The organism is Halomonas sp. DP8Y7-1 (assembly GCF_019801685.1).
Lineage (GTDB): Bacteria > Pseudomonadota > Gammaproteobacteria > Pseudomonadales > Halomonadaceae > Halomonas > Halomonas litopenaei_A.
Genome location: NZ_JAHVIN010000003.1, coordinates 57,672 through 115,342 on the forward strand (window position 1 = coordinate 57,672; position 57,671 = coordinate 115,342).

The following is a 57,671-nucleotide window of genomic DNA, read 5'->3' on the forward strand; positions in this document are numbered from 1 at the left end:
CACATACCGTGACGATCCTCGGCTCATGACGAGCACAGGCACCTGAGCGAGCAGGGGCATGCTGATCCATCACAGGACGATCCATACCAACGCTATCGAGGGCTGGGCGGTCGGTGCCGGGGCGATTCGTGGAGGGGTAAGAGACACTGACTAACATGGTTCAACCTCGATTCGACTAACTCTTGGCAACAAGCTCCAGGCGATGAAGGCGGCTCGGGAAGAGCCAGGGCAGGCGCCATCGCCACGCGCATTTACACGCGTAGTAGTAGTAGTCGTAGGTCGAGGAGTCGAAGTGTCATGTTCATGCACCTAGAAAATCAGTCTTGGCTGCCCTTGTCAACCATTCGCCTGAATGACCCTGCCTGCAACGCAGCGGCCAAGCCCCCTGCCATCCCTCGCAGAAGCGGCGCCAGCGGTACGCGCGAACGACGCTTTTCTGCTGATTTGCTGCCCTATCTCACTGTCACGCATTTGTCCTCTACGGCGTCTAGAGTAGGTGTTAGGTCACAGGTCCCGATAGGCCCGCAAGCCACGGACAAGGCGGCACGCCACCGGTTGTCTCCCGGCCGCGGCTTTACGGTCCCTACACCCTATCTGGACGATTTCGGGACGCCACGCCTCGCACCCAAGGCCATTCAATCCCCCACGTCATTCCTACACTGCTGGAGACACAAGATGGTTGCGCTGAACCACAGCACCCCACTTGCTATTACGCGATATCGCACACCAATCGCCCCCCAGGACCGCAGTCCCCACAGGCCCCGTCACGCCGTTCTGGGCACAGCCCTGTGCTTGAGCGTTGGCATCAGCCTGCTGACGATGTCCCTGTCTTCCTCGGCGGTGGCAGCATCCGATCCCACCAGCGCATCGAACTCTCTACCGGTCAGCGTCGGCCCGCGGCCCTACTTCCTGATCGACGACATGGATGAGGACAACGCTCAGTCCGCCGAGCTCAAGGCCACACTTCAGCAGTGTGCGTCGTCCCTGGACCAGCTTGAGCCCAGCGACTTTTCGATTGGCCATCGCGGTGCGCCTCTCATGTTCCCGGAGCACACGAAAGAGTCCTACCTGGCGGCGGCAAGAATGGGTGCAGGGGTGCTCGAGTGTGACGTGGCCTTCACCGAAGACAAGGAGCTGGTGTGCCGCCACTCCCAGTGTGACCTGCATGGCACCACCAACATTCTGGAAACCGAACTGGCCAGCCAGTGCAGCGTGCCGCCAGCCTTCAATGCCGATGGCACCCTGAGCAACGCCAGCGATATCCAGTGTTGTACCAGCGATATCACCCTGGCCGAGTTCAAGACCCTGGAAGGACGCATGGATGGCGTCGACACCAGTGCCGACACCCTGGAAGCCTATCTGGCTGGCAACCCCCGCTGGCGCACAGAGCTCTACGCCGATCGCGGCACCCTGATGAGCCATGCCGAAAGCATCGCGCTGTTCCAGCAGCTCGGGGTCAAGATGACGCCGGAGCTGAAGACGCCTAGCGTGGAGATGCCCTTCGACGGCATGAGCCAGCAGGACTACGCGCAGAAGCTGCTCGATGAGTACGCCGAGGCAGGCGTGGCGCCAGCCGACGTCTTTCCGCAGTCATTCCTGCTGGACGACGTGCGCTACTGGGTCGACAACACCGAGTTTAGAGATACCGCCGTCTATCTGGACGACCGCTATGACGTGGAAGGCTTTGACGTGACCGACCCCAGCACGTGGCAACCGTCCATGCAGGAGCTGGCGGATATGGGCGTCAAGATTCTGGCCCCGCCGATGTGGATGCTGCTGGCCGCCGGCGACGACCCTGACAAGCCCATCGTGCCATCGGTCTACGCCGAAGAGGCCAAGCAGGCGGGACTTGAACTGGTCGCCTGGTCCTTTGAGCGCTCGGCACCCTTGACCCGGGATGGCGCCTGGTACCACCAGACCATTGATGACGTGGTAGACAACGATGGCGACAAGATGGTCGCGCTGGACGTCATGGCCAGGGATATCGGCGTCAAGGCAGTGTTCTCGGACTGGCCCGCGGCGGTCACCCTGTACGCCAACTGCATGGCGGACGAGCTGGCGCGATAGGCTCCCGGCAAGAAGATTAGCGCCCACCACGTAAAAACGGCCGGGTGGCAAGCCACCCGGCCAGAACGCCTTCCGTGGCGTTGGCGCCCCTAACGCCATTCCGAGGGTTCCATCCTAACGACCCTGCCTGGCTGCGGCGCTCCCCCATCGGCGGTACCCAGCCCCCCTCAGACGAGGGGACCACCAGCGGCACTGCCATCTCGCCAAGTCCGTCACCAGCCAGGGGCACTCCCTTGCTGCCAGCCATTCAGGCGAAGGACAAGCCCTGCGCCTCAGCAGTAATGCGGGTGCCGGCACGTCCCGCCACGATGGCTTCGATATCAGCGAGTGCTCCGATCACCGCCGTCTTGCCGCTGGCTCGCACAAACTCACAGGCCGCCTGCACCTTGGGGCCCATGGACCCGCTAGCGAAGTCGAGCGCTTCCAGGCTGTCAGGATCGGCCTCCGCCACCCGCCGGCTCTGGGGCGTTCCCCACTCCAGGTAGACACCGTCAACATCCGTGGCGATGATCAGCAGATCACTGGCGAGCTCTCGAGACAGCAGCGACGAGCACATGTCCTTGTCGATGACGGCCTCGATGCCCTGAAGCTTGCCGTCCTCAGCGTACACCGTGGGGATCCCACCGCCGCCGGCACAGATCACCACAGTGCCCCGCTCAAGAAGCCAGCGCAGTGGGCGAATCTCGAAGATCCTTTTGGGCCTGGGACTCGGCACCACCCGGCGATAATGATCACCGTCCTTGGCCATGGCCCAGCCCTTGAGCTCCGCCAGACGGCTGGCCTCTTCCTTCGAGTAGATGGGACCGATCGGCTTGGTAGGATGAGCAAAGGCCGGGTCAGCGGCATCGACTTCCACCTGGGTCAACAGCGAGGCGAACGGCACCTCGCCAGGCAACAGATTGCCCAGCTCCTGCTCGATCATGTAGCCGATCATGCCCTCGGTCTCGGCCCCCAGCACATCCAGCGGGAAGGCATTGTCCTCGTCATAGGCCGCCCCCTGCAGCGCCAGCAGGCCTACCTGGGGCCCGTTGCCGTGGGCAATCACCAGCTCATTGCCCGATGCGATTCGCGCGATCTGCTCACAGGCGATACGAATGTTGGCGCGCTGGGCGTCCCCATTCATGACTTCGCCTCGTCGCAGCAGTGCATTACCGCCAAGCGCTATGGTGATACGCATACGCTACTCTCCCGGTTCAGGTTGGCGAGCGGCACCAGGCCACTCGCCAGGTTCAGGCCAACATCGACGCCAGCGACTCACACATCTCCCAGCGTCGACACCATTACCGCCTTGATCGTGTGCATGCGGTTTTCCGCCTGCTCGAAGGCAATGCAGGCCGGGGATTCGAACACCTCCTCGGTGACTTCAATACCGTTCTTGAGGACCGGATACTGCTCGGCGACCTGACGCCCCACCTTGGTGTCGCAGTTGTGAAAGGCGGGCAGACAGTGCATGAACTTGACCCGTGGGTTGCCCGACGCCGCCAGCAAGGCCTGGTTGACCTGATAGGGCAGCAGCTGGTCGATGCGCTCGGCCCATGCCTCCACCGGCTCACCCATGGAGACCCACACATCGGTGTGAATGAAGTCGACGCCCTTGACCGCTTCCTGGGGATCTTCGGTCAGGCAGAGTCGTGCCCCACTCTGCTCGGCAAAGCGACGACAGTTGGCCAGGTGCTCTTCATCCGGCCAGAGCGCCCTTGGCGCGGCGATACGCACGTCCATGCCCAGCTTGGCGCCGATCAGCAGCAGCGAGTTGCCCATGTTGTTGCGCGCATCCCCCAGATAGGCGAAGGAGATCTCGTGCAGTGGCTTCTCCGCGTGCTCACGCATGGTCAACACGTCAGCGATCATCTGGGTCGGGTGGTACTCATCGGTCAGCCCGTTGTACACCGGCACCCCAGAGAAGGCCGCCAGCTCCTCCACCACCTCCTGGCTGAAGCCGCGATACTCGATGGCGTCATACATGCGTCCCAGGACCCGAGCGGTATCACGCATGGACTCCTTGTGACCGATCTGGGACGAGGTCGGGTCGATGTAGGTCACATTGGCGCCCTGGTCATAGGCGGCCACTTCAAACGCACAGCGGGTCCGCGTAGAGGTCTTCTCGAAGATCAGCGCAATGTTCTTGCCCTTCAGCCGCTGGGTCTCGCAGCCGCTGTACTTGGCGCGCTTGAGGTCACGAGACAGGTCCAGCAGGTAGCGCAGCTCGCGCTCGGAGTGATGCATCAGTGACAGCAGGTGACGATGGTGGATGTTGAACGCCATGAGTGTCTCCTTGACGGCTGCCTGGCAGCCGTCGATGGGAAGCCAAAAGAGAAAAAGACGGTTCCGCTGACGTCAGCGATCGACGTCACAAGCCGGTATCAGTAGTCGACGGCATCGCGGGAAATGGGGCAGGTCATGCAGTGACCGCCACCACGTCCGCGCCCCAGTTCGCTGGCACTGATGGTGATGACCTCGACGCCTGCCTTGCGCAGCAAGGTGTTGGTGTAGGTATTACGGTCATAGCCGACCACCACACCGGGCTCGAGGGCGACCACATTGTTGCCGTCATCCCACTGCTCGCGTTCGGCCTCGTAGCTGTCGCCGCCGGTCTCCACCACACGCAGCCTGGGCAGACCAAGGGCCTCAGCCACGACCTCGATGAAGCCTTGATTCTCGCGTCGCACGTCGATGCCACTGGGCTTGCTCTCGTCCGGGCGCAGGCTGAACGGCACGATATCCTTGACCACCTCCGGGAAGACCGTGACCAGATCGCGATCACAGAAGCTGAACACCGTATCCAGATGCATCGCGGCACGAGAACGCGGCAAGCCCGCCACGATGACCCGTTCGGCTTCACCCGCCCGGAACAAGGCGCTGGCCACCTGGCCGATGGCCTGATGCGAGGTACGCTCCCCCATACCGATCAACACGACGCCGTTGCCCACCGGCATGACATCGCCACCTTCCAGCGTTGCAGCACCGTGGTCCTGATCAGGGTTGCCATACCACACCTTGAAGTCGGCGCCGACAAACCTCGGGTTGAAGCGATAGATGGCTGACGTCAGCAAGGTTTCCTGGCGCCTGGCCGGCCAGTACATGGGGTTGAGGGTGACGCCACCGTAAATCCAGCAGGTGGTATCGCGAGTGAACAGGGTGTTGGGCAACGGCGGCAACACAAAGCTCGAGCGCCCCAGATAGTCACGGAAGGTCTTGAGGGTCTCGCCACCATGACTCTCGGTGATATCGGCCCAGGACACCCCGCCGATCAGAAAGTCGGCTAGACGCCGAGGCTCAAGGTCGGTAAGCCAGGCGCGAACTTCATCCGCGAGACCATGGCCGACCAGGTTGGAGGTGATCTTGCGGTCCAGAATCCAGCGCACCGCGTCACGATTTTCCAGTGTTTCGGTCAGCAGATTGTGCATCTCGAGCACTTCGACATCACGCTCACGCATCTTGGTCACGAAGTCGAAGTGATCACGCTTCGCCTGATTGGTCCAGAGCACATCATCGAATAACAGCTCGTCGCAATTACTGGGCGTCAGCCTGAGGTGAGCAAGCCCCGGTGAACACACCATGACCTTGCGAAGCTTACCCACTTCCGAGTACACACCCAATCGAGAACCGCCTGTCTTCATCGCTTTTCTCCTTCCCCTATGAACAAGGGAATTCGTATCAGAAAGTCACTCTCCAGAACCTCTTTCACCTACTCTATTCGACTCCCCCTAGAGGCTTAACCACCCTTGATAAAGACCTGCTACTGCCAAGGAAAAAGCACCGACAGTCGCCATAAAAATGATCATCTCGTAGCGCTTGAAGACGGCCTCACCGCGCTCACGCTTAGCCCAGATAAACAGGATCGCGCCTGGCGCGTAGAGAAGCGCCGAGAGCAGCAGATACTGGATGCCTCCCGCATACAGAAGCCAAAGGGCATACAGCGTGGCCAAGCCACTGATGCAAGCATCCTTCAGGCGATCTTCCGGGGATCTCTCGTACCCCTCGCCCTTCAACGTCAGCATGAGGGCATAGGCAGCGGACCAGAGGTAAGGCACCAGAATCATCGAGCTCGCGAGATACAAGAGACTGAGATAGGTCGACTCACTGAGCAGCGTGAGCAGAAGAAACACCTGGATCAGGCCATTGGATAGCCATAGCGCCTTGACCGGCACCTTGTTGACGTTTTCCCTGCTCAAGGCCGCGGGCATGGTGCCGTCACTGGAAGCGGCACGAAGTATCTCGGCGCACAGTAGCGTCCACGACAGCAAGGCTCCCAATAGCGAGATCGCCAAGCCTGCGCTGATCAGGTATCCCCCCCAGGGACCCACCACATGGCTGAGTACCAGCGCCATGGAAGGGTTTTTAAGACCCGCGAGTTCAGGCTGGGACATGATGCCCATGGACAGGACGTTGACCATGACCAACAGCAGCAGTACACCGAGAAAGCCGAGCACAGTGGCCCGCCCCACATCGCGACGTTCCCGAGCCTTCGAGGAATAGATGCTCGCGCCCTCGACGCCGATGAACACCCACACCGTCACCAGCATCATGTTGCGCACCTGATCCATCACGTTGCCAAGATCAGGGTTGGCCTGCCCCCAGATATCCAGAGTAAAGACGTCCAGCCGAAACCCAATCGACGCCAGCACGATGAACATCACCAGCGGAACCACCTTGGCGACGGTGGTCACGATATTGATATATGCCGCCTGCTGAATGCCCCTCGAGACAAGCCAGTGAACGCTCCATAGCAGCATTGAGGCGCACAGCACCGCGAGCGGCGTATTGCCATCACCGAAAGCGGGAAAGAAGAAACCGAGGGTACTGAAGAGAAGAACGAAATAACTGACATTTCCGAGCCAGGCGCTGATCCAGTAGCCCCAGGCAGAAGAGAAACCAAGGTAGTCGCCGAACCCCGCCTTGGCGTAGGCATAGATACCGGCATCCAGTTCCGGTTTGCGATTGGCCAGCGTCTGAAAGACGAACACCAGCGACAACATGCCGACCGCCGTAATACTCCATCCAATCAGCATCGCTCCAGGAGATGCACTTGCCGCCATGTTCTGCGGCAGTGAAAAGATTCCTCCACCAATCATCGAACCAACGACTAGCGCAAGCAGTGCACAAAGCCCGAGCTTATGTCTGGGTGTTTCCATGGAGGCTTCCTCGCAGGAAAAAAAGTTTGCCGATTCAGCCTACGCTCTTTTTTCTCCGCGATAACGCCCCAAACCGAGGTATTCCCTTCTTCGGTGACTCGTATCAACAGCGTGAAGCAAGACGAATTTATTCGACATCGATCATGAAATGCGGCTCCACAACACATCATTGATCTGCATGCCTGGACGGCAACGATAGCCACCTAATGTGACCACCACTTGGGTCAAGTATTGAGCACTTTCACGAACGTCCACTCCCCTGCTTCAGGACGCCATAAACAGAGACACCTGCACCAGAAAGCCGCCCAAAGGACGTCGTGAACAGAACAACACACAGCATGAGAGAACGCGCAGAGAATACGAGAACGCGCCGAGAATACGAGAACGCGCCGAGACACGACGAACACGCAGGGAGAAAGCACAGGACAAACGAAAAAGAGGAGTCCGAAGACTCCCCTTTCGAGTGTGCTGGCATGGTGCCCCATCCAGCGTGATGTCCTTTCCGGTCAGTCTTGGCCGATCAGTCTTGGCCGGTCAGTCTTGGCCGGTCACTCTTGCGCCAAATCCGCCTGGCGATAGCCGATCAGGTACAGCACGGCATCAAGACCAAGGGTCGAGATACTCTGTCTCGCCTGGGCTCTGACCATGGGCTTGGCCCGGAAGGCAATTCCCAGGCCGGCTGCCGCCAGCATCTTGAGATCGTTGGCACCATCTCCCACGGCGATGGTCTGCTCCATGGAGATGCCCTCGCGCTGGGCGATCTCGCGCAGCAGCAGCGCCTTGCGATCGGCGTCCACAATCGGCTCACGCACCTCACCGGTGACCTTGCCGTTCTCGATGACCAGCTCATTGGCGTGGATTTCATCGAAGCCTAGGCGTTGCTGGAGATAGCGCGCGAAGTAGGTAAAGCCACCGGACAGGATAGCGGTGCGATAGCCCAAGCGCTTGAGCTGAGCCATCAGTGTCTCGACGCCGTCCATTAACGGCAGCTCAGCGGCGATCTCGGCCAGCACGGATTCATCCAGCCCCTTGAGCTTGGACATGCGCTCGCGGAAGCTCTCCTGGAAGTCCAGCTCACCGCGCATGGCCCGCTCGGTGACCTCCGCCACTTCGTCGTAGACACCGTGACGCCTGGCCAGCTCATCGATGACCTCGGCCTTGATCAGGGTCGAATCCATGTCGAAACACACCAGACGACGATGAGTACGCCAGATCGAGTCCTCCTGCAGCGCGATATCCACCCCGTGGGCCGCGCCCAGGGCCAGGGCCTTCTCGCGCAGCGACTCGAGATCGATCTGTTCGCCGCGCAGCCAGCATTCGACGCAGCTGCCCTGAGCCGGCGCCTCGCCGTCCAGCGGCTCGCGTCCGGACAGGCGATGCATCAACTCCACCGTCAGCCCGTGCTCTGCCGTCAGCGCCCCCACTTCGGCCAGGATGCCGGCAGGCAGTCGCGGCGCCAGCAAGGTCATGATCCACCGCGGCTGACCCGCGGTCTGGCTCCAGCGATGGTACTCCTCGGCGCTGATCTGGATCGCCTGCACATCGAGCCCGAGCTCGTCGCCGGTGTGGGCCAGCGCACCTTCCAGGTCCGCCTCGTGATCCAACGCCACCAGGGCCTCCAGCGAGACGATGCCGAAGGTCACGCTCTGGTTGATATCGAGAAGTCTTGCCCCGCTGCGGGCCAGCGCCTTGCCAAGTCCAGCCAGCTGGCCAGGACGAGCCTGGCCGGTGGCACGCATCAAGATTCTTCTGGTCATGTAGTCTGTCCTGTAACCTCACCGCCTTGTATGGGGTGGCGACAACGTGAACCCCCACCGAGGATCAGGCCTCGACGCGCTCCAGCCGATCAACCTTCTGCAGACCGCGCGGCAGCTTGCTGCCCCGACGCCCGCGTTCGCCGCGATAGTAGTCGAGTTCGCCATTCTTGAGCGATAGCTTACGTTTGCCAGCATGGACCACCAGGGTGTCTCCTGGGGCCAACACGACCAGTCCACGCACGAATTCTTCACGCCGGGCGGCCCGGGCGCCAGGAATATCGAGCATCTTGTTGCCCTTGCCCTTGGACATCTCCGGCAACTGCTCCAGCGGGAACAGCAGCAGCCGCCCCTCGTTGGATACCGTGGCCACGGTCAGCTCTTCGGCCGCCGGCAGCTCCACCGGGGGCAACACGTTGCAGCCCTTGGGCAGTGACAGCACCGCCTTGCCGGAGCGATTCTTGCCGGTCAGGTCCTCGAGTCGCGCAACAAAGCCATAGCCGCCGTCGGAGGCCAGCAGGTAGCGGGAGTCGCCGGGAGCCAGCATGACCCCCGCCATATGCGCACCGGCCACCACGTTGACCTTGCCGGTCACCGGTTCGCCCTGGCCACGGGCGCTGGGCAACTGATGGGCCGGCAAGGTGTAGGCGCGGCCGGTATCGTCCAGCAGCACCAGCGGCTGGTTGGTCTTGCCCCGGGCGGCCAGATGGAAGGCATCTCCCGCCTTGTAGGACAAGCCAGCCGGATCGATATCGTGACCCTTGGCCGCGCGAATCCAGCCCTTCTCGGACAGCACCACGGTGACCGGGTCGGCACCGACCAGCTCGACTTCGGACAGCGCCTTGGCCTCGCCACGCTCGACGATGGGCGAGCGACGCTCATCGCCGTGTTCTTCTGCCGCCTGTCTGAGCTCCTGCTCGATCAGATCGGTCATGGCCTCGTCGCTGCCCAGCAGCTCCTCGAGCCGCTTGCGCTCCGCCTCGAGCTCACTCTGCTCGGTGCGGATCTTCATTTCCTCCAGCTTGGCCAGATGACGCAGGCGCAGCTCCAGGATGGCCTCGGCCTGACGATCGCTGAGACCGAAGGCCTCGATCAGGGCGCTCTTGGGCTCATCCTCTTCACGGATGATCCGGATCACCTCATCGATATTGAGGTAGGCGATCAACAGACCTTCCAGCAGGTGCAGGCGATCGTTGACCTTGCCCAGCCGATGCTCCAACCGCCGGCGTACCGTGGTACGCCGGAAATCGAGCCATTCGCCCAAAAGCTCCGGCAGTGGCATCACCCGCGGACGGCCGTCGAGACCGATCACGTTGAGGTTGACCCTGACGTTCTTCTCGAGGTCGGTGGTGGCAAACAGGTGCGCCATCATCGCCTCGATGTCGACCCGATTGGAGCGGGGCTCGATCACCAGACGGGTCGGCTCCTCATGGGTGGACTCATCGCGCAGGTCGGCCACCATCGGCAGCTTCTTGGCCTGCATCTGGGCAGCGATCTGCTCGAGCACCTTGGCCCCGCTGACCTGATACGGCAGCGCGGTGATGATGACCTGGCTTTCTTCCTTGTCGAACTCGTAGCGGGCGCGCATCTTGACGCTGCCACGGCCACTTTCATAGATCTTTCTGAGGTCGGCGCGGGGAGTGATGATCTCCGCCTGGGTGGGAAAGTCCGGTCCCGGCAGGTGCGCCATCAGATCCGCCGTCGTCACCGAGGGGTTACGCAGCACCTGGCAGGTGGCCTCGACCACCTCGCGCACGTTATGGGGCGGAATATCCGTGGCCATACCCACGGCAATCCCGGTGCCGCCATTGAGCAGCACGTGGGGCAGCCGTGCCGGTAGCACCACCGGCTCGTTCATGGTGCCATCGAAGTTGGGCGCCCAGTCCACGGTGCCCTGACCCAGCTCACTGAGCAGCACCTCGGCAAACTTCGACAGCCTGGCTTCGGTGTAGCGCATCGCCGCGAAGGACTTGGGATCGTCTGGGCTACCCCAGTTGCCCTGGCCATCGACCAGCGGATAGCGATAGCTGAACGGCTGCGCCATCAGCACCATGGCTTCATAGCAGGCGCTATCGCCATGGGGGTGAAACTTACCCAGCACGTCACCGACGGTACGCGCGGACTTCTTGTACTTGGCATTGGCGTTCAGCGACAGTTCACGCATGGCGTAGACGATGCGCCGCTGTACCGGCTTCATGCCGTCGCCAATATGGGGCAATGCCCGGTCGAGAATGACGTACATCGAATAGTCGAGGTAGGCCTTCTCGGTGTATTCGCGCAGGGACAGTCGCTCGACGTCGCCCTCCGCCACCTCAATGTCCAGAGTCATGTTCCCTCGTTCTCATCCTGGTCGCCGCAAGCGACGACATGGTATTCCCAGGCGCAACCGGCGCCGCCCGCTCTGCCTCGGCCGGATCAGACGTCGATATCGGCCAGGTTGCCGTAGTCTTCAAGCCAGCTCTTGCGGTCCGAGGCGCGCTTCTTGGCCAGCAGCATGTCCATCATCTCCAGCGTGCCGTCGCCATCTTCCCGGGTCAGCTGCACCAGGCGGCGCGTCTCTGGCGCCATGGTCGTCTCGCGCAGCTGCAGCGGACTCATCTCACCCAGGCCCTTGAAGCGCTGAACATTGGGTGTCCCGCGCTTGCCTTCCAGAGAACGCAGAATGGCGGCCTTCTCGCTCTCGTCAAGGGCGTAGAAGACCTCCTTGCCCAGATCGATGCGGTACAGCGGCGGCATGGCGACAAACACATGGCCGGCGTCGACCAGCGAGGGGAAGTGGCGCACGAACAGCGCGCACAGCAGCGTGGCGATGTGCAGCCCGTCAGAGTCAGCGTCGGCGAGGATGCAGATCTTGTGATAGCGCAGCTTGGACAGGTCGGCGCTGGCCGGGTCGGCACCGATGGCCACGGCAATGTCGTGGACCTCCTGGGAGCCGTAGATATCATGGGAGTCGACCTCCCAGGTATTGAGGATCTTGCCGCGCAACGGCAGGATCGCCTGGGTCTCGCGGTTGCGTGCCTGCTTGGCGCTGCCGCCGGCGCTGTCGCCCTCGACCAGGAATAGCTCGCTCATGGCAGGGTCCTGACCGCTGCAGTCGGCCAGCTTGCCGGGCAGTGCAGGACCAGAGGTTACCTTCTTGCGGGCCACCTTCTTGGAGCTCTTCTGGCGCCGCTGAGCCGCGCTGATGACCAGCTCGGCCAAGGCCTCTGCCTGATCCACATGGTGGTTGAGCCACAGCGAGAAGGCGTCCTTGACCACCCCGGACACGAAGCCCGCCACGGTGCGCGACGACAGCCGCTCCTTGGTCTGTCCGGCGAACTGCGGATCCAGCATCTTCACCGACAGCACGTAGGCGACGCGCTCCCACAGATCTTCGGCGGTCAGCTTGACGCCACGGGGCAGCAGGCTGCGGTACTCGCAGAATTCCTTGAGCGCGTCGAGCAGGCCGGAGCGCAACCCATTCACATGGGTGCCCCCCTGGGCGGTGGGGATCAGGTTGACGTAGCTTTCCATCAACGAGTCGCCGCCCTCGGGAAGCCACTGGATCGCCCAGTCCACCGCCTGCTCGTCGTCGGCAAAGTGACCGACGAAGGGCGAGCTTGGCAGGACCTCGTAGCCGTCCGTGGTCTGGGCCAGGTAGTCGCGCAGACCGTCCTCGAATTGCCAGGTGGTGGCGGTGCCATCGGCCTCGACCAGCTCCACCTTGAGCCCGGGGCACAGCACTGCCTTGGCGCGCAGCAGGTGCTTGAGGCGGCCCACGGCCAGATTGGGACTATCGAAATAGCTGACGTCCGGCCAGAATCGCACCACCGTGCCCTTGGCCCGCTTGGCCGCAGTACCGATGACGTGCAGATCCTCGACCTTGTCGCCGTGCTCGAAGGCCATGGCGTGGCGCTCGCCATCGCGCAGCACTTCCACTTCCAGGCGCCTGGACAGGGCGTTGACCACGGATACCCCGACACCGTGAAGACCGCCGGAAAAGCGATAGCTCGATGAGGAGAACTTACCGCCTGCGTGCAGGCGCGTCATGATCAGCTCGATCCCCGACACTCCGTGCTCGGGGTGCACGTCGATGGGCATGCCACGACCGTTGTCCGACACCTCGATGCCGCCATCATCGCGCACCACCACGCGAATCTCGTTGGCGTGCTCGGCGAGGGCCTCGTCGACACTGTTGTCGATGACCTCCTGCACCAGGTGATTCGGGCGGGAGGTGTCGGTGTACATGCCGGGGCGCTTGCGAACGGGCTCCAGCCCGGAAAGCACCTCGATCGAACTGGCACTGTATTGGGTCATGCGTGGTCCATCATCAGGATGACTGGAATCGTCTCTTTTCTGCCTTGGCGCCAGTCGCGAGGGTCTGCGCCTAGTCCATCACCGGCGCCATCACGCCTGGTTCAAGGCGATGCCCGGCGTGGGCGAACACCGCTGGCAGGTAATCGGCCAGGGCATTGAAGCCGTGCTCCCCTCCGGGATGCAGCACCGCTCTGGCGCCGCGATAGGCCTCGAACGCATCGTGACTGTTCAATGTCTCGTCCTGGGTCACCAGCAGCAGCAGGTAACGCCACGGGGTCACGCTCTCGGGCGTCAGCTGGGCCACCTGGTCACGATGCCCCTGCTCGACCACGAAGCGTTCTCCGGTGTAGGCGTTCACAAAGCTCTGGCCCAGCATAGTATCGACCAGCCGCGCCGGGCGCACCGCCGGATTGACCAATACCGCCTTGAGCCCGTGTCGCTCGGCCAATACCGTGGCCAGAAAGCCACCCATGGAACTGCCCATGACCAGCGGCTGCGGCCCGAGACGCGACATCAAAGACTCACCCAGCGCCAGCGCATCGACGGCGCGTGACGGCAGATCCGGGGTCTCGCAGGGCAGGTCCAGTGCGTCGCAGGCGGCCTTGACCAGGCGTGCCTTTGGCGACGCCCCGGCGCTATTGAACCCGTGCAGGTACAAGATGCCGGTGGCGACTGGCGACGTCTGAGGCGTCATGGGGCTCAGCATAACGGAAAACCTGTATAAATGGCCAGTTTACTGACAGGGCCGCCCCGCTGACCCACTGCGGGATGCAGGGAGCCAGCGGGAACTGTCATCGCTTCAGCGCTCCCGCGAGGCCTGCCAGGTTGCCTCGATCAGGCCTCGGGTGGAATCGTCCATATCATCAAGACCCTGACGCCATTCAATGATGTCACGGGTCTCGTTGGCGATCTTCTTACCCAGTTCAACGCCCCACTGGTCGAAGGGATTGATGCCCCAGATGGTCGCCTGCACAAACACCTTGTGCTCGTACAGCGCAATCAAGGCGCCCAGGGTTTCCGGCGTCAACCGCTCCAGCAGCAAGGTGGTAGAGGGCTGATTGCCACGATAACGCTTGTGCTCGGGCCGTGGGCCGTCCTCGGCAATGGCGTCATCACCCAGCATCAACACGCGCGACTGGGCAAAGCAGTTGGCCAGAGTCAGGCGGTGCTGACCCATCAGGTGCTCACGGGTGGCCGGATCCTCGACATCCTCGTAGCGCGCCAGGGGCGCAATGAAGTCACACTCCACCGCCTGGGTGCCCTGGTGCAGCAACTGGTAGAACGCATGCTGGGCGTTGGGACCGAGCTGTCCCCACAGCACCGGGCAGGTGGAATAGTCCACCGTGTCACCGTCATTGGTGACCGACTTGCCGTTGGACTCCATCTCAAGCTGTTCGAGATAGGCGGCGAAGTACTCCAGTCGGCCGTCGTAGGGCAAGATCGAGTGGGCGCGGATGTCCAGGAAGTTGTTATTCCAGATACCGGCCAGGGCCAGCAGCACCGGCAGATTGTCGGCCAAGGGCGCCTTCTGGAAATGCACGTCCATGGTATGGGCACCGGCCAACAGCGCACGGAAGCCCTCCATCCCGATCACCAGTGCGATGGGCAGGCCAATACCCCCCCACAGCGAGTAGCGCCCGCCGACCCACTCCCAGAATTCGAGCTGGTGGTCACAGGCGATGCCCCACTCGGCCATCTTCTCGGGACTGGCGGATACGCCGATGAAGTGCTGACGCAGTACCAGCTCATGGTCGACGCCTTCCTGGCGCGAGCCTACCAGCCGGGACAGCAGCCAGTCCCGCGCCGTATTGGCGTTGGACAGGGTGTCGATCGTGGTGAACGATTTTGACGACAGCACGAATAGCGTGGTTTCAGGATCGAAGCGGGTCAGGTAGTCGACCAGCTGCGAGCCGTCCATGGTCGAGGCGAAATGGACCTCCACCGGATGAGTCCCCTGAGGACGATAGTCGGCCAGGGCGTGGGTCACCATCAGCGGCCCGAGGTCGGAGCCGCCCACCCCCAGGTTGACCACATCACGAATCGGCTTGCCGGTGGCGCCGCGCCACTGTCCCGAGTGGAAGCGCTCGACCATGGTGGCCATCTTGTCCAGGGTGGCATGCACCGCCGGCACCAGGTCTTCCCCCTCGACCACCAGCGACGCATCGGCGGGCAGGCGCAAGGCGGTATGCAAGGCAGGCCGATCCTCGCTGATATTGACCTTCTCGCCGGCCAGCAGACGCTGAGTGGCTGCCGGCACCCCTGCCTCCTCGGCCAGGTGCAGCAAATCCGCGAGGGTATCCTGATCCCAACGCTGCTTTGACAGGTCCAGCTTGAGGCCAGCCGCTTCCCGGCTGAAGGTGGCGAAACGCCCCTGGTCCTGACGGAACATGTCGCACAGGTGGCGCTGTCCTACCTGTTGGGCCTTGTCCTGCAGGGACCGCCAGGCCTGGGTTTGGTCGATCGTCGGCATCTATCCTCTCCTTGGGCATAGTCTGGGGAGCGGCAGCCTGGGCTGCATCCATGTCACGTCTGCGACGGTTCCCCAGGTCAAAGGTGTAACGGGTCAGCGACGGCAGCTGCCTCATCGTGCAGCGCGGGCCCAGGACGCGTACAATCACAGCCCCCGAGCCCGACAACACTGGCAATCCATGAGTGACGCATCTTACCGTGACGCCATCTTTTCCACACCCCTGGACAAGGTAGCGCGCTTTTCGTTCGACGAGCGTGTCGTCGCCTGCTTCCCCGACATGATCCGCAGGTCCGTTCCCGGCTACGGCCAGATCCTTGGCATGCTGGGCGTGCTGGCCGAGCGCCATCTGCGCCACGGCGCCCACGTCTACGACCTTGGCTGCTCGCTGGGCGCCGTAGGCCTGGCGCTGGCCGGCCAGCTTCCGCGGGACGCCTTCACCCTGACCGGCATCGACCTGTCCCCGGCCATGGTGGAACGGGCACGTCAGACCCTGGCAGAGGAGTGTCCCGAGCACGCCATCGAGGTCATCGAAGGGGACATCCGTCACATCGATTACCGCCCCAGCGGCATGATCGTGCTCAATTTCACGCTGCAGTTCCTGGCACCGGAAGATCGCAACGACCTGCTGGCACGGCTGTATCAGGCGCTGGAGCCCGGCGGCGTGCTGGTGCTGTCGGAGAAGATCAAGTCCGGCGACGAGCAGGACAACGCCTGGCTGGTGGAGCGCTACCATGATTTCAAGCGGGCCAACGGCTACAGCGACATGGAAATCAGCCAGAAACGCAACGCCCTCGAAAACGTGCTGATTCCCGATACCCTTGAGCAGCATCATCAGCGCCTGGCGGATGCCGGCTTCGGCCGCTCGCTGACCTGGTTTCAGTACCTGAACTTCGCCTCCATGATTGCCTTCAAGGAGGCTTGAGTGATCCCCAAGCATCAGCGTGATCTGTATCGCGCCTTCCTTGAACACTCCTTTCGCCACGCCGGCATGGGCACCTGGCTTGCCAGACTGCCCGAACAGTTTGCCAGCGGTCTGGACCGTCAGCGTCATGGTGACCTTCCCGCCTGGGAAAAGGCCGTGGCCAAGCTCCCGACGCTACCGGACAAGCGCCAGGTCCACCTGGACCAGGACACCGTCGAGGTATCGCTAGAGCTGGATGAGAGCCGTCAGCGTCAAAGCGAGAACCTGCTTCGGGCGCTGATCCCTTGGCGCAAGGGGCCCTACCGGCTGGCTGGAATCACCATCGATACCGAATGGCGCTCGGACTGGAAATGGCAGCGCCTGGCGCCGTACCTGGCGCCGCTGCGGGGCCGCAAGGTGCTCGACGTCGGTGGAGGCAATGGCTACCACGCCTGGCGCATGGCCGGGGCCGGGGCCGACTTCGTGCTGGTCATTGATCCATCGCCGCGCTTCTACTGGCAGTTCCAGGCCGTCAAGCACTTCGTCGGCGAGGCCGATGGCGGACGCACCCATTTCCTGCCGGTCGGTATCGAAGACGTCCCTGATCGGCTCGGCTTCTTCGACACGGTGTTTTCCATGGGCGTGCTCTACCACCGTCCATCACCGCTGGAGCACTTGATACAGCTACGGGACGCCCTGCGTCGCGGTGGCGAGCTGGTGCTGGAAACCCTGGTGGTCGAGGGCGATGAAACCCGCGTGCTGGTGCCGGGAGACCGCTACGCCGCGATGCCCAACGTCTACTTCCTGCCGTCGTCCAAGGCCTTGGTTGGCTGGCTTGAAAAGGTCGGATTCTGTGACGTGCGCGTTGTCGATGAAGGCCCCACCAGCCTGGACGAACAGCGCGCGACGGACTGGATGACCTTTCAATCACTGAATGATTTTCTTGATCCAGAGAACCCCCAACTCACCCGAGAGGGACATCCGGCACCACGGCGTGCGGTGATCATCGCCACCCGGCCAGCATGACCGACGGCAAGACGCCCTGCCGAGTCTATCGGCAGGGCGTCGTCATTCGGCACGCCATCGCGACTAAAGGTGTCAGACGAAGTCCAGCACCATGAAATGAGGGTTGTCGACCAGCACCTCCATGCGGGTGATGTCATCGAGCACCACCAGCCGGTCACCTCCTTCAGTGCGCAGCGACAAGCACTCCTCATGGTCCTCGTTGAACGAGGTGTCTACCGCTTCGCCCTGTTTTTCGACCCCACCCTTCAAGGAAAGCTTGACCGGAAAATGGTACAAGCAAGCAAGTTCAATATTATCGTAGAGATGGCAAGCCACCATGCTCATGCCCTCCCCTGTTGATCAACTCACCTGGGTATCAACTCACCCAAGTATTAACTCACCTATGTATTAACTTACTCGTGTCGAGATCTGTGGATCACGTTGAGATTGCCGATATGCGTCGCCCTGTCGATGCCGTGACATGTGACATATCTCATATGCGAGGCATCCTGCCTTTGGTCTAGCCCAGATACCAGCGCGGCACCATTTGGCTGCACAAACCGCGTTAGTTTCACCGAAAAGCACGAGCCTTGCCGCTCAGACAGAGCGCTGGTATTGCGCCAATTCGAGCTACCATTCCTGATCCAGCGGATGCTTCCATCGGTTATCCAGAACGGGCATCCAGAACGGCCATCCCCCCACATAACAAAGGCTCCTGCGTCAGCACGCAGGAGCCTTGTTCGCACTGCCTTGACAGCGTCAGCGGTTCAGCAGGTCACGTACATCCTTGGCTTCCCAGTGGGGGAAGTACTTGCGAACCAGGGCGTTAAGCTCCAGCTCGAAACCTGCCCAGTCGACTTCCCCGACAGACGCGCCCTCGGCACTGGCGGCACCCCGAATCATGCCGGCGCCAACGGTGACGTTGGTCAGACGATCGATGACGATAAAGCTGCCGGTGCCGGCAATCTTCGCATAGTCGTCGATCGGCACTTCGGCTGTCAGCGCTACCCGGCAGCGAGCGATGGCATTGAGCTCAAGCTGCTGCGCCTGGTGACGCTCCAGGGTGTTGACGTCGACCTGGTAGTGAATCGCCTCGACCTGTCCGGACACGGCACGCCCGGCCATGCGGATATCGTATTGGCGACCAGGCACCAGCGCGTCGTCATGCATCCACACGATATCGGCGTCGAAGGCACTCGACAGGGTAATGTCGGCATCGGCTGCCACCAGCCAGTCGCCGCGAGAGATGTCGATCTCGTCTTCCAGGGTCACGGTGATCGCCTGTCCCGGATAGGCATCATCCAGGTCGCCGTCGAAGGTCACGATGCGCTCGACCTTGCTGAGCTTGTTGGACGGCAACACCTTGACCGACTGGCCAGGGCGCAGGATGCCCGCCTCCAGGGTGCCCGCATACCCCCGGAAATCGAGGTTCGGACGATTGACGTACTGCACCGGGAAACGCAAGTCACTGAGGTTCTGGTCGCGGCTGACTTCCACCGTTTCCAGCAGCTCGAGCAGGGCCGGGCCCTGGTACCAGTTCAGGTTGTCGCCGCGCTCGACCACATTGTCGCCCTTGAGGGCAGACAGCGGTACGAAACGAATGTCCGACGCCGACAGCTGCTCGGCAAAGGCCCGATACTCGGCGACGATCTCGTCGAAGCGCTCCTCGGCGTAGTCGACCAGGTCCATCTTGTTGACCGCGATGACCAGGTGCTGGATGCCCAGCAGGTCAGCGATAAAGCTGTGGCGACGGGTCTGGGTCTGCACGCCGTAACGGGCGTCGATCAGGATCACCGCGAGGCCCGCGGTGGAGGCGCCGGTGGCCATGTTGCGGGTGTACTGCTCGTGCCCCGGCGTGTCGGCAATGATGAACTTGCGCTTGTCGGTGGAGAAGAAGCGATAGGCCACATCGATGGTGATGCCCTGTTCGCGCTCCGACTGCAGACCGTCGACCAGCAGCGCCAGATCCACCTCCTCACCGGTGGTGCCCTTGGTCTTGGAGGCCTGGGTGATGGCCGCCAACTGGTCATCGAAGATCATCTTGGAATCGTGCAGCAGGCGACCGATCAGGGTCGACTTGCCGTCATCGACGCTCCCGCAGGTGATGAACCTGAGCAGGTCCTTGTTTTCGTGCTCGTGCAGATACTGCTCGATGTTGTCAGCAATCAGACTGGACTGGTGAGACATGCTGTACCCCTATGGGTGACCCGACGTCGCGCTGGACGTCCGGCCCTTGATCTGTCATCTGCGTCCTTGTCCCCGGTCACTGTCGGCCGGGGCAAGGCGCGTGGCTGAGTGCGGTCGGTGCCGTCGTCAGAAGTAGCCTTCGCGCTTCTTCTTCTCCATGGAGCCGGCCTGATCGTGGTCGATGGCGCGGCCGGAGCGCTCGCTGGTACGGGTCAGCAGCATCTCCTGGATGATCTCAGGCAGGGTCTGGGCCTTCGACTCCACCGCACCGGTCAGCGGGTAGCAGCCCAGGGTCCTGAAGCGCACCCACTTTTCCTCGGGCTGCTCGCCCTCGGCCAGGGGCATGCGCTCGTCGTCGACCATGATCTGCATGCCGTCACGCTCGACCACCGGACGCGGGGCCGAAAAGTACAGCGGCACGATGTCGATGTTTTCGAGATAGATGTACTGCCAGATGTCCAGCTCGGTCCAGTTGGACAGCGGGAAAGCGCGAATCGACTCGCCCTTGTTGATGCGAGCGTTGTACAGGTTCCAGAGCTCGGGGCGCTGATTCTTAGGGTCCCAGCGGTGATGCTTGTCACGGAACGAGAACACGCGCTCCTTGGCCCGGCTGGCCTCTTCATCACGGCGGGCACCACCGAAGGCAGCGTCGAACCCGTACTTGTCCAGCGCCTGCTTCAGCGCCTGGGTCTTCATCACGTCGGTGTAACCGCTGGACCCATGGTCGAACGGGTTGATCCCGGCAGCCTTGCCTTCCTGGTTGGTATGGACGATCAGCTCCATGCCCGCCTCTTCGGCCATACGGTCGCGGAAGGCGATCATCTCGCGGAACTTCCAGGTGGTGTCCACGTGCATCAACGGGAACGGCGGCGGCCCCGGATAGAAGGCCTTGCGCGCCAGGTGCAGCATCACCGAAGAATCCTTGCCGATCGAGTACAGCATCACCGGGTTGGAAAACTCGGCGGCCACCTCACGGATAATGTGGATGGACTCGGCCTCAAGCTGCTTGAGGTGAGTCAGTCGCTTCGGCGTAAGAGAAGCCTGAGCGGCTCTCTCGCGGGCTGGTGCGGAAAGGCTGGTCATGACCGGGACACCTCGCATGACGGAAATAAGGAAGATGCCAGCGAGGATACTGCGAAGGGAATAATAACGTAAAAGAATTAATAACTATCTTTTTAGAACCATAAGAACTTTTGCCCAAGCGCACACAACGACCAACTACGTCCAACGACCCTCCGCGCCCAACGACCATCAGTGCCCAAGCAAGGGGCACCGGACGTGGGCGCAGGTATGTCAGCAGCGCTTGGCTACAGCTCGACCCGTTCCACCCAGGTCAGCCACTCCCCCCCTCGCTTCAGGTCCACCACGCGATAGCCTGGCCGGGACGCCTCATCCACGGCGAACTCATCGCTGCCAGGCAGAAACTGATCCGAGGTAGCCGGACAGGCATACACCTCTACCTGACCATCAGGCAGTGCCCTGGTGCCATGGAAGGCCTGGTGCACATGACCGCACAGGACCATCTTTACCTGCGGATATCGTCCCACCACGTCCCAGAAGTCATCGGCATCCTCAAGCCCCAGGGCGTCGATCCAGGCACTGCCCACGACCATGGGGGGATGGTGCATGACGATCACGGTGGGACGAAGCTCCTGGCCTAGCCGCTGGTCGAGCGCAGCCAGGGCATCCTCGCCCACCCGGCCGCTGGCCTCGCCCGGTATCTGGGTATTGAGCTTGAGCACTCGCCAGGCTCCCGCGTCGACCTCTGCCAGCACCTCTCGCTCTGCACTCATCAGCGCCAGGTCATCATGATTGCCGGGCAGCCAGAACCACGGACAGTCCAGCGCTGCCAGACGCTCTGTGGCCAGGCGGTACGCGCCTTCGGATTCATCCTGGGCGATGTCACCGGTCACCATCACCAGGTCTGGCCGGTCCAGATCCACCGCGGCGATGACCGCCTCGAGCTGGCGAGCGGGCAGGCCCCGTCGGGAGCGAGCCATGGGATCGGCATACAGGTGGCAATCGCTAAGCTGGATCAAACGCATGGCAGTGTCTCGACAGCCCAAACCAAGGAAAGCCCTCCGCCAGGAGGGCCAGCGCAGGGTCAGGGTATCGCAGACAGCGTCGAGCGCAAGCGATCGAGATCAGAGGTTGGGCCCGGAGCTGTGGTCAGGGCAGCTGAGGAAGGTCCAGGGAGTGGCCATGGGCCAAGCCGTGATCCAGCCATTCGCCGAGGAAGCGATTGATCTGCAGCTTTTCATCCGGCTGATGCATGTGCGCGTTGGGATAGCGATAGCGCCCATCGAAATGCCGCCGACGCTGAAAGTCGGTGACTTCTGCCATGCGCACGTCGTGGTACAGGTGCACCCGCATGCGCGGGCTGTCGATGACGCTGTCGAGAACGCCTTCCTGGGTCACGCGAACAATGGTGGTGTAAGGAGCCAACTCTTCGACGTGCAGACGCAGCGCGCCCAAGCGCCGCTCACCATTACGCAGCTCGACGTCGCGAATCTCGCCCTCCTCCAGGTCACCCAGAAGCCGAGACAGACGGATGTAATTGGCGGTGCACTCGCTTTGCAGGGTGCGCAAGTCCGTTACATAAGCGCTGCGATGGGTCACGTTACCTCCTTGCTCTCAACGATGCGCGTTCGGCAGCCAACCAATGGAAACCGATCAGGCACATGGCGTTATCGAGTCGTCCCTGGCCGAGAAGTTCCCAGGCCCGCTGGAAGGGCAACACATGCACGCGAATATCTTCATGCTCTTCATCAAGGCCATGCACCCCGCCCAGCCCACGGGTGTCGACCAGCCCGCAGAACAGCGTCACGCGTTCGTCGCAGGCACCAGGACTAGGATAGTAGCTATGCAGCAGGATGAGGTCACCGACCTCGCAGCCCGCCTCTTCCAACGCTTCGCGACGAGCCACATCTTCCAGCGACTCATCCTTGTCGACCAGTCCGGCCACGCATTCCAGCTTCCACGGGGTGTGGGGGTCTTGCAGCGCTCCCGCACGAATCTGCTCCACCAGCACGACGCTGTCGCGCTCGGGGTCATAAAGCATGACGCCCACCGCATCGTGACGACTGTGGACTTCCCTCACCACGGGCTCGCTCCAGCCGCCTTCGAACTTGCGATGGCGGTAGGTCAGCTTGTCCAGGCGAAAGAATCCCTGGTACAGGCAGTCCCGTGACACCAGCTCGACATCCTGAACGGTGAAGGGGGCATCAATGTGGCTCGTTTCCGGCATGGGGGCCTCCGCTGACAGATCGGCCCATTATCCGGATCGGTCATGGGCCCCACAAGGCGAGTCCAGGTGGGGCCTCCTGTCAAGGCGGAAAACAACAGGAAAGTCGGCGGGGTTCAGAGCTCGTTGAGCAGTGCGCGCGCCTCGGCCTTGAGCGCCTGGTCCGAGGCCTCGCGACCGGCGCGAACCGCGCCATTGATGGCCTTCTCCGCGTGCTGGCGGGCCTCGGCGTCGCGGCCTTCATCGGCCAGGTAGGCGGCATAGTAGTAGTTGACGTCCACCCCACCCGGGCGAATCGCCAGCGCGCGCTTGAACATCTCCTCGGCCTTGTCGTCATCGCCAAAGGCGACCGGCCAGCCCGGCGCGCGGTCGTACAGTGCTCCCAGGGTCACGTAGGCCGAGCCTTCGAGGCCGTTGGCATCCAGTGCGATGGCCCGCTCCAGCGCGCGGCGCGCTGCCTTGGCGTTGTCCAGCGCGCCGAGCCCGCCCTTGGCCTTGGCCAGCGACGCCTCAATGATGCCCTCCCACACCAGCAGTTCGCTGACGTTGGGATTGGACGCGGTAAGCTCCCGGGCCTCGGCAGCCAGCGCCGTCAACGGGGCTTCCTGGGCCGACAGGGCGCTCGAGGTGGTAACGCTCTCCCAGCGATTCTTAATCTGGTCGAGCTCACCCTGCCAGGCCAGCGCCACACCACTGGCGAGGCAAGCGGACAGGGTGACAAGCGTCAGCGCCGTTGTGGCCAGCAGCCGACGCGGACGTTGGCGCAAGGACACGGATGGAACATCAGGCGAGGTGGAAAACAGAGTTCGTGACATTTGGCGGCTCCGGATACTGTTATTGTGATGCACCCTGATGCTGGGTGGTCATGGTGGGCGGCCGAACTGAGCGATCAGGCCCAGCATTCAGACCCAGCAATCAGGCCGAGCACTGACCGGCTGGGGTGTAGCCCGATACGAGAAACCACATCGCGTTCTGGCGCCCTCCTCGAAATGTAACGAACGTTTGATTTATTCGCCAGTCGCATTCTGGCTGAACGCTCACTGCATCGCTCTCCCGGCCTTTCCCCACCACCCAAGGCGCTTGCGCGGCGGCCCAAGTCGCGGCACCCTCGTGGACCTTGTCTGTTTCAACGACTCACCGAGGATCGCCATGAAAGGCCGCAACATGACACGTTGGCGTGACCCGGCCAAGGACCCGCGCCAGGAACCCAAGAGCAACCTGATCACTCAGGAAGGCGCTGATCGCCTCAGGGGAATCCTTGACCACCTCAGCCGGGTCAAGCGACCACAGCTGTCGGCCAAGGTGGGGGAAGCGGCAGCGCTGGGGGACCGCAGCGAAAACGCCGACTACACCTATAACAAGAAGGAGTTGAACCGCGTCATCGGGCGCATTCGCTACCTGACCAAGCGCCTGGACGAGCTGCAGGTCATCGACCGACTTCCCGCCGACACCGACCGGGTGTTCTTCGGTGCCTTCGTCACCCTGGAGGACGAAGACGGCGAAGAGATGTCGCTGCGCATCGTCGGCCACGACGAGACCGATACCAGCAAGCGCTGGATCAGCGTAGATGCGCCCTTGGCCAAGGCCCTGCTGGGCAAGTCACTGGATGACGAGGTGACGGTGGCCGCGCCGGGCGGCGAGACCACCTGGTTGATCACCGAGATTCACTACCGCACGCCAGGCAAGACCGCCGGCCGCTAACCGAAGCTCACAGGCGCTTCAGCGACGCACCGCGCGGTACACGCGAAAGCGTCCGTTGTCGGCCAGGATCTCGAAGCTACCGAAGGCCCGCTCAAGAGGGTCTGCATAAGGCAAGAAGGCGTTGGCCACGAGGATCAGCTGGCCGCCAGCATCGAGATGGTCCGGCGCCTGCTGAATCAACCGGGCCGCCGGGCCGTAGTCGATGGACCGCTCCTGGTGAAAGGGCGGGTTACTAACAATCGCTGTGAAGCGCTGGCCGTCCAGCGCCGAATAGACATCGCTTTCCAGCACCTCCCCCGTCAGCCCGTTGGCCTTGAGCGTGCGCCGCGTGGCTTCTGCCGCAAAGGCGCTGACATCCACCGCCGTGACATCACGCCCCAGCTGCGCCATCCAGGCCGCCAGAATGCCGTCACCGCAGCCCATATCCAGCACCTTGCCCTGGGGTAGCTGCTGCTCCAGCTGTTCGATCAGCAGTTGCGTGCCCTCATCGAACTTGCCGTGGCCAAACACCCCCGGATGACTCGACAGCTGCAGGCCCGCCGCCTCGAACGAGGTCCAGACTGCTTCAGGGTCCAGCGCCAGTGCGCTGGTGCGCGTCTCGAACAGCGAACAGCGGCGTGCGCTGTCGAGCTTGCGACAGCCCATGCCCAGCGCCGCCAGGACCTTGAGCACTCGCTTGATGCCCCCCTGGTGCTCCCCCACCAGCTGCAGCGGCGTGCCCTCGGGCAGGGTCTGGCACAACCACAGCAGCCACCATTCCCCCAAGGCGTGCGCCTTCGGCCAGAACAGTACCGCCCCCGGGGGTGACGCAGGCTCCGTACTGAAGGGCGACAGCGCCGAACGCTGGCGCGCTTCCCAGGCAGCCCGTACCGAGACGTCCGCGCTGACCAGACAACCCTCCCCGGCCTCCAGCCAGCTATCTCGCGGCGGCGCGACCCACCACCAGCCACGATAGTCCGCGTCTTGACGCTCAAGCAGCTGGCATACGGCGGTGTCGGCACTCATGGTGTTATCTCCTGACGCTTGGCGTCTGCCGGCAAGGGGCGGCGAAAGGTGTAAAGCAGATAGCGCCCCAGGCGCCAGTGCGGATCCATCTGGCAATAGCGGTGTTCCAGCGCCACCAGCTGTTCCAGCTCACTATCATCCTGCGGGGGGCGACGTAGATAGTCGTGGAACACCCGGATACCGGCCACGTCCTGACAGACAAGCCCTTCCTGCTCGGCCCAGTCGGTGACCTGAGCATGGGTCAGGGGAGAAATCGGCGTCAGCCGCTGGCGTTGGCCCTTGCCTTCCAGGCGATCTTCCAGCGCCTTGTCCAGGTTACCCTTGACCACATTGGACAGCCTCAGCGCGTCGCGATTGAACACCATCAGTGACAGCTGGCCGCCTGGGGCTAACAACGAGGCCAGGTGAGAGATCGCCTCGCGAGGATCGCCCAACCATTCCAGCACCGCGTGACATACCACCAGGGGCCAGGGTCCCGGCGCTTCGCTTGCCAGCTCCTGCAGCGGCAGCGGCAGATAGCTGGCCTTGGCGGCCACCAGCTCGCGACCGGCTGCGGCCTGCTCGATTCCCGCCTGGGCCCGCTCCAACATCTCGGCAGAGGGCTCAGCCAGCGTTACCTGATGGCCCCGTTGCAGAAACCACTGCGCCTGCTGGCCAAGGCCAGCCCCGACGTCCAGCACCGGCTGCTGCGCCAAATCGAGCATCTCTGGCAGCAGACGATCCAGCAGGGACAGGCGAAGCTCACCGCGCAGGTGGCCGTAAAGTGAGGCCGAGAACTTGTCGGCCAGACCATCGAAATGGCGGTCGCCGCGGGGCGACAGCGAAGAGGACGCTGCGGGCGTATCGACCGCTGGCGACGAGCAGGTCGCCTCGGAAAGCGAAGCAGCGGGGCCGTGTGACGGTTGGGACATCGACAGAAACCAGTGAGATCGCACAAAAGGCGCATTCTACCGAGCATGGCAGGCGCTGGCACCCACCCACGCCCTTCACCGGGCAACTGCGGGTTTATCTTGTGGAGTCAGCCGCTTATAATGCCGCCCCAACGCCCTCTTAGCTCAGCAGGATAGAGCAGCCGCCTCCTAAGCGGCAGGTCGCAGGTTCGAATCCTGCAGAGGGCGCCATTTCAGGGTCCTCATCCCTCCCTGGGATTTCCGCCCTCTCTGGCGCTTGACGAGTCGCATTCCCCCTTCACCAGCCAGGCAAGCGTCCTTTTGACGCCCGTTTTTTCGCCTATCGGCTGAGGCATCTCTTTCCAGTCCAATTCCCCATGCCTTCCGGGAGTTCACTCTTCCCGCCAATTCATTGCGGAAACCCTTGAAGCGCGGAATATAGCGCATTGGCCCGCGGTATTTACTCGATGATAGGCTTGTCCACTATACGACGCTCGCCACGCGCCGAATTATGGTGGAATGAAAGGAAGATCCATACATTTTGATCGGTGGTGCTGCGGGCAAAGCGACGAAACACCACCTTGACCATTGCCACCGTCACAACCAAAGCGATTATCGAGATCGTCAGGCGAAATACTGTCTGCAGCAGATCTTCACGGCAGCAAGGATCGCTGATCCGGCGTCAGGAAAAGCCACTGAGCACTAGGGAAGGTACCGAGACGGGCCATGACAAATATTCAGAAGAAGATACTAGAAGCCGTCGGCGTGTTAAGCAGAAATCGACTGCGCCTATCCACCTTTTCTCAGAATCATATATTTGACGTAACAGAAGGGCTGGACATAATAAAAGTTCCAAGCTTTATATGCACAAGAGACAAAGAATGCCTGGTGCTAGCCGAATCCTGGTTCCGAGAGAGAGGGCTATACCTCTCATGGGGAACCATAGGAGGCACTTTTATTTTAGGCTTCTTCTTATATATCGCACTCGTATTACCTTGGACGGTGGAGAGAGACCTGGGCATCATGGACGCTCTGATTTTTCCCCTGATGGGATGTTTGGGCTTCTTATTTTCCTTTCCTCTGGTATTTGCAGCAAAAGGCGAGTTAAAGAATCAAGGTCTCCAGTACGCCGTATTCAATCAGCGTACTAAAAATATTCATTATGTCAGTGACGTAGATTTTAACACCAGAACGTGTCGCTGGGATGAATGCACCTTCTGCCTTGCCTATTCGGCAGGAGGCATCGAAGGCAACTACTATGAACTGAAGGGTTATCTGCTTGATCAAGAGGGTAGTGTCAGAGATAGCTTCTCATTCGATGACTACTACTATATGCCATCAAACTCAGCCACTTCTCGCCAGGCAATGATTGATGACCTGACGGCCAGATTCGAATACGTACGCCGCTTCATGGAAGAGGGAGCCGAAGCGAAAGAGCCGGTTAGAGGGGGACTGGATTTGACACCTACACTCTCCGAAGCCGCGCATCGGTTCCAGCCCAGGTCCACACCCTCCGACGGCAAGGTGGCTCACGTCATCTATTCGCTAGTGCGGGTCGTATTTCTGGTTCCCTTCAGCGTGCAAGTCGTTGGCCATTACTTTTTCTGCCGCTATTGCCGCCTGCCAACGTGGCCGCAGAGTGTGATTGACGAGTGCGGCGAGGACATTTTTCCCAAACGGTAGTGCTGCCCCATTTCAGGCTAGGGCCCAGCAGCACCACCCAGTATCGGTGCCTACATACGTTCACATTGATGTGACATGACCATGCCGAAAATACTAGATTTACGCCGCACATAAGATCGGCTTCCTACCCATCAACCCCGCCATACAGCGGGGTTGATCCGTTTCGGGCCCTATCAAAAGCGCTGCCCTGGGCGTCCTTGAGTAACAAGCTCTCCTGGCTCACCAGCACCCAGTTGCCACCATACCCCACTCCCCGCCCGCCACCCTGGCGCGCTGTCGACACCCCGCCCCGCCCGCGCGCTAAACCTGCCAGTTTTTATGCACTCATGCGCTAGCCGCCATCACGCACCACTGCTGAGCTCTGCCAGTGTTAGAGGTTCACCAGACCTCATGCGGAATCATGCGAATTTATGCTGAGGATGTGACGCGTTGGAGTAGCGTCAGTAGCGGAAAGCGCAAATCTATGCCAAGTTCGCAACAATATGTTCTCACAAAGGCCTGACTGGTCCGGAGACTGCTTACGACACAAAGCGATCACTCCGCAATAGGACTGTCTACATCAAAGGGAGTTGAAAAGTGCTCGTAGAATCGCTTCGCTTGGTTAATTTCAAAAAATTCAAAGATCAAACATTTGAATTCAACCCGGATGTAAATATATTCGTTGGTGATAATAACGCTGGAAAAAGCACGGTTCTAGAAGCATTGGAAATCGTGCTAAACTTCCAGCATCGTGGTCGTCCTCTCAACAATGAATTCTCTCCTGATTTATTTAACCGCGACGCAGTCGCTGCATTCCTAAAATCTGATAAAACACCTTCGGACTTGCCAGTCCTTGTGATTGAGGCATATATGAAAAACGTGCCCGACTATCGAGGCACGAACAACAGTTTGTTGAAAGATGCAATAGGGGTTCAGGTTAAAGCGAGCTTTGATCCAGACTTCTTAGGCGCCTACCAAGACTACCTAGCCACCGGAGCGCCAATAACTAGTATCCCAGTGGAATTTTACAAAGTCGAGTGGATGGACTTTGCATGGAACGTCATAAAGCCGATGACCAAGAAGTTCCGCGCATTATACATCGATCCGGCTCGTATTCATCCCACGTTCGGCAAGAATCAGTATATCTTGAATGTTCTGAATACCGCACTCAAGAAGGATGAAGCGTACCGCTTAAGCCTTAACTACCGCGAGACCCTACAATCTTTTAACGATACTAAAGAGGTGAAATCAGTCAACAAAGATTTGGATATAGATAATAGGATTACCGATAAAAAGCTAACTATTGCTGCTAACACGATGCCGGCGGGTGCACTCCAGAATGGTTTGCAGTTGGAAGTGGAAGCCGTGCCTTTTCACATGATAGGTAAGGGTGAGCAGAGCAAGGTACAGATCAAGCTGGCCCTCCATAACAAGTCGAAGGACATTGATCTTGTGATGATGGAAGAGCCAGAAAATCACCTATCCCACGTCGAGCTGAGCAGGCTTGTACAAGATATCGAAGATCAGCGAGACGAGAAGCAGCTATTTATCAGCACCCATAGCTCATATGTTTTAAACAAGTTGAGCATTGACAAGATATGCTTGCTCCATGACTCATATAAACGATTGCACCGCTTAGATAAAGACGTAGTGAAGATGCTGAAGCGGTTACCAGGCTACGATACTCTGCGTGTCGCGTTGTCTAAAAAGGTGGTGTTAGTAGAGGGACCATCTGATGAGTTGGTGCTCAAGAAGATATACAAAGATATTAATGGCCGTCTGCCTGAGCAGGATGGGATCGATATCATCGTAGTGCGCGGCGTGGGCTTCAAAACGTTCATCGAGATCGGAAAAGAAATAGGTACTGCTATAAATGTCTTGAGGGACAATGATGGGGACTACGTAAACAACGTGGTTGAAGCGCAAGAGGATTACGAGGCGTATCCGAATATCAAGCTTATCTCATCTGAGGATAACAACGAATTTTCACTGGAGCCTGCAATGATCTCAGCAAATGCCACATCGGAAAGAGAACTGATGGCGTTTGCAGAAATCATACTCTCAAAAAGGACATATAACCTTCTATCCGCGAAACCAACATTCGATGACAAGCGTACTTTCATCGTTGAGTGGTTCAAGAGCAAGGATGGCGATGGAAAGGGAAAGAGAAAGGTCGACTCTGCCATTAAGTTGTTTGAGACCACAGAGCAGTTCAAGTATCCCGACTTCCTCTGTGAGGTACTGAGTTTTGACTAACATATTATGTATAGCTGGAGCAGGATCAGGTAAAACCCACAAGATAATCACCGAGTCGATCGCGGAGATTGAACGCGGAGGAAAGGTTTTAATAGTAACCTACACAATTAGCAACCAGCAGGAACTGCGGCGTCGATTTTTAGCTGCTTTTGGTAAACACAGTGATCAGTTCGTAGTGAAAGGCCTATTCTCGTTCTATCTAGAAGATATGGTGAGGCCGTATCAGCAAGCTCTATTTGCGCAACGGATCGACGGTATATTTTTCAATGAACAAAACCCTCACCTGAAGCCGGGATCAAAATACATGTTGCCCGGACGCAAGGAACAGCTAGAAGACAAGAGCTATAACCCAAATCACTTCCTGACTCAGTGCAATACGAAGGCCCATACAGGCTTTCTAGCTAAGCTGGCGGCTCGGATTGGAAAGGCCAAGAAGAATGCTGCAGCGACTCGGCTTGGCGATATCTACAGCCAAGTATATTTTGATGAAGTGCAAGATCTGGTTGGATGGGATTACGAGGTACTCAAGGTTCTAAGCAGAGCAATGAAGTCACCCATCACTTGCGTGGGAGATTTCCGACAGACTGTGTACGAGACAACGTTTGGCCAAAAGGCGCCTAAAACGGCCTCAGAAAAGATTGCAGCGTTTAAGTCCATGAACTTCAAGGAAGACACGCTCATGCAAAATTTTCGGAGTATCCAAACGATCTGTACTATTTCTGATGAGGTGCATAAAGGCGCTTACAAGGCGACTATATCAGCTGTTCACGATATCCCGAATGAGTTTACACATCACCTTGGCGTTTTCATCGTTAAACAATCTGACGTTACCGATTACGTCAAGACATATCATCCTATAGTCCTGCGCTGGAACATGGCTTCTGGGAAAAAGGTTCTTCCTGCTTGGGCTCGCTGCTACAATTTTGGTGCTAGTAAAGGGTTGGGGTTTGATCGTGTACTGATTTTGCCGGTGGACAGCCAGATGCATTTCGTCTTAGATGGCGCGACTCCTTTCCCTGCAAATTCCGAGATGGCGCAGAATAAGTTGTATGTTGCTATCACGCGGGCTAGGTACAGCCTGGGATTCATCGTGCCGGACGAGAAAGCAAAGCGATTACGCTTACCAGTTTGGGAGAATCCCCTGGTTTGACTAGTGGTACTAGGTACTTCACTGAGAAAAGATGGGGTGATCTCACCCAGCATTGGTGGACACCGATCTAAGCGATGATTCGGGCCTCGAAAACCTCCGGGCTGATCATTCCAATCGCACTGTGCCGGCGCTGCCGTTTGTAGTTCAGCTAAATGTACTCGAACACTTTTTTAGCTAATAGAAATTGGTGCTTACTTTTGGCCTATCAGTAGGTTTTTTGTAACACACGATAATCCTATATTGCAAACGAGATTTATTGAACTGCCGGATTTCTGCTTATTCCATTAACTCACACCTAAACTCTGCTTCGCCGCATGCTCAATGCAAAGTTAGTGGAACGCATTTACCAATAATCCAAATTCAACGTGTAGCTATCAGCTAACCAAGGGCAGGGCGCTCTTGTTTAATTTTCATTAAGAAAAAACGGCAGGATAGTCGTTGATTATCGCCACGAAAGATGATGGTGTTATTACCGGAATTAATGTATGGTAATATTCTTTGGCTTTACCCGCAGCCACCATCTCACTTCATGTTATAGATTATGACAACCATAAAAATCCTTTTGAAATTATTCGCAACATTATTAGTTATACAGATGGATTCGGACATCCAAATTGGCAACCGGATAAACTCGTGCTTTTTTATCAGAGTAACCACAGTGCGGATGCCGCTTAAAAAGTTTCTGCACTCGGAAAAATTACTCGCTGCGCTCGCAATTTTTCGATGAGCAAGGCGTTATGTCAGATGAGGCCGAAAAAATGAACCTATTAATGCCATGCATGGAATGCTTTCGAGAGCTAGGCTACCCTACAAGCGAATTTGCATTGCTCGAGTTTCGAGATGACGGACGATATGAAATATGCTGCTCCCGTGGGCATAGATCAGTAACCGTCTTGCAACAACAGAAATTCGAAATTCTCTTTGATATAGGGGCAAATGCGATTCTGGATGGGTATTATCGGGAGGCAGTATCCTCATTTACATCAAGCTTGGAGCGTTTTTACGAGTTCTGCATAAAAGTCCTCTGTAGAAAAAGAGGTATCAAATCCGATGTCTTCTCAATGGCGTGGAAGAAAGTATCTAATCAGTCTGAAAGGCAACTTGGAGCCTTTTTATTTCTTTGGGCGAGCGAATTTGGGGAAGTGCCAGATCTGTTATCAAGTAAAAATGCAGGATTTAGAAACAATGTGATTCATAAAGGAAAAATCCCGACAAAAGAAGAGTCACTGGAGTACGGAAACACAGTATTGGCTATTATACGCCCAAAAATCTCTCAGCTTAAATCTGTTTGTGATGATCAAATAAGGGAAGTCACGTTCGAACATATCCGAGACTGTTCCAGCCACGGGGAAGGAGAGGTGCCTGGTGGAACGATGTGCGCAAACACCATAGTCAGCCTCACAACAGCCGAAGAAAGACATAATAGCCAGACTTTAGAAGAAGCTCTGGCACGACTTTTGGAAAGGCGAGACATAGTGACATCAACCGAAAGCATAACAAAGGTGTGAAAACGACATGCCTACGCGTTGCTCCTGTACGCAATTTACAGCGGTGTTAATCATGCTTTTCCGAACGACTGCTCTTGGCCGAAAGTGGGCATGGGGCGTGCCCTTCGCTGCGAAGGAATGGATGCACAGCCTTGTGGTGAGGGAAGATGGTATAGCGAATGGTATAACAAAAACCCAAAAAACCAAGAAAAACATTTAAAACAGATAGTTAATTAACCATATCGAATTCTGAAGAGGCCGCCATCAACGTATCTCACGCCACTACAAAACTCTTGAACACCCAGCATCACTTAACGGCCTACGCTCACTCGTGATACTCCTATCACGTGCTGATGTTTCGCCAACCACACTGCTCAGACAGTTGTGCTCTAAGCTGTCATACGGCATTCGAGTGATCTGTGCCATGTCAGAGGCAGCGAGCTTGACGTCTTACCGCGTTCATGGCGCAACATTGTGCGGAGGTGTATTGAATCGTCTTGAGTCACTTCCTGCTACGGGGAGCATTGCCCTCCTTCAACCCTCTGTTTTCATATGAAAGCGCTCTCGATAGACCCCAGGGCTAAGTCCTACGCGTTGACGAAACAGCCTCGTAAATGAGCTCACGTCGCTATAGCCAACTTGAACCACAATTTCTTCAACACTATGGGAGCTGCTGTCGAGGAGCGCACGGGCTGTTTCCAGCCGCAACTCCTGCAGGTAGACCAGCGGTGTCTGGTTCATGACGGCGCGAAAGCGCCTGATCAGCGTTCTATCGCTGACAGCAAGTGCTTTGGCAAGATCCGTCATCCGCACACGTTTCGACATATGGCGTTGCAGCCACTGCTGAGCCCGGCTTACCAGAGCATCTGAGTGCTGCTTCCTCGCCAGCAAGGGGAGGTAGGGAATCTGGCTCACCTGACTCACATCTATCAGCATGGTCTTCGCACATTGCGATGCGATAACAGGTCCGGCACAGCGCTCGATAACACGTATCGTCTGAATCAAGTACGACGCTGAGGCGCCTGCGCACATCAGGCGATCATCTTCCGTCACTACGGACTGAAGCCGAAGGTCCACCTCTGGGAACCTCTCGCGAAACTGGCGCTCAAGCCACCATGTGGTAGTGGCCACTCGCTCATTCAGCAGGCCTGTTTGTGCAAGAACAAACGTACCGGTGCAATTGGCCGCCACCCAGGCCCCTGCCTTCCATTGCTGCAACAGCCACTCACTTGCCCCCGCTTGCTGTGCGAGGAAGTGATCGAACTCACGCGAACCGCCGTAAAAAACGCTAGGAACGAACACCAGATCATAATGCTGCCGTGTGTCCAGCGGATGCGTTTGCAAAGGAAGGCCATTGCTCGCGGTGATGGGGCCTCCCGCGGCTGAGACAAAGTCCCAGTGAAAGTAAGCCGACACCGGCGCCTGAGCGAGACGCAGATGGGAATTTGCCACATTCAGGATGTCGGCAAAGCCCGCCGCAGTCGATGCATAGCACTGATCAAGAGTGAGAATGGCTGCATGGGGCATAGGATGTCGTAAATCGCATACTTTATGTCATTTTACACACTGTATGTGGATGCCATAGGCCTGTCCAATGTCGATGACCACCGTCGTCTCCCATCTACCGGAACAGGACCCTTCCTCATGGAGCGAAGCGAAGCCATTCAGTGCAGTGTCCACGACAGCATCATGCACATACGTATTGACCGGCCTGAAAAACGCAATGCGATCACCATGCCGATGTTCACTTCACTTACCGCAGCCCTGAACGACGCCGAACAACGGGATGATGTGCTCTGCATTGTGGTAACAGGCAATGGTGAGAGCTTCTGCGCAGGACATGACCTGAAAGCCTTCGAGGAGTGGCCTCAACAGCCCGAGGACCCGGTGCCATGCTTTTTGCATGCCATCGCCAACGTGCGCAAGCCGCTAGTCATCGCTGCGCATGGCTCTGCTGCGGGAATAGGCGTCACCTGGCTTCTGCATGCTGACTGGGTCGTCACAAGCGCTGAAACGACGTTCAAGCTACCCTTTGTCGCCCTGGGCATCGCTCCCGAGGCGGCAAGCTCTATGCTGCTTCAGCGCGCCATAGGGCTTCCGCGTGCCAAGCGCTTGATCTTCGGTGGAGAGGCCTTCACAGGTGAAGAGGCGTATCAGTGGGGGCTCGTCGCAGAGCTATCACCGCCTGAAGAGCTGCAAGAACGGGCATTTGAGCGCGCAAGAGACTTCGCATCAAAGGACCCCATCATACTTCGGCGCATAAAGGACTGGTTGCATCCCGGCGATGAGTATCACCAGCGCATTGACCAGGAAGTGGAAGAAATCAATGCGGCGGTGGTTCGCAGGAGGGCATCCAAAGAGCATTAGGGAATCAGACACCCAACACTAAGGCGGACAATCCCCTCCCCTGGGCTATCTCTTCGATATGGGGAGAGCCCGGGTCCAAGGATGTGATGGACACCTGGCAGTCAATCGAGCGGGACTACCGTCGAGATAACTCCCGCACTACGTCCAAGCAAACGATAAAGGCGCGCCCCTCGGCACGCCTTTCACTGCGATTCTTCTACGAATTCAGGTGATCAACGCTTAGCGCAAATCAGCCTTCGCAGCTTTCGCCCAACCAGCGGCCTTCCTGATGGATGGTGACCTGCTGGCCGTTATCCATGTCGATCACGCTGGCGAAGTGCTCGTCGCTGTGGAGGGTGATGTCCGCATCGAAGCTGGTGCTGCGTGCACCGGCGGTGCATGAGGCCTGGGCGTCGATGGCGTTGCCATCACGGTCGATGGTGATGCCCTCACAGCCAGATTCGGTCCAGTCCTTGCGCATAGTGGCGGCCAGGTCATCGGACTCTTCTGCAGTCATGCACTGGGTAGTGGTTCTTTCTTCGGTCATCTCGGCGGGCAGCTGTGCGCCTTCCATGCTCTGGGTGATCTCCCACTGGCCCGGCTTGAGATCTGCAGCCAGGGCGGTGGATGATACGGCAACGAGCAGTGTCGCAAGCAGAAGGTGACGTGACATGGATCCATCCTGTCGATAAGTGAAGCTCAGTATCCTATCAACGCCAAGGACACACTGCATAAATTACGGCGCTCGACATCTCGACTACTGGCGGTGCTCACGATCCTTATTTTACCGCATGTAAACTCCGGTCTTTCCGCTCCGGCAGCGACCGACCTGTCATCGCTCGAAACATGTATTCAGCGTTTCCCTAATACTCGGTGAACACCGTGCCCGGCAGATCACACGGCTAGCTCGACCGCGCCTTCTCAGGGCCTTCTCAGGGGGCTGCTCAGGGCCTGCTTATGCCAGGCTGACGGCGGCGGCACCTGCTGGAGCGATGACGTGGCTCAGCATGGAGGCCACCTTGGCGGAGTGGGACTGCGCCATGCGTGTCGCGGTTTCCTCGACGTAGGGTCCCATCTCGTGCGGGTCCAGCGCACGCTGCACCATTCCCAGGTACTCGGCCTGATCGGCACCATAGTCACGGTTGCCCAGGGCTACCTGGCCGACGCCATAGTCACGGCCGAAGGCGCCGAAATAGATCGATGCCAATGAATCGCGCGCGTCACTCTGTTGGAGACCCGCCATGGCGGTTTCCATCGGCATGAAGCGGGCCTTGCCTCGGGCGGCGATACAACTGTCACAGGCCATGGCCAGCTCGTGACCACCGTAACGGGCAATCCCTTCTACCCGGGCGATGGTCACCTGGGGCAGTTGACCAATACGGGTCAACAGTGCCTTGAAGTCCTGATAGGCGTATTCATTGCGGACGTTGAACTTTCCATCCAGCTGCTGGCAGCTGCTGCCACCAATCTGGGCGTTGAAGATATCGGGATGACGCGACTGAAAGACCACGACGCTGATAGTGACGTCCAGCTCCAGCTGCTGTACCACTGTGGTCAACTCTTCCAGTGCCAGCTCACTGGAGTGTTCGGTGGGCGCGTCGCTAAAGCTGATCCGGGCGATAGCGTCGTCGATCTGAACATCTAGGGTGGCAAGCTTCTGGTAGCGCATGGGGTGTCTCCGCTGGCATGGTCGCTTGGTGATGTTGGCTTAGCGACACTGTTCTGTTGTCGTCGTTGTCTAAGCCAACTTAGCGTGCCGTTGGACCAAGCAGAATAGCTACTTTCCGCTTTCAGAATTTAGGTTTTCTATATAATGCCAGAGCACTTGATGTAAACGCTTGAAGCCGCGAGATAATACCCTCCCCTCATCTTTCAGGAGTCAGCGCATGGATACCGACGGCTTGCGCCTGTTTGTCCTGGCGGCGGAAACACTGAATATCAGCGCAGCCGGACGTCAGCTGGGAATCGCCCCCGCCGTAGCCAGTGCTCGACTGTCGAAGCTGGAAACCCAGGTGGGGGCCGACCTGCTGCACCGTTCGACCCGCAAGGTCTCGCTCTCACCGGAAGGCGCCGCCTTTCTGCCTTTTGCCAGGGAAATGCTGGCCCAGGCAGATGCCGGGCTTGCGGTGCTTGGCAAGGACAGCGAAGACGTGGTCGGCCGACTGCGTTTCGCCGCATCCAGCACCTTCGCCCAGCAGTACATTGCTCCTATCCTCCCGGAGTTTCTAGAACGTTATCCGGGCATCAGCGTCGATCTCCGGCTCTCCGATACCCAGATGAACCTGATCGAGGGCGGTTATGACCTGGCCCTGCGCAACTATCCCATCGAGGACAGCAGTCTCAAGGCGCGCAAGCTGGCCGACGATCGCCGTATCCTGTGCGCCTCCCCCGGTTATCTGGAACGCTACGGGGTGCCCACATCCCCCCAGCAACTGGCCGAACATAGCCTGTTGGTGTTCCAGGACGGGGCGCCCCGCGCGCTGGCCAAGCATGGCGTCAGAACCCCCCACACCTTTCCCCCCGCCGGGATCAAGCCGCGGGTGTACTGCGATGACGGCGCCAGCATGAGATACGCCGCGGTGGCGGGAGTCGGCATCACCATGCATGCGCTCTGGAGCGTTCGCCACAACCTCGACCAGGGCAATCTCATTCGCGTGCTGCCGGACTACGAAGTGGACGATCGATCGGCAATCTGGCTGGTCTACCCAAAGTCCAGCGTGGTCACGGCCAAGGTCCGGGTGTTTATCGATTTTCTGCTGGAAAAGATCGGCGACCCGCCAGTCTGGGAGCGCTAAAAACGGCGCGGGCTATGTCGTCACGGGCCAGCTTCGCGAAATGGAAGAAACTGATTCCGGCCTCATGGCGTTTTTCTGCCGTGGCGATTCGGACATCCTGAGCAGCAACTCAACCCCTGACTCAGGAGTCGCACCATGTCCGCAACCACCAAGTCCGCCAGCACCCTCTCCACCAGCACCATGCACGCCATGGTCCTCAACGCCTACGGCCCCGACGCACCCTTTGAGCCGGCGACCCTGCCGCGCCCCACGGTGACACCGGGTCACGTGCTGGTGCGCGTCAGCGCCACCAGCGTCAACACCATCGACACCATGATCCGGCAGCTCGGCCAGGAAGAGCTGCCCATCGCGCCGGCCCTTCCCGCCGTGCTCGGCATGGACTTCGCCGGTACCGTGGTCGAGGTCGGCGAAGGCGTCACCGACGTTGCACCGGGGGATGAGGTCTACGGCTGCGCTGGCGGCCTGGGTGATCTGCAAGGCACCCTGGCGGACTACATGCTGGCAGATGCTCGGCTGATTGCCCGCAAGCCTGATCGCCTGTCCATGCGCCAGGCAGCAGCACTGCCGTTGGTGGCGATCACTGCCTACGAGGGTCTGACGCGGTCAGGCGCAGGTAACGGCCACAAGGTGCTGGTCCATGGCGGCGCCGGTGGCGTTGGGCATGTGGCAGTGCAACTGGCCAAGCACTTCGGCTGCGAGGTCTTCGCCACCGGGTCTGGCGCCGCCCAGCTGGCCCAGATCGAGGCCTTCGGCGCGACCGCCATCGACTTCAAGGAACAGTCCGTCGAGGACTACGTGCAGCGTTACACCGACGGCGCCGGTTTCGATGTCATCTTCGACAGCGTCGGGGGGAGCAACCTGCTCAACTCCTTCAATGCCGTAGCGCTGAATGGTCAGGTGACCACTACCCTGTCTCTGGCAGAACTGGACATGTCGGCGGCACACTTCAAGGGCGCATCGCTGCACGTGATCTTCATGCTGATTCCGATGATTCACAATGTCGGCCGCGAGGTTCATGGCACGATCCTGGCGCGCCTGGCAGAGATCATCGATGCCGGTGCACTGACCCCATTGGTCGACGACCACCGCTTTGGCCTTGGCGATGTCGGCCAGGCGTATGCTCATCTCACCTCCGGCAAGGCCGTGGGCAAGGTGGTGGTAGAGCTGGACGCCGAAAGCGACGCCTGATCGCCCCGCCAGGCGGCCCGGCCAACCATGCCTGGCCACGGCGCGATTATTGCGTCCTGAAAGACAAAGGGCTCGCCATCAGGCGAGCCCTTTGTCTATGGCAAACGCGAGTGGCGACCTGCGCAGCATACGCAGGGGCCAACCCCGGCTCCTGTCCTGTCACCGCTCCACTCTCTTGCTCTAGGAAAACCACCGCGCCAGCTTGACCCGCGCCAGTTGTCGATGCTCTTCCTTGACGTAGGAGGCCACGGTGATCAGTGCCACCGCCAGCATACCCATGTCGTCGGTGTAGCCAATCAGCGGGGTCAGATCCGGCAGCGCGTCGATGGGAGAAATAAAGTAGCCCAGCGCCCCATAGATGGTGGTCTTGGCCCACACCGGGGTGTCCTTGTCGCGAGCGGCGTAGTACAGCGTCAGCGCCCGTGACAGGGTGACCTCGCCAGCGGCCTTGGCATAACGGCTGACCTTGGCCCAGAAGCGTTCGTCCGAATAGTGTTCCGCGTGATCTGGTTCATCGGCCAGGATCACTTCTTGCCTGGTGTTGTCATTCATCTCATCAACCTCCTGATCAGCTACCGGCAGCCTGGCCTCATTCCGTGAGCCAAGCCAGCACTGCGTCAATGCCTGCCTGGACGAGTCGCTGGATAGCGCGCCATTGAATGCCTTACCTGCACCGCATGGGCTGCGGGATCTGCACCGCGGACGCCGGGCACCGCTCGGCTGAGGTATGCAGCCCTTGCTTAGTGAAGCAGGACTGCCGCGGCGACTTCAATGGGTCTGCTGGGCGGGCACTGGCATCGATCTGCGTCCGCCCAGGGCTCATCCATTACCTGGGGTCCAGTATGACGCCAGCATAGCGCGATCTTCCTTAACCCCGGATAGATTGTTGTCGCAAACGAAAAAGTGTTTCGGCCCCAGGTGCCTTTTTCCCGTCAGCTTGCGACAGCACACTCGTGCCATGACCCTTCTGTTGATGCCTTACATAAGGCAGGAGCCACAATGAGCTTGCAACGTTTGACCCAGGGGCCTCTCACCATTGGTCTTGAGCTCCCCCTGGATAACGACTGGAGCCAGCCGGGCGAGGCGTCGAGACGACGGGACGATCGCCCCTTCGGCGTACCGGATCTGAGCGCTCACCTGGAGCGCGCCCAGCTGGCGGACCAACTTGGCTTTCGCGCGCTGTGGCTGCGCGATGTTCCCCTCTACGACCCCAGCTTCGGTGACGCCGGCCAGGTGTTCGAGCTGTTCACGTACCTGGGGTATCTCGCGGCATCTACCCGGCAGACCCTGCTGGGTACCGCGGCAGCCGTGTTGCCGCTGCGCATGCCGTGGCTGGTAAGGAAGGCCGCCGCCAGCGTGCAACACCTCAGCCACAACCGCCTGCTGCTGGGCGTCGCCAGCGGAGACCGCCCGGTGGAATACCCCTTGTTCGGTGTGCCGTTCGAGCAGCGAGGTGAGGCCTTTCGCGATGCGGTAGCGGTGCTCAAGGGCGATGCCGACCAGCGCCTTGACGCGGGACAGGCCCTGCTGCCGGAGGCAGAGCAGCCACCATTGCTGGTCGCCGGTCTGGCTCAGCAGCGCCCCGACTGGGTCGGGCAGCACATGGACGGCTGGCTGGCCTACCCAGGCACCCCCGACGACCACGTTCGAAGAGTCGACCTGTGGCGCAGGGTGGCCGGCGACAAGCCCTACGTCAGCTTCATCCACCTGGACCTGGCCGAGAACCCTGAGGAACCGCCACGCCGACATCGCTTCGGCCTGCGGGTCGGCAGCCAGGGCCTGATTCAAGAGCTGACGGCCATGCAGGCTGCAGGTGTCAACCACATCGGGCTTAACCTGCGGCGCACCCAGGCCCCGATCGAGGATACCCTGCAGCGCCTGGCTGCCGAGGTACTGCCCACCTTTCACCACGACGCTGAGGCGTCGTCGTCTTCTACAACGCAACAGGATGTTACCCATGCCCCAGCATGACACCTTCAAGGCCTGGACTTGGCACGAGCCGGGGGAGCCGCTGTCCCTCACCCTGGAAGATCACGAGATGCGCCCCGCCGAGGCCGGTGAGGTCATCGTCGATACCAGGGCCATCGGCCTGAACCCGGTCGACTGGAAATTCATCGCCATGGAAAGTCGCCTGTGGCAGCCCGGTCAGATTCCCGGTGTCGATGCGGCCGGCGTGGTGATTGACGCCGGCCCTGGCGTCGACCACCTGGCACCCGGCGACCGTATTGCGGTACACACCTCACTGGCCGGGCCCGGCACCTTTGCCACCCGACTCAGGCTGCCCGCCCGTGCGGTCATGCGGCTTCCGGATGGTATCGACTTCATCACCGCGGCGGCGTTCCCGTGCCCGGTGTTGACCGCCTGGCAGGCCATCGAAAAGCTGCCCGACACGACCGGTGCGCAGCTGCTGGTGTCCGGCGGCTCAGGCAGTGTGGGGCGTATCATCGTGCAGCTGGCCAAGGCGCGTGGCTTCCACGTGATCGCCATGTCCTCTCCCGAACGCCATGAACTGCTGTACGCCCTGGGGGCCGACGAGGCCATCAGCTCACCCCATCAGCTGACGGCACCGCTCTTCGCCGTCATCGATACCGTGAACGGCGAGCACGCCCGCCAACTGTCACAGCATCTGGGCGCCAATGGCCATGTCGTATGTGTACAGGACCGCTTGGACGGCCCAGTGGCGCCGCCGTTCGAGCGTGCCCTGTCCCAGCATGAGGTGGCGTTGGGCGCATTACACATGACCGGCACCGACCAGGACTGGCAGGCGCTGGTCAACGCTGGAGAGACACTGCTGAATCAGGTGGCCGAAGGTGCCCTGTCGCTGTCCGATGTGGCGGTGGATGAGTTTGATGCGCTGCCGACCCGCCTGAGCGAGCTCAAGCACGGCCCGCGGCAGGCAGGCAAGCTGGTCATCCGCGTAGACGGCTAGGCGGTAGACGGCTTAGCGGCGCAAGGGCTGGCGACAGAGCGTCGCCCGCCGCTGTCAGATGGTGCGGTCAGACAGAGCGGTCAGGCGGAGCGGTCAGGCGGAGCGGTCAGGCGGAGCGGTCCGCCACTGGGCCAAGGGGGCCGGCCGCCTTGCCGTACATCTCGGCAAAGCCTGGGATATACGCCTCCCACTTGGGGGGCGTGCCGACCATCTCGCGCAGAATCTCGATAAACCGCCGGGTCCGCAGCGGCATCTCGCGATGGGGATACAACAAGGTGATGATGCCAAAGGCCGGTAGCGGCAGGTCGGTCATCAGCGGCACGATCTTGCCCTCCTTGACCTCATCACTCATGGCAAAGGCTGGCAGCACGCCAATGCCCATCCCAGCCATCACGCCCCGTTTCACCACTTCCGCCTCACTGGTACGCATCTGGCTGTTGAGCGGCAGCTTCTGCTCTCGTCCCTGTTCGTCCAGATAGGGCAGGTAGTCCACCTGAAACTCGAGGGAGCTGAAGGTCAACGCGGGCAGCCGCGACAGTGTGGCGAGATCGCGGGGCTCTCCATGGCGCTCGATAAATTCCGGGCTTGCACCAATCAGCAGATGGTTCGGTGCCAGCGGCGAGGATACCAGCGTCGAGTCCTGAATATCCCCCACCCGCAGGACCAGGTCGTAGCCCTCCCCGATCACGTCGACCCGACGCTCCTCCAGCTGCAGATCCACTTCGACGTCAGGATAGTGTTCGCGAAAGCGACGCATGGCCTCGAAGCCCAGGCAGCGACCAAGAATGCCGGGAGCACTGATCTTCAACCTGCCGCTGGGTGCCTGCTGCAGGTTCTCTGCCAGCGCCTGAGTGTTATACATCCATTCCCGCAGCTCGCGGCCCTGCTGCACCATGGCAAAGCCTGCCTGGGTCAACGACAGCGAGCGGGTAGAACGATTGAGCAGGCGGACGCCCAGCTCCTGCTCGAGCCTCGCGATATGCTTGGACACGACGGACCGATCCAGCTCACGCCGCTTTGCCGCCTCAGAGAAACTGCCAAGTTCCGCTACGTCTACCAGCAGCAGCAGTCGGCTGGGTTGGTCCATCGTGTCTTTCCTCGTGTGGGGGTTGGGAGCAGGGGGCCCGGGGCTGAGGTCCCGGCGCTGGGATCTCGGGGCTGGGATCTCGGCCTGAGACTGTGGGGGCGATTGATTCAGCATAAAACCGTGCATATGTGGCAACAATAATGTGCGACCAACCGGTCTAATACAACCCCCAATCAACGATTACACTGGCCAACCTTTTTTCGAGGAGTCGCCAGATGTCACATCTCAGCCCCCCGCGCGACCCCCAGGTGGCGTCGCAATCTCCCTCTCGCACCCTGCCCAGTGCCAGCATTCCCTCTGCTGGCCGTCTGCTTCTCGGGGTGCTGGGGATGGCCAGCCTTGGCCTGTTGCTGGCGGCTTGCCAGCCCAGCGAGGGCCAGTCGAACCAGAATGCCTCAGGCGCGGCCAGCGAGGCCCCCGCCGTCGAGGTCGTCGAGGCCGTGCGCCAGCCGGTCTCGAACTGGTATCGCTACACCACGCGCCTCGAGGCACCGGAGCGGGTCACCCTGCGTCCCCGGGTGACCGGCCAGGTCGCCGACATTCTGTTCGAGGAAGGCAGCCTGGTCGAACAGGGACAGCCCTTGGTGCGCCTGGACCTGGCCCCCTTCGAGGCACGTGTACGTGAGCTGGAAGCCCAGCTCGCCCGAGGCAAGGCAGAGCAGGCCCGGGCCAACGGCGAGGCCAATCGCGCCAATCAGCTGGTTGGCCGCAACCTGATGGCCCGCGAGGAAGCCGAAGCACGCCGGGCAGGCGCCCAGGCCCAGGGTGCACAGGTCGCGTCCCTGCAGGCCCAGCTCGACAGCGCGCGCCTGGACCTGGCACACGCCGAGGTCACCGCGCCGATCAGTGGGCGCGTCTCGCGTGCCGACCTGACCGTGGGCAACGTGGTCAGCGCCGGGCAAAGCGTGTTGACCACGATTGTCAGCACCGACCAGGTCGACGCCTACTTCGATATCGATGAACGCACCTGGAATCGCGACTTCGCGGCGGTGACAGCCGACCAGGGCTGGCCGGTGGAGCTGCAGCTCGCTGGCCAGGATGAGTTTGCCTTCGAGGGCCAGCTCGACTTCATCGACAACCAGGTGGATGAAGCCACCGGCACCCTGCGAGTGCGTGCCCGCTTCGATGCGGCGCATCCGTCCCTGCGTCCCGGCGCCTTTGCCAGGGTGAGACTCGCCGCTGCACGTGACCGCGAGGGTGTGCTGGTGCCCGACCGTGCCATCGGCACCGACCTGGACGCCAACTTTGTGCTGGTGGCTGGCGATGACGGCACCCTTGCCTACCGCAAGGTGACCACCGGTGCCCGTTTCGGCGCCTGGCGCGAGATCACCGAAGGCCTGGAGGGTGGCGAGCCGGTGGTCGCGGCAGGACCGTCGAAGTTTGGCCCCGGCATGGCGGTGTCTCCCCAGGTCATCGACGGGCCGGACCGCTCCACGCTGGAACAGCTGCGCCAGCGCACCGAACGCCTGGCCCAGCGGCTGGGCGGTTCGTCCGGCGAGATTGCGGACACACAGCCAGCGCCGAGCGCCAAGGGCCCTGCTGACGCGCTTGCCGCGGACAGTGCCGCGGGCGGCGACGAAGCACAGGAGCGTTCATGAATCTGTCGAGTTTCTTCATTCGCCGTCCGGTGTTCGCGGCGGTCCTGTCGATACTGATCGTGGTGGCCGGAAGCCTGGCGCTGGTCAAGCTGCCGATCTCGGAGTATCCCGAGGTGGTGCCGCCCACGGTCGTGGTCAAGGCCAACTACCCAGGCGCCAACCCTGAAGTCATCGCCAAGACCGTGGCGACGCCCCTGGAGCAGGAGATCACCGGGGTGGAGGGAATGCTGTACATGGATTCCCAGTCCACCGCCGATGGCAACCTGACGCTGACCGTGACCTTCGCCCTCGGCACCGACCTGGACCAGGCCCAGGTCAACGTCCAGAACCGTGTTGCCCGCGCCACTCCCCGCCTGCCCCAGGAGGTTCAGGCCCTGGGCGTGACGACCGAGAAGTCGTCTCCCAACCTGACGATGGTGGTCCACCTGACCTCACCCGACGGTCGTTACGATCAGCTGTGGCTATCGAACTTCGCGCGGCTGAACCTGCAAGACGATATCGCTCGCCTCGATGGTGTCGGTGATGTGCAGCTGTTCGGCGCCGGCGAATATGCCATGCGGGTGTGGCTGGATCCTGACGCGGTGGCTTCCCGTGGCCTCAGCGCCAGCGATGTGGTGGCCGCCCTGCGCGAGCAGAACCAGCAGGTCGCGGCGGGTAGCCTGGGCGCACAACCGGCGCCCAGCGAGAGCCAGTTCCAGCGCCTGCTCAACGTCAAGGGACGGCTGTCGTCGCCCGAGGAATTTCGCGACATCGTGATCCGCGTGGACGACGATGGCCGTATTACGCGCCTGGGTGACGTGGCGCGGGTCGAGCTGGGGGCTGACCAGTATGCCCTGCGCGCTCAGCTCGATGGCAAGGACGCGGTCGCCATGCCGGTCTTCCAGCGCCCCGGCTCCAATGCCATTGCGCTGTCCGATGGCGTGCGCGACTACATGTCCGAGGCGGCCAAGGCCTTCCCCGATGGCGTGGGCTACGACATCGTCTATGACCCCACCGTCTTCGTGCGCGGCTCCATCGAGGCGGTGGTCCACACCCTGCTCGAGGCGGTGCTGCTGGTGGTGGTCGTGGTCGTGCTGTTCCTGCAGACCTGGCGCGCCTCCCTGATCCCGTTGATCGCGGTACCGGTCTCGCTGATCGGCACCTTTGCGGTGATGCAGTTGATCGGGGTATCGATCAACACCCTGTCGCTGTTCGGGCTGGTGCTTGCCATCGGCATCGTGGTGGATGACGCCATCGTCGTGGTGGAGAACGTGGAGCGTAACATCGAGCTCGGCCACTCCCCCTACGAGGCGACCCAGATCGCCATGCGTGAAGTGACCGGTCCGATCATTGCCATCGCCCTGGTACTGACCGCCGTGTTCGTGCCGACCGCTTTCATCAGCGGTCTGACGGGTCAGTTCTACCAGCAGTTCGCCCTGACCATCACCATCTCGACGCTGATCTCGGCCTTCAACTCGTTGACCCTGTCACCGGCGCTGTCGGCCCTGTTGCTCAAGCCGCATGGGGCGAAGCCGGACTGGCTGACCCGGGTGATCGATGGCCTGTTTGGACGCTGGCTGTTCGCCCCGTTCAACCGTGCCTTTGCCGCCATGTCGCGGGGCTATACAGGTCTGATTCGCCGCCTGCTGCGCTTCGGTCTGATCGTCGGCCTCGGTTATCTGGCGCTGCTCGGTCTGACCGGCAAGCTGTTCCAGGAAGTGCCGGGCGGTTTTATCCCCTCCCAGGACAAGCAGTATCTGGTGGCGATGGCCCAGCTGCCCGACGCGGCAAGCCTTGAGCGCACCAGTGAGGTCATCAGCGAAATGCAGGAGATTGCGCTGTCGACCCCGGGTGTCGCCCATACCGTGGCCTTCCCTGGGCTATCGGTGAACGGCTTCGTCAATGCCTCGAATTCGGGCATCGTGTTCACCCCGCTGGATGCGTTCGAGGATCGCCAGTCGCCGGAGCTGTCTGCCAGCGCCATTGCGGCTCGCTTGAACGCCCAGTTCAGCCAGATCGACGAGGCCTATGTGGCGGTCTTCCCGCCGCCGCCGATTCTGGGACTTGGCACCACAGGAGGCTTCAAGTTGCAGCTGCAGGACCGCGGCAACGTGGGGTTCACCGGCCTGTTCGACGCGACCCAGGCGGTCGTGGCAGCGGCCAACCAGGATCCGCGCTTGGCCGGCGTGTACTCCAGCTATCGGATACAGGTGCCGCAATTTGACGTGGAGGTGGACCGCGAGCAGGCGTTGGTGATGAATGTCTCGCTGGATGCGGTATTCGACACCCTGCAGATCTATCTGGGCTCGCTCTACGTCAATGACATCAACCGCTTTGGCCGCACCTATCAGGTACGCGCCCAGGCCGATGCCGAATATCGCCTGGATGCCGAGGCCATTCGTCAGCTCAAGGTGCGCAGCAACGACGGTCGGATGATCCCGCTGGGCAGCTTCGTCGACGTCAGCCCCACCACGGGACCTGACCGGGTAATGCACTACAACACCTTCGTCAGCGCTGATATCAACGGCTCACCCGCGCCCGGCATGTCCAGCGATCAGGCCAAGCAGGCCATCGAGGAAGTGCTGGCCGACACCTTGCCTTCCGGTGTGGACTACGAGTGGACCGAGGTGACCTATCAGCAGGTGCTGGCAGGTAACACCATGATCTACGTCTTCCCGCTGGTGGTGCTGCTGGTGTTCCTGGTGCTGGCGGCCCAGTACGAGAGCTGGTCACTGCCCTTCTCGATCATCCTGATCGTGCCGATGACACTGCTGTCTGCCATGGCCGGGGTGTGGCTGACCGGGGGAGACAACAACATCTTCACCCGTATCGGACTCATCGTGCTGGTGGCGCTGGCCTGCAAGAACGCGATTTTGCTGGTGGAGTTTGCCAGGGAACAGCAGGACCAGGGGCAGTCGCGCCTCGACGCCGTGCTGACCGCTTGCCGCCTGCGCCTTCGTCCGATCCTGATGACCTCGGTGGCCTTCACCGCGGGTGTTATCCCGCTGATGCTGGCTAGCGGCGCCGGCAGCGAGATGCGTCAGGCCATGGGCGTGGCGGTGTTCTACGGGATGATTGGCGTCACCGTCTTCGGCCTGCTGCTGACTCCGCTGTTCTACGTTGGCGTGCGCCGCATGGTGGAACGCAAGCGCGCCAACTCTAGCCCCAGCGCTCCCGCACTGGAGGGCGATGCCCCTCATCATTGACCGCGCGCAGTGCGCGAGCACTGCAACGAGTTCCAATGCTGTTTCGATGACAGCCCTCTTGCCCCGGCCTACCCCAGCCGGGGCTTTTTTGGTCCATCGCCGACAACGGTAAACAGGTAAGGCTTGGGACAAGGGGAACACAGAACTGGCGGCGCGCCCACGAAAGCCCATGCCGGCCACCTCGGCGAGGCGGCCCACAAAGGATGAATCAGCAAGGATGTATGAGGAAGACCGGCTCAGGAAGACTGAATCAGGAAGGATAGATCAGTGCGGACGATCCTGGCGCAGGGCTTCGATGGCATCGGCCATATCCTCGGCGAGGGCGTGCACCGCAGCGCTGTCGACATCACGCTGAGCAAAGGCCCGCAGTCCCATCACTTCGGCCTGCATCCGGCGGCCGAGGCGCACCGGATCTGCCCCAGCGGGAAGCTCCTGGGCATCACGCGCTGCTTCAAAACGTTCGACAAAGCGCTGCTCCATCGCCACCAGCAGGGTCTCCGCCTTGGACAACGCCACCTGTTCACGCTCGCCCAGCTCCAGCAGGCTCTTCATCAACATGCAGGCGCGGCTGGGCACTTCGCTGTCACGCAGGCCTCCCAGCTTGCGCAAATAGGCGGCAAGCCCGGATAGCGGTGACGGGTGCTCGGCCATGATGCGTTCCAGCTCTACCAGGGCCAGACGGGCATAGCGTTCAAGGGCTTCCTGAAACAGCGCATCCTTGCTGCCAAAGGTGGCGTAGATGCTGCCAGGACGCATGTCGAGCACCCGTTCCAGATCCTTGAGCGAAGTCGCATGAAAGCCTTTCTGCCAGAACAGGTGCAGCGCTCGTTCCAGTGAGTCCTGGCGATTATGCAGTGTGGCTCGCGGCATGGTGAATCCGATGTTCCCGGTCAGTGGCTGACCTTCAGAAAATTGAGTGTTCGCTCAAATTTTATCTTGAGTGATCGCTCAGGTATAGCTAGAGTATGCCGGAACGGCTTTCAGCACGGTCTGCTGGCGGCCAATTTTGAGCAATCGCTCAACAAAACGGACTCAATGGCGGGTGCAACGCTTTAGGCTGCCACGGCCTGCGCCCTGACCACAGACGCCATCACACAGGAGGCAACATGACTCGCTTCACTCTCCATGACAAGCAAAGTGCCCCAGCCGACAGCCAGGCACTGCTCGACAACTCCGTCAAGGCGTTCGGCATGGTCCCCAACCTGCATGCGGTCATGGCCGAGGCGCCGGGCCTGCTGGAAGGCTACCAGCAGCTGCACCAGCTGTTCCTGGACTCCAGTTTCGATGCGGACGAAACCACCGTGGTGTGGCAAACCATCAACGTGGAGCACAACTGCCACTACTGTGTGCCGGCGCACACCGCCATCGCCAAGCAAATGGGCGTGGACGATGCGGTCAGCGATGCCCTGCGCAACGAAACCCCGCTGCCCAACGAGCGCCTCGAAGCCCTTCGCACCTTCACCCTGAGCATGGTACGCGAGCGCGGATTCGTGGATGCCGATGCGGTCCAGGCCTTCCTGGATGCCGGCTACACTAAGCGCCAGGTACTCGAGGTCGTGCTGGCACTGTCACAGAAGGTGATGAGCAACTACACCAACCACCTGGCCGACACTCCGGTAGACGAACCCTTCGCCAAGTTTGACTGGCACAAGGCAAAGTAAGTCGTGACTGGGCAACGGACCACCCTGCAATGCTACCTTGGCCCGTTACCCATCACACTGCCCTCCTCGCCATCTGTGCTGCTCTCAAGGACCGATCCTCCATAATGCAGATCGCGCCTGAAACCGATAGCGTAGGTGCGAGGCAGCTAAGGAATAGCGAGTCAAGGCAAGCTCGTCCATTGCAAGGAGGTGATATGAGTGATCACGCAATTCCCAAGGTGCTGGTCTTCGACGTCAACGAGACGCTGCTCGACCTGACCCACCTGGAGCCACTGTTCGAGCGGCTGTTCGGCGACCCTGGAATGCTGAGGGAGTGGTTTGCCCAGTTGATCCTTTACTCACAGACCATGACCCTGTCGGGGCTCTACACCCCGTTTGGACAGCTCGGCGCTGGCGCGCTGCGGATGACAGCCGATATCCATGACATCGCCCTTGAGCAAAGCGATATCGATGAGCTGGCATCTCGCATCGGCTCCATGCCCGCACATCCGGATGTGGCCCCAGCGCTTGAACGGCTGAAGGCAGCAGGCTTCCGCCTGGTGACCCTGACCAACTCTGCCCCGGGCGCCTCACCGTCGCCACTGGAAAGGGCCGGGCTGAGCGACTATTTCGAGCGCAGCTTCAGTGTCGAGCCGGTCAGGCAATTCAAGCCCGCCGCATCCACCTATGCTCAAGTCGCCCAGGAGATGCAGGCCGAAGGGCATGAACTGTGCCTGATAGCGTGCCATTTGTGGGACACCATTGGCGCCCAGGCATGCGGCTGGCAAGGGGCACTGGTCCTGCGTCCCTACAACGCTCTGCTACCGGCGCAGAACGTCCCGATGCCTGACTATATCACCGATAACCTGTCACAACTGGCAGATCAATTGATCACTTAACCCTATGTTATATATTGGTTTCTAATTCCAAGCAGTAGCAGGACAGGGCGGTCTCAATGAGTAAGTGCAATAGTCACTATACCGACGATTTGCTCCACCGCACGTTACGCGAACGATGCAGCTGTAGCTGAAAAGACTTAAGGGTTTGCGCTGGCGTCGCCCGACGACTTCAGCGCTTCTCTTATTCAGCACGTCTCTCATTCAGCGCTTCTCTAGGCACCAGCAATAATCTGGCGAATTGATAGACGGCTATCGACAGGTGGCTATCAACAGAGCGGTCAGGCCATATGTGACAATTGTCACCTCAAGATGCCGAGACTGACTTTTTCTTTTGCCTGGTCTTGCCAGATCTTCACGCTTTTCATCTCTCTCGTTTTTTCTTGCGCTGTTGCCCCCTCTTTCTCTCTCCCCTCTTTCCTCTCCCGTGGCGCCTCTTACAGTGCCTCGCTTCTCCGGGCGCTCGTTCAGAATGCGCTGCGACATCTGGTCAACCACTCACTGCAAGATGCACCCAACCGCAGGTGTCCTTAGGAGCATTAGGAGCATTAGGAGCATTAGCGGCATTTACAATAAACCTACAAAGTAACAATGCCGTCGATCTCGTCAGTAAATACCGGGAAATAATAGGGTTAATCAACGAATCGGAGTCATTCTCACCTGTTGCCGTAGCGGAGATCTGGCTCAGCCGAGGTTTTCAGCACATAAACTCAGCGAACGTTATCTATACTCGGCCTGGGAACAAATAAGAACCCATCGCTAGATTTCGTGATTCAGAGCAAGCGCTATCGTCAGGGAGACGTCAAGGTGTTCAAAAATCCTAAGTTGCCAACAGGCTCGGCCCACTGGTGCCACTGGCTGACGGCCAGTCTGGCGCTGTCCATGTCGGCCTCTGCCCTCGCCCAGGACGACAGTGCGTCACAGGAACAGGACTCCGAGAGTTCGGGCAAGCCGAACATTCTGGTGCTGTGGGGTGACGACATTGGCCAATCCAACATTTCTGCCTTTACCCACGGACTGGTGGGCTACCAGACCCCCAACATCGACCGCATTGCCGACGAAGGCATGATGTTCACCGACTACTACGGTGAGCAGTCCTGTACCGCCGGCCGCTCCTCGTTCATCACCGGGCAAAGTGTGTTCCGCACGGGTCTGTCCAAGGTGGGCCTGCCGGGTGCCGAACAGGGTATCAGCGAAGAAGATCCGACCATCGCTGCCATGCTTAAGGCAGAAGGCTATGCCACCGGTCAGTTCGGCAAGAACCACCTGGGTGATCGCGACGAGCACCTGCCCACCAACCACGGCTTTGATGAGTTCTTCGGCAACCTCTACCACCTGAATGCCGAGGAAGAGCCGGAACACCCCGACTATCCTGGCGATCTGGAAATGGCAGACGGTCGCACCTTCCGTGAGACCTATGGTCCCCGCGGCGTGATCAAGTCCACCGCCGATGGTCAGATCGAAGACACTGGTCCGCTGACCAAACAGCGTATGGAAACCGTCGACGACGAGACCTCCGCTGCGGCACTGGACTTCATCGAGCGCAAGACCGCTGAAGGCACCCCGTGGTTTGTATGGTGGAATGCCACGCGCATGCACTTCCGTACCCACGTCAAGGACGAGCTGCGCGGCGTCTCCGGCCAGAACGAATACGCCGACGGCATGGTCGAGCACGACATGCATATCGGCCAGTTCCTCGAAAAACTGGACGAACTGGACATCGCCGACAACACCATCGTGTTCTACTCCACCGACAACGGGCCGCACATGAACACCTGGCCTGATGCGGGCATGACCCCGTTCCGTGGTGAGAAGAACACCAACTGGGAAGGCGGCTGGCGTGTTCCGGCCATGGTGCGCTGGCCGGGCCACATCGAGGAGGGCGCGATTTCCAATGAAATCATGCACCACATGGACTGGATGCCCACCCTGCTGGCGGCGGTCGGCAACGACACCGTCAAGGAAGACCTGATGGAAGGTGGCGTAGAAGCCATCGGCCGGGAGTACAACGTTCACCTGGACGGCTACAACTTCCTGCCGCTGCTGACCGGCGAGACAGAAGAAGGTCCACGCAACGAGGTGTTCTACTTCTCGGACGACGGTGACCTGACCGCCCTGCGCTACGACGACTGGAAGCTGGTGTTCATGGAGCAGCGTGTTGAGGGCACCTTCGAAGTCTGGGCCAACCCCTTCACACCGCTGCGCGTGCCGCTGATGTTCAACCTGCGCCGCGATCCCTATGAGCGTTCACAGCTGACGTCCAACACCTACTATGACTGGCTGCTGGAGCACTCCTTCCTGCTGGTGCCGGCCCAGGCCTACGTGGGTACCTTCCTCGAGACCTTCAAGGACTTCCCGCCCCGCATGAAGGCGGCAAGCTTCAGTCTCGACCAGGTCATGGAGGCCCTCGAGCAACCCGCCAGCGTTCAGTAACGCTGCATTGCCAGGATACAGGCCGCTCCCCAGGGAGCGGCCTGTTGCGTCATGACGACCGATCGCTCCAGCGACCTGCCCTTCATCGAGGATGCTTCGCCATGAAAACCTTCATTACCCCCCGCATGCTGCCAGCCTTGCTGGTGGCCGTCCTTCCTTCCCTCGCTCAGGCGGATCCGCTGCCGTCCTGGAATGCGGGTCACAACAAGAGCGCTATCGTCGACTTTGTCGAGGCCGTCAGCGATCCCACCAGCGACGACTTCGTGCCACAACAGCAGCGCATCGCGGTATTCGACAACGACGGCACCCTGTGGGGCGAACAGCCCGCCTACTTTCAGCTGATGTACGCGCTGGATCGCGCCAGCGAGGCAGAGCCGGAGCAGCTGACCAGCGAGCTGCACCAGGCCGCCGCCGAGGGCGATATCGAGACCGTTCTGGAAGCCGGCGAAGAAGGCATTCAAGCGCTGCTGTCCTTGTCCCACCAAGACGTCTCCCTCGACGAGTTCGAGGAAGATGTGTCCGACTGGCTGGCCAACGCCACCCACCCGGACACCGGTCGCTTCTACGCCGACATGATCTACCAGCCCATGCTGGAACTGTTGAGCTACCTGCGTGACAGCGGCTTCTCCACCTATATCGTCTCCGGCGGCGGACTCCACTTCATCCGCACCTTCGCCGAGGACGTCTACGGCGTTCCCCCGCAGAATGTCATCGGCAGCACAGGGGGCCTGGAGGTCAAGGATCTGGACAGCGACCCCAGCCTGTACAAGCAAGAGGGTGATACCTGGATCAACGATGGTCCTCTGAAAATCGTGTCGATCGAGCGTCATATCGGCCAGCGTCCGATCATGGCGGTGGGCAACTCCGACGGCGACGTGCCGATGCTGATCTGGACGACCCAGGGAGATGGTCCGCGTATGGGCGTGCTGGTCCACCACACCGACGCCGAGCGCGAAGTGGCCTACGACAGGGACAGCCATATCGGTCGCCTGGCCGACGGCCTGGACCAGGCAGAAGACCGCGGCTGGCAGCTCATCGATATGGCCAGCGACTGGCAGCGGGTCTATCCGCAAGCGCCCTGAGCGCCAGCTCCACGATTAAACACGTCATCCGTCGGTTCAACCAAACGACGGATGACGTGATGCACAGTCCCTATGTCTTGCGCCGTCGACCACTTTGCTCTAACATGCGCCCCCTCTTGACGTCACCACTCGTGTGACGACTGTGCGCCCGTAGCTCAGCTGGATAGAGTACCTGACTACGAATCAGGTGGTCGGAGGTTCGAATCCTCCCGGGCGCGCCACTTTTTTACTTCTCCCTTGTTTACTGCCCCCTTATCCCTCCTGCCATCTGCTCCGACCCCGGCGTCTTTTCTCCTGCACCTTTTCCCGAACCGTTCTCCTGCACCTTTCTCTTAACCGTTATCCTGCTTCTGCCTCATGCCCCAACGGGAACCGAGACAACACCGAGAGAAAGCTGAGAAAACTCGGAAACGTCGCGCCAATATTGATGTACGTCATTTGAGCCTCTAGCTCGACCCGTGGCAGCAAGAAAACTTACATTTTGCTACCAAAAAAGACATTCCCATTATTTACCGCTATCGAAGATAACCACGGCGAACGTGTCGATAAACATGCGACAACGTGCGACATGTCGAAAACTCCCTCAGCAAGAGCCACGGATAACTCTCCCCTCTGACGTAATGACGTCAGCTCGGACCCTCTTATACTGCGACAGGCAGTCGACAGGATATGACGCGTCATAGTAGTTACCAGGGTAAATATAGTCCCGACAATAGTCCCGACACGAGGCATACTGAATCATTCTTCAGGTCGCGATGCTTCGCTCACCGGGATCAATAACGACGATAAAACGAGATGTTAGCGACACACCTGTACAGTAGCCTCAAGCTCGCTGATATCGCACTTTCTGACGTGCGGTAATCATCGCCACGCGAGGCCAAGCGGTGTCGGCATCCACGGTGGCCATATCGAAGTGGTCGCGGAACGTGACCAATGTCTCAAGGATACGAGCACATGGGCGCAGCCAGTTACCTGCGGCAGGACCCTCTTCATACAAGCGCAGACGGTGATATCGCCTGCGCTCGGCAAAGCCTGTTCGGGCATCGCTACAACATGGTCTCGACGAGGCCGCTGCACGCCATTGGCAAGTGGTCGACATGGCCACGGACTGGCAAACCATCTACCCGGAGGTTCCATGAGTCTGCTTGAGGATATTCGGGGGCTCGAAGCCGCCGTTGGAGAGTCCATCGTTGGCCAGCGCGAGGTGATCCGACGCCTGCTGATCGGCCTGCTGGCGGGGGGCAACCTGCTGATCGAGGGACTGCCAGGCCTGGCCAAGACCCGCGCGGTCAAGGCCATGGCGCGCAACCTGGAGGCTGACTTCAGCCGTATTCAGTTCACGCCAGACCTGTTGCCCTCCGACGTGACCGGCAGCGAGATCTATCACCAGAGCGAGCAAGGCTCGGTGTTCCGCTTCCAGCCGGGGCCACTGTTCGCCAACCTGGTGCTGGCAGATGAGATCAACCGGGCCCCAGCCAAGGTGCAGTCCGCCCTGCTGGAAGCCATGGAAGAGCGGCAGGTGACGGTGGCGGGCAAGACGCACCTGATGCCGGAGCTGTTCATGGTGCTGGCGACCCAGAACCCCATCGAACAGGAAGGCACCTACCCGCTGCCCGAAGCGCAGATGGATCGCTTCATGATGCACGTGCGGGTGGACTACCCGAGCCGCGAGGAGGAAGTCGACGTCATCCGGCTGGTGCGCCAGGAAGAGCAGGCCAAGGCCGCCAGGGATGCCGCAGCGGAAGGTGATCGCCCCGTGGCGGCGACTCCGGCGCCGCTGGCCCAGTCAGCCATCTTCGCCGCGCGCCGCGAGATCGCCATGCTGCATGTGGCCGAGGCCATGGAGCAGTACATGGCGACGCTGGTAGATGCCACCCGCCATCCCGCCGATTTCAGTGAGGAGTTGGGCCGCGCCATTGAACTGGGTGCGAGTCCCCGCGCGTCACTTGCCCTCGATCGCTGCGCGCGCACCCACGCCTGGCTCGAGGGGCGCGACTATGTGGATCCCCAGGACGTGCAGCAGGTGGCTCCCGATGTGCTGCGCCATCGAATTGCACTGAGCTTCGAGGCGCAAGGACAGGGCATGACCAGCGATGACGCCATCGCCACCCTGCTGGGCTGCGTCGCGCTGCCCTGAACCGTCCAAGGAAGGTCACCATGCGCAACCCACACACCGCCAGGAAGGCTGACCCTCGCCCCGGCTCTGACCGGCGCGTGCACGTCGACCTGCAGCATCTGGCAGGCCTGGAGCCCCACGGCAACCGCCTGGCACTGCTGCCGCGGCAACCCGCGCGCAGTGTGCTCAATGGCCGCCACGGCTCACGCCTGCGCGGTCGCGGCCTGGACTTCCTCGAGCTGCGTGACTACCAGCCGTCAGACGACGTGCGCAGCATCGACTGGCGCGTCACCGCTCGCACCGGTTCCCCCTACGTGCGGGTGTTTACCGAGGAGCGAGACCGTCCCGCCCTACTGGTGGTGGATCAGCGCATGTCGATGTTCTTCGGCAGCCGCCATGCGATGAAGTCGGTGGTCGCCGCCGAAGCCGCCGCTCTGCTCAGCTTCGCGGTGCTGCATCAGGGAGATCGACTGGGAGGCATCGTGGTGACCGATGACGGTGTCGAGGAGTTCAGGCCGCGCCGCTCGCGTGCTCAGGTCATGCGATTCTTGACCTCTTTGGCGAGTGCCAACCAGCGCCTGGAAGCCCGTCGTCCGGCCCCCTCGCCCACTTCTCTCGATCAGGTGCTGGTCTCGGCGTCACGCCTGGCGAGTCGCGATCACCTGGTCATTGTATTGAGCGATTTTGACGTGCCAGGGCCGCGCACCGAGGCCATGCTCAGCGCGCTGCGCCGCCATAACGATGTCATTCTGGTCGCGGTCAGCGACCCGCTGGCCGATGCCCTGCCAGACGACATGAGCTGTCTGGCCACCGACGGGCGCCAGCACGCGCGCCTGGACACCGCAGAAGCGGCCCAGCGTGAGGCGCTGGAAGGTGTCGCCCAGAGGCGCCGAGCCGCACTGGACGCCTGGTCGCGCAAGTTCGCCATCAGCCTGGTGTCACTGTCCGCCGGTGCGCCGACGCTGCCCCAACTACGCCGCCTGTTGGGGCTCGCTCCGACCCAGGACGACGGCCTGACCTCGGGCAAGGAGAGGCGGACATGACGCCGAGCGCCGACGTAAACGACATTACCTTGCTGTCGGATTTGATCGATCAGCTGTCACCGGCGCCGGAACCGGCGCCGATTGCCTGGATCCCTCAGACCTGGGGCTGGGCCGTGCTGGCCG

46 protein-coding genes and 2 tRNA genes (1 of these 48 only partly in view) are annotated in these 57,671 nt (G+C 60.5%); 24 read left to right on the plus strand and 24 right to left on the minus strand.

The features are described from left to right. The first annotated feature begins 675 nt into the window (after positions 1–675). Complete coding sequence (locus tag KUV41_RS02125; protein ID WP_261395883.1) at positions 676–2,067, plus strand: glycerophosphodiester phosphodiesterase family protein; 1,392 nt, start codon at positions 676–678, stop codon at positions 2,065–2,067. Positions 2,068–2,314: 247 nt separating this feature from the next. Here the strand turns inward: KUV41_RS02125 and arcC are convergent, their stop codons facing one another. From arcC to pgi, 9 genes are all read right to left on the minus strand, one after another. Beyond that, positions 2,315–3,244, minus strand: coding sequence for a carbamate kinase (gene arcC / locus KUV41_RS02130; protein ID WP_222483944.1), 930 nt, complete (start codon positions 3,242–3,244; stop codon positions 2,315–2,317). A 77-nt stretch (positions 3,245–3,321) separates the two neighbouring features. Further along, positions 3,322–4,332, minus strand: a complete 1,011-nt coding sequence (locus tag KUV41_RS02135; protein ID WP_206941006.1) for an ornithine carbamoyltransferase — start codon at positions 4,330–4,332, stop codon at positions 3,322–3,324. Between the two features lie 98 nt (positions 4,333–4,430). Beyond that, positions 4,431–5,687 (minus strand): arginine deiminase, encoded by a 1,257-nt coding sequence (gene arcA / locus KUV41_RS02140; RefSeq protein WP_222162843.1) that lies wholly within the window; start codon positions 5,685–5,687, stop codon positions 4,431–4,433. Positions 5,688–5,774: 87 nt separating this feature from the next. Continuing rightward, positions 5,775–7,202, minus strand: coding sequence for an arginine-ornithine antiporter (gene arcD, locus KUV41_RS02145; RefSeq protein WP_222483945.1), 1,428 nt, complete (start codon positions 7,200–7,202; stop codon positions 5,775–5,777). 548 nt (positions 7,203–7,750) lie between these two features. Beyond that, the gene (gene serB / locus KUV41_RS02150; protein ID WP_222483946.1) at positions 7,751–8,959 is read right to left on the minus strand and encodes a phosphoserine phosphatase SerB; all 1,209 of its coding nucleotides are present in this window, start codon (positions 8,957–8,959) and stop codon (positions 7,751–7,753) included. A 64-nt stretch (positions 8,960–9,023) separates the two neighbouring features. Further along, a complete protein-coding gene (gene parC, locus KUV41_RS02155; RefSeq protein ID WP_222162840.1) occupies positions 9,024–11,285 on the minus strand; it encodes a DNA topoisomerase IV subunit A in 2,262 nt (753 codons plus the stop codon). Between the two features lie 86 nt (positions 11,286–11,371). Then, positions 11,372–13,252, minus strand: a complete 1,881-nt coding sequence (gene parE, locus KUV41_RS02160) for a DNA topoisomerase IV subunit B (RefSeq protein ID WP_206941016.1) — start codon at positions 13,250–13,252, stop codon at positions 11,372–11,374. Positions 13,253–13,322: 70 nt separating this feature from the next. Continuing rightward, the gene (locus KUV41_RS02165; RefSeq protein WP_222483947.1) at positions 13,323–13,958 is read right to left on the minus strand and encodes a YqiA/YcfP family alpha/beta fold hydrolase; all 636 of its coding nucleotides are present in this window, start codon (positions 13,956–13,958) and stop codon (positions 13,323–13,325) included. A 93-nt stretch (positions 13,959–14,051) separates the two neighbouring features. Further along, positions 14,052–15,722, minus strand: coding sequence for a glucose-6-phosphate isomerase (pgi, locus tag KUV41_RS02170; protein WP_222483948.1), 1,671 nt, complete (start codon positions 15,720–15,722; stop codon positions 14,052–14,054). 178 nt (positions 15,723–15,900) lie between these two features. On the opposite strand from pgi, the gene cmoA reads away from it, so the two are divergent. Both cmoA and cmoB read left to right on the plus strand, forming a co-directional pair. Further along, positions 15,901–16,644 carry a carboxy-S-adenosyl-L-methionine synthase CmoA gene (cmoA, locus tag KUV41_RS02175; RefSeq protein ID WP_206941022.1) on the plus strand — a complete coding sequence of 248 codons (744 nt, stop codon included), beginning with the start codon at positions 15,901–15,903 and terminating at the stop codon, positions 16,642–16,644. Further along, positions 16,645–17,649, plus strand: a complete 1,005-nt coding sequence (cmoB, locus tag KUV41_RS02180; RefSeq protein ID WP_222483957.1) for a tRNA 5-methoxyuridine(34)/uridine 5-oxyacetic acid(34) synthase CmoB — start codon at positions 16,645–16,647, stop codon at positions 17,647–17,649. 72 nt (positions 17,650–17,721) lie between these two features. On the opposite strand, the gene KUV41_RS02185 is transcribed toward cmoB, so the two are convergent. The 7 genes from KUV41_RS02185 to KUV41_RS02215 form a co-directional block, all read right to left on the minus strand. Beyond that, positions 17,722–17,973, minus strand: coding sequence for a Rho-binding antiterminator (locus KUV41_RS02185; RefSeq protein WP_224851996.1), 252 nt, complete (start codon positions 17,971–17,973; stop codon positions 17,722–17,724). A 414-nt stretch (positions 17,974–18,387) separates the two neighbouring features. Beyond that, positions 18,388–19,815, minus strand: coding sequence for a sulfate adenylyltransferase subunit CysN (gene cysN, locus KUV41_RS02190; protein WP_206941025.1), 1,428 nt, complete (start codon positions 19,813–19,815; stop codon positions 18,388–18,390). A 126-nt stretch (positions 19,816–19,941) separates the two neighbouring features. Further along, positions 19,942–20,898, minus strand: a complete 957-nt coding sequence (gene cysD / locus KUV41_RS02195) for a sulfate adenylyltransferase subunit CysD (RefSeq protein WP_206941027.1) — start codon at positions 20,896–20,898, stop codon at positions 19,942–19,944. 224 nt (positions 20,899–21,122) lie between these two features. Further along, positions 21,123–21,860 carry a metallophosphoesterase gene (locus KUV41_RS02200; RefSeq protein ID WP_206941029.1) on the minus strand — a complete coding sequence of 246 codons (738 nt, stop codon included), beginning with the start codon at positions 21,858–21,860 and terminating at the stop codon, positions 21,123–21,125. A gap of 124 nt (positions 21,861–21,984) precedes the next feature. Continuing rightward, positions 21,985–22,434 (minus strand): DUF1249 domain-containing protein, encoded by a 450-nt coding sequence (locus KUV41_RS02205; protein ID WP_206941031.1) that lies wholly within the window; start codon positions 22,432–22,434, stop codon positions 21,985–21,987. Between the two features lies 1 nt (position 22,435). Continuing rightward, complete coding sequence (locus tag KUV41_RS02210; RefSeq protein WP_206941033.1) at positions 22,436–23,062, minus strand: NUDIX domain-containing protein; 627 nt, start codon at positions 23,060–23,062, stop codon at positions 22,436–22,438. A gap of 113 nt (positions 23,063–23,175) precedes the next feature. Continuing rightward, positions 23,176–23,874, minus strand: a complete 699-nt coding sequence (locus KUV41_RS02215; protein ID WP_261395884.1) for a hypothetical protein — start codon at positions 23,872–23,874, stop codon at positions 23,176–23,178. A gap of 334 nt (positions 23,875–24,208) precedes the next feature. Here KUV41_RS02215 and greB point away from each other — a divergent pair, with 334 nt between their 5' ends. Beyond that, positions 24,209–24,760, plus strand: coding sequence for a transcription elongation factor GreB (gene greB, locus KUV41_RS02220; RefSeq protein WP_206941035.1), 552 nt, complete (start codon positions 24,209–24,211; stop codon positions 24,758–24,760). Between the two features lie 18 nt (positions 24,761–24,778). On the opposite strand, the gene KUV41_RS02225 is transcribed toward greB, so the two are convergent. Together KUV41_RS02225 and KUV41_RS02230 are read right to left on the minus strand one after the other, a co-directional pair. After that, positions 24,779–25,765: a methyltransferase gene (locus KUV41_RS02225; protein WP_206941037.1), complete on the minus strand. Its 987-nt coding sequence runs from the start codon at positions 25,763–25,765 to the stop codon at positions 24,779–24,781. Next, a complete protein-coding gene (locus KUV41_RS02230; RefSeq protein ID WP_222483958.1) occupies positions 25,762–26,676 on the minus strand; it encodes a methyltransferase domain-containing protein in 915 nt (304 codons plus the stop codon). The genes KUV41_RS02225 and KUV41_RS02230 overlap by 4 nt, the downstream gene beginning before the upstream one ends. 133 nt (positions 26,677–26,809) lie before the next feature. On the opposite strand from KUV41_RS02230, the gene KUV41_RS02235 reads away from it, so the two are divergent. From KUV41_RS02235 to KUV41_RS02255, 5 genes are all read left to right on the plus strand, one after another. Beyond that, positions 26,810–26,886, plus strand: a tRNA-Arg gene (locus tag KUV41_RS02235). A 495-nt stretch (positions 26,887–27,381) separates the two neighbouring features. Continuing rightward, a complete protein-coding gene (locus tag KUV41_RS02240; RefSeq protein WP_222483959.1) occupies positions 27,382–28,338 on the plus strand; it encodes a hypothetical protein in 957 nt (318 codons plus the stop codon). 576 nt (positions 28,339–28,914) lie between these two features. Further along, positions 28,915–30,573: an ATP-dependent nuclease gene (locus KUV41_RS02245; protein ID WP_222483960.1), complete on the plus strand. Its 1,659-nt coding sequence runs from the start codon at positions 28,915–28,917 to the stop codon at positions 30,571–30,573. Beyond that, positions 30,566–31,723, plus strand: coding sequence for a UvrD-helicase domain-containing protein (locus KUV41_RS02250; protein WP_222483961.1), 1,158 nt, complete (start codon positions 30,566–30,568; stop codon positions 31,721–31,723). The genes KUV41_RS02245 and KUV41_RS02250 overlap by 8 nt, the downstream gene beginning before the upstream one ends. Positions 31,724–32,460: 737 nt before the next feature. Beyond that, positions 32,461–33,231, plus strand: a complete 771-nt coding sequence (locus tag KUV41_RS02255; RefSeq protein WP_222483963.1) for a hypothetical protein — start codon at positions 32,461–32,463, stop codon at positions 33,229–33,231. 513 nt (positions 33,232–33,744) lie between these two features. Here KUV41_RS02255 and KUV41_RS02260 read toward each other — a convergent pair. Beyond that, positions 33,745–34,737 carry a GlxA family transcriptional regulator gene (locus KUV41_RS02260; RefSeq protein ID WP_222483965.1) on the minus strand — a complete coding sequence of 331 codons (993 nt, stop codon included), beginning with the start codon at positions 34,735–34,737 and terminating at the stop codon, positions 33,745–33,747. A gap of 117 nt (positions 34,738–34,854) precedes the next feature. Here KUV41_RS02260 and KUV41_RS02265 point away from each other — a divergent pair, with 117 nt between their 5' ends. Continuing rightward, positions 34,855–35,577 (plus strand): enoyl-CoA hydratase/isomerase family protein, encoded by a 723-nt coding sequence (locus tag KUV41_RS02265; protein ID WP_222483967.1) that lies wholly within the window; start codon positions 34,855–34,857, stop codon positions 35,575–35,577. Between the two features lie 229 nt (positions 35,578–35,806). Here KUV41_RS02265 and KUV41_RS02270 read toward each other — a convergent pair whose 3' ends face one another. Both KUV41_RS02270 and KUV41_RS02275 read right to left on the minus strand, forming a co-directional pair. After that, positions 35,807–36,229: a DUF3617 domain-containing protein gene (locus tag KUV41_RS02270; protein ID WP_222162823.1), complete on the minus strand. Its 423-nt coding sequence runs from the start codon at positions 36,227–36,229 to the stop codon at positions 35,807–35,809. 282 nt (positions 36,230–36,511) lie between these two features. Further along, on the minus strand, positions 36,512–37,225 hold the full coding sequence (locus KUV41_RS02275) for an enoyl-CoA hydratase/isomerase family protein (RefSeq protein WP_222483969.1): 714 nt from the start codon (positions 37,223–37,225) through the stop codon (positions 36,512–36,514). A gap of 217 nt (positions 37,226–37,442) precedes the next feature. On the opposite strand from KUV41_RS02275, the gene KUV41_RS02280 reads away from it, so the two are divergent. After that, positions 37,443–38,351: a LysR family transcriptional regulator gene (locus KUV41_RS02280; RefSeq protein WP_222483971.1), complete on the plus strand. Its 909-nt coding sequence runs from the start codon at positions 37,443–37,445 to the stop codon at positions 38,349–38,351. Between the two features lie 135 nt (positions 38,352–38,486). Continuing rightward, positions 38,487–39,539 carry a zinc-dependent alcohol dehydrogenase family protein gene (locus KUV41_RS02285; protein ID WP_261395885.1) on the plus strand — a complete coding sequence of 351 codons (1,053 nt, stop codon included), beginning with the start codon at positions 38,487–38,489 and terminating at the stop codon, positions 39,537–39,539. A 180-nt stretch (positions 39,540–39,719) separates the two neighbouring features. On the opposite strand, the gene KUV41_RS02290 is transcribed toward KUV41_RS02285, so the two are convergent. Next, entirely contained in the window at positions 39,720–40,091 is a 372-nt protein-coding gene (locus KUV41_RS02290) for a YkvA family protein (RefSeq protein ID WP_206941055.1), read from the minus strand. Positions 40,092–40,538: 447 nt separating this feature from the next. Between KUV41_RS02290 and KUV41_RS02295 the strand changes: the two genes are divergently transcribed. Continuing rightward, entirely contained in the window at positions 40,539–41,510 is a 972-nt protein-coding gene (locus tag KUV41_RS02295) for a TIGR03571 family LLM class oxidoreductase (protein WP_222237532.1), read from the plus strand. Then, a complete protein-coding gene (locus tag KUV41_RS02300) occupies positions 41,497–42,468 on the plus strand; it encodes an alcohol dehydrogenase catalytic domain-containing protein (protein ID WP_222483976.1) in 972 nt (323 codons plus the stop codon). Before KUV41_RS02295 ends, KUV41_RS02300 begins: the two co-directional genes overlap by 14 nt. A 106-nt stretch (positions 42,469–42,574) precedes the next feature. Here the strand turns inward: KUV41_RS02300 and KUV41_RS02305 are convergent, their stop codons facing one another. Beyond that, positions 42,575–43,555, minus strand: a complete 981-nt coding sequence (locus KUV41_RS02305) for a LysR family transcriptional regulator (protein WP_222483977.1) — start codon at positions 43,553–43,555, stop codon at positions 42,575–42,577. 215 nt (positions 43,556–43,770) lie between these two features. Between KUV41_RS02305 and KUV41_RS02310 the strand changes: the two genes are divergently transcribed. Beyond that, on the plus strand, positions 43,771–45,153 hold the full coding sequence (locus KUV41_RS02310; RefSeq protein ID WP_222483978.1) for an efflux RND transporter periplasmic adaptor subunit: 1,383 nt from the start codon (positions 43,771–43,773) through the stop codon (positions 45,151–45,153). Beyond that, entirely contained in the window at positions 45,150–48,338 is a 3,189-nt protein-coding gene (locus KUV41_RS02315) for an efflux RND transporter permease subunit (protein WP_222483980.1), read from the plus strand. The genes KUV41_RS02310 and KUV41_RS02315 overlap by 4 nt, the downstream gene beginning before the upstream one ends. A 264-nt stretch (positions 48,339–48,602) precedes the next feature. Here the strand turns inward: KUV41_RS02315 and KUV41_RS02320 are convergent, their stop codons facing one another. Beyond that, positions 48,603–49,208 (minus strand): TetR/AcrR family transcriptional regulator, encoded by a 606-nt coding sequence (locus tag KUV41_RS02320; protein WP_206941066.1) that lies wholly within the window; start codon positions 49,206–49,208, stop codon positions 48,603–48,605. Positions 49,209–49,444: 236 nt separating this feature from the next. Here KUV41_RS02320 and KUV41_RS02325 point away from each other — a divergent pair, with 236 nt between their 5' ends. The 8 genes from KUV41_RS02325 to KUV41_RS02360 form a co-directional block, all read left to right on the plus strand. Continuing rightward, a complete protein-coding gene (locus KUV41_RS02325) occupies positions 49,445–49,999 on the plus strand; it encodes a carboxymuconolactone decarboxylase family protein (protein WP_206941068.1) in 555 nt (184 codons plus the stop codon). A 194-nt stretch (positions 50,000–50,193) separates the two neighbouring features. After that, a complete protein-coding gene (locus tag KUV41_RS02330; RefSeq protein ID WP_222483983.1) occupies positions 50,194–50,877 on the plus strand; it encodes a haloacid dehalogenase type II in 684 nt (227 codons plus the stop codon). 804 nt (positions 50,878–51,681) lie between these two features. Then, the gene (locus KUV41_RS02335) at positions 51,682–53,307 is read left to right on the plus strand and encodes an arylsulfatase (RefSeq protein WP_222483991.1); all 1,626 of its coding nucleotides are present in this window, start codon (positions 51,682–51,684) and stop codon (positions 53,305–53,307) included. Between the two features lie 101 nt (positions 53,308–53,408). Continuing rightward, a complete protein-coding gene (locus tag KUV41_RS02340; RefSeq protein ID WP_222483998.1) occupies positions 53,409–54,389 on the plus strand; it encodes an HAD family hydrolase in 981 nt (326 codons plus the stop codon). Between the two features lie 144 nt (positions 54,390–54,533). Then, positions 54,534–54,610, plus strand: a tRNA-Arg gene (locus tag KUV41_RS02345). 914 nt (positions 54,611–55,524) lie between these two features. Further along, entirely contained in the window at positions 55,525–56,526 is a 1,002-nt protein-coding gene (locus KUV41_RS02350) for an AAA family ATPase (RefSeq protein WP_222162812.1), read from the plus strand. A 20-nt stretch (positions 56,527–56,546) separates the two neighbouring features. Beyond that, positions 56,547–57,548: a DUF58 domain-containing protein gene (locus KUV41_RS02355; RefSeq protein WP_222484000.1), complete on the plus strand. Its 1,002-nt coding sequence runs from the start codon at positions 56,547–56,549 to the stop codon at positions 57,546–57,548. Continuing rightward, positions 57,545–57,671 carry the start of a DUF4381 domain-containing protein gene (locus KUV41_RS02360; protein WP_222484001.1) on the plus strand. Its footprint extends 413 nt past the window's final position, so only the first 127 of its 540 coding nucleotides appear in the window; its start codon is at positions 57,545–57,547; its stop codon lies off the right edge, out of view. Before KUV41_RS02355 ends, KUV41_RS02360 begins: the two co-directional genes overlap by 4 nt.

Coding starts and splice junctions, on each gene's coding strand:
- KUV41_RS02125 (WP_261395883.1), top strand. CDS start 676: ATGGTTGCGCTGAACCACAGCACCCCACTTGCTATTACGCGATATCGC.
- arcC (WP_222483944.1), bottom strand. CDS start 3,244: ATGCGTATCACCATAGCGCTTGGCGGTAATGCACTGCTGCGACGAGGC.
- KUV41_RS02135 (WP_206941006.1), bottom strand. CDS start 4,332: ATGGCGTTCAACATCCACCATCGTCACCTGCTGTCACTGATGCATCAC.
- arcA (WP_222162843.1), bottom strand. CDS start 5,687: ATGAAGACAGGCGGTTCTCGATTGGGTGTGTACTCGGAAGTGGGTAAG.
- arcD (WP_222483945.1), bottom strand. CDS start 7,202: ATGGAAACACCCAGACATAAGCTCGGGCTTTGTGCACTGCTTGCGCTA.
- serB (WP_222483946.1), bottom strand. CDS start 8,959: ATGACCAGAAGAATCTTGATGCGTGCCACCGGCCAGGCTCGTCCTGGC.
- parC (WP_222162840.1), bottom strand. CDS start 11,285: ATGACTCTGGACATTGAGGTGGCGGAGGGCGACGTCGAGCGACTGTCC.
- parE (WP_206941016.1), bottom strand. CDS start 13,252: ATGACCCAATACAGTGCCAGTTCGATCGAGGTGCTTTCCGGGCTGGAG.
- KUV41_RS02165 (WP_222483947.1), bottom strand. CDS start 13,958: ATGCTGAGCCCCATGACGCCTCAGACGTCGCCAGTCGCCACCGGCATC.
- pgi (WP_222483948.1), bottom strand. CDS start 15,722: ATGCCGACGATCGACCAAACCCAGGCCTGGCGGTCCCTGCAGGACAAG.
- cmoA (WP_206941022.1), top strand. CDS start 15,901: ATGAGTGACGCATCTTACCGTGACGCCATCTTTTCCACACCCCTGGAC.
- KUV41_RS02185 (WP_224851996.1), bottom strand. CDS start 17,973: ATGAGCATGGTGGCTTGCCATCTCTACGATAATATTGAACTTGCTTGC.
- cysN (WP_206941025.1), bottom strand. CDS start 19,815: ATGTCTCACCAGTCCAGTCTGATTGCTGACAACATCGAGCAGTATCTG.
- cysD (WP_206941027.1), bottom strand. CDS start 20,898: ATGACCAGCCTTTCCGCACCAGCCCGCGAGAGAGCCGCTCAGGCTTCT.
- KUV41_RS02200 (WP_206941029.1), bottom strand. CDS start 21,860: ATGCGTTTGATCCAGCTTAGCGATTGCCACCTGTATGCCGATCCCATG.
- KUV41_RS02210 (WP_206941033.1), bottom strand. CDS start 23,062: ATGCCGGAAACGAGCCACATTGATGCCCCCTTCACCGTTCAGGATGTC.
- KUV41_RS02215 (WP_261395884.1), bottom strand. CDS start 23,874: ATGTCACGAACTCTGTTTTCCACCTCGCCTGATGTTCCATCCGTGTCC.
- greB (WP_206941035.1), top strand. CDS start 24,209: ATGAAAGGCCGCAACATGACACGTTGGCGTGACCCGGCCAAGGACCCG.
- KUV41_RS02225 (WP_206941037.1), bottom strand. CDS start 25,765: ATGAGTGCCGACACCGCCGTATGCCAGCTGCTTGAGCGTCAAGACGCG.
- KUV41_RS02230 (WP_222483958.1), bottom strand. CDS start 26,676: ATGTCCCAACCGTCACACGGCCCCGCTGCTTCGCTTTCCGAGGCGACC.
- KUV41_RS02240 (WP_222483959.1), top strand. CDS start 27,382: ATGACAAATATTCAGAAGAAGATACTAGAAGCCGTCGGCGTGTTAAGC.
- KUV41_RS02255 (WP_222483963.1), top strand. CDS start 32,461: ATGTCAGATGAGGCCGAAAAAATGAACCTATTAATGCCATGCATGGAA.
- KUV41_RS02260 (WP_222483965.1), bottom strand. CDS start 34,737: ATGCCCCATGCAGCCATTCTCACTCTTGATCAGTGCTATGCATCGACT.
- KUV41_RS02265 (WP_222483967.1), top strand. CDS start 34,855: ATGGAGCGAAGCGAAGCCATTCAGTGCAGTGTCCACGACAGCATCATG.
- KUV41_RS02270 (WP_222162823.1), bottom strand. CDS start 36,229: ATGTCACGTCACCTTCTGCTTGCGACACTGCTCGTTGCCGTATCATCC.
- KUV41_RS02275 (WP_222483969.1), bottom strand. CDS start 37,225: ATGCGCTACCAGAAGCTTGCCACCCTAGATGTTCAGATCGACGACGCT.
- KUV41_RS02280 (WP_222483971.1), top strand. CDS start 37,443: ATGGATACCGACGGCTTGCGCCTGTTTGTCCTGGCGGCGGAAACACTG.
- KUV41_RS02285 (WP_261395885.1), top strand. CDS start 38,487: ATGTCCGCAACCACCAAGTCCGCCAGCACCCTCTCCACCAGCACCATG.
- KUV41_RS02290 (WP_206941055.1), bottom strand. CDS start 40,091: ATGAATGACAACACCAGGCAAGAAGTGATCCTGGCCGATGAACCAGAT.
- KUV41_RS02295 (WP_222237532.1), top strand. CDS start 40,539: ATGAGCTTGCAACGTTTGACCCAGGGGCCTCTCACCATTGGTCTTGAG.
- KUV41_RS02300 (WP_222483976.1), top strand. CDS start 41,497: ATGCCCCAGCATGACACCTTCAAGGCCTGGACTTGGCACGAGCCGGGG.
- KUV41_RS02305 (WP_222483977.1), bottom strand. CDS start 43,555: ATGGACCAACCCAGCCGACTGCTGCTGCTGGTAGACGTAGCGGAACTT.
- KUV41_RS02310 (WP_222483978.1), top strand. CDS start 43,771: ATGTCACATCTCAGCCCCCCGCGCGACCCCCAGGTGGCGTCGCAATCT.
- KUV41_RS02315 (WP_222483980.1), top strand. CDS start 45,150: ATGAATCTGTCGAGTTTCTTCATTCGCCGTCCGGTGTTCGCGGCGGTC.
- KUV41_RS02320 (WP_206941066.1), bottom strand. CDS start 49,208: ATGCCGCGAGCCACACTGCATAATCGCCAGGACTCACTGGAACGAGCG.
- KUV41_RS02325 (WP_206941068.1), top strand. CDS start 49,445: ATGACTCGCTTCACTCTCCATGACAAGCAAAGTGCCCCAGCCGACAGC.
- KUV41_RS02330 (WP_222483983.1), top strand. CDS start 50,194: ATGAGTGATCACGCAATTCCCAAGGTGCTGGTCTTCGACGTCAACGAG.
- KUV41_RS02340 (WP_222483998.1), top strand. CDS start 53,409: ATGAAAACCTTCATTACCCCCCGCATGCTGCCAGCCTTGCTGGTGGCC.
- KUV41_RS02350 (WP_222162812.1), top strand. CDS start 55,525: ATGAGTCTGCTTGAGGATATTCGGGGGCTCGAAGCCGCCGTTGGAGAG.
- KUV41_RS02355 (WP_222484000.1), top strand. CDS start 56,547: ATGCGCAACCCACACACCGCCAGGAAGGCTGACCCTCGCCCCGGCTCT.